General features: G+C 65.5%; 45 protein-coding genes, 1 tRNA gene and 3 pseudogenes (1 of these 49 running past the window's edge). 17 read left to right on the top strand and 32 right to left on the bottom strand.

Annotated features, from left to right (window positions below):
* The 3 genes from AC5P9P_RS19875 to AC5P9P_RS19865 form a co-directional block, all read right to left on the bottom strand.
* Positions 1 to 1,194: the 5' portion of a PQQ-dependent sugar dehydrogenase gene (locus AC5P9P_RS19875; protein ID WP_049404428.1), read on the bottom strand. 117 nt of this gene lie to the left of the window's left edge; the window shows 1,194 of its 1,311 coding nt (coding positions 1–1,194); its start codon is at positions 1,192 to 1,194; its stop codon lies beyond the left edge, outside the window.
* The gene (locus AC5P9P_RS19870; RefSeq protein ID WP_005411469.1) at positions 1,187 to 1,627 is read right to left on the bottom strand and encodes a DUF2231 domain-containing protein; all 441 of its coding nucleotides are present in this window, start codon (positions 1,625 to 1,627) and stop codon (positions 1,187 to 1,189) included. The genes AC5P9P_RS19875 and AC5P9P_RS19870 overlap by 8 nt, the downstream gene beginning before the upstream one ends.
* A gap of 108 nt (positions 1,628 to 1,735) precedes the next feature.
* A complete protein-coding gene (locus AC5P9P_RS19865) occupies positions 1,736 to 2,146 on the bottom strand; it encodes a hypothetical protein (protein ID WP_224481904.1) in 411 nt (136 codons plus the stop codon).
* Positions 2,147 to 2,395: 249 nt separating this feature from the next.
* Here AC5P9P_RS19865 and AC5P9P_RS19860 point away from each other — a divergent pair, with 249 nt between their 5' ends.
* Together AC5P9P_RS19860 and AC5P9P_RS19855 are read left to right on the top strand one after the other, a co-directional pair.
* Positions 2,396 to 4,162 carry a S8 family serine peptidase gene (locus tag AC5P9P_RS19860; protein WP_495233054.1) on the top strand — a complete coding sequence of 589 codons (1,767 nt, stop codon included), beginning with the start codon at positions 2,396 to 2,398 and terminating at the stop codon, positions 4,160 to 4,162.
* On the top strand, positions 4,162 to 4,740 hold the full coding sequence (locus AC5P9P_RS19855; protein ID WP_005414757.1) for a hypothetical protein: 579 nt from the start codon (positions 4,162 to 4,164) through the stop codon (positions 4,738 to 4,740). Before AC5P9P_RS19860 ends, AC5P9P_RS19855 begins: the two co-directional genes overlap by 1 nt.
* Positions 4,741 to 4,901: 161 nt before the next feature.
* Here the strand turns inward: AC5P9P_RS19855 and AC5P9P_RS19850 are convergent, their stop codons facing one another.
* The 5 genes from AC5P9P_RS19850 to cyoA are packed head-to-tail and all read right to left on the bottom strand — an operon-like array spanning position 4,902 to position 9,447.
* A complete protein-coding gene (locus AC5P9P_RS19850; RefSeq protein ID WP_353949781.1) occupies positions 4,902 to 5,582 on the bottom strand; it encodes an SCO family protein in 681 nt (226 codons plus the stop codon).
* 11 nt (positions 5,583 to 5,593) lie between these two features.
* A complete protein-coding gene (gene cyoD, locus AC5P9P_RS19845) occupies positions 5,594 to 5,926 on the bottom strand; it encodes a cytochrome o ubiquinol oxidase subunit IV (protein ID WP_495233053.1) in 333 nt (110 codons plus the stop codon).
* A gap of 1 nt (position 5,927) precedes the next feature.
* Entirely contained in the window at positions 5,928 to 6,563 is a 636-nt protein-coding gene (gene cyoC, locus AC5P9P_RS19840) for a cytochrome o ubiquinol oxidase subunit III (protein ID WP_080281857.1), read from the bottom strand.
* A complete protein-coding gene (cyoB, locus tag AC5P9P_RS19835) occupies positions 6,560 to 8,536 on the bottom strand; it encodes a cytochrome o ubiquinol oxidase subunit I (RefSeq protein WP_006474876.1) in 1,977 nt (658 codons plus the stop codon). Before cyoB ends, cyoC begins: the two co-directional genes overlap by 4 nt.
* A gap of 5 nt (positions 8,537 to 8,541) precedes the next feature.
* The gene (gene cyoA / locus AC5P9P_RS19830) at positions 8,542 to 9,447 is read right to left on the bottom strand and encodes a ubiquinol oxidase subunit II (protein WP_111173038.1); all 906 of its coding nucleotides are present in this window, start codon (positions 9,445 to 9,447) and stop codon (positions 8,542 to 8,544) included.
* Positions 9,448 to 9,630: 183 nt separating this feature from the next.
* Between cyoA and AC5P9P_RS19825 the strand changes: the two genes are divergently transcribed.
* The 4 genes from AC5P9P_RS19825 to AC5P9P_RS19810 are packed head-to-tail and all read left to right on the top strand — an operon-like array spanning position 9,631 to position 13,503.
* Positions 9,631 to 11,046, top strand: a complete 1,416-nt coding sequence (locus AC5P9P_RS19825) for an aminotransferase-like domain-containing protein (RefSeq protein ID WP_005414762.1) — start codon at positions 9,631 to 9,633, stop codon at positions 11,044 to 11,046.
* Between the two features lie 55 nt (positions 11,047 to 11,101).
* Positions 11,102 to 11,380 carry a hypothetical protein gene (locus tag AC5P9P_RS19820; RefSeq protein ID WP_005414763.1) on the top strand — a complete coding sequence of 93 codons (279 nt, stop codon included), beginning with the start codon at positions 11,102 to 11,104 and terminating at the stop codon, positions 11,378 to 11,380.
* Positions 11,380 to 11,979: a DUF6436 domain-containing protein gene (locus tag AC5P9P_RS19815; RefSeq protein ID WP_049432240.1), complete on the top strand. Its 600-nt coding sequence runs from the start codon at positions 11,380 to 11,382 to the stop codon at positions 11,977 to 11,979. The genes AC5P9P_RS19820 and AC5P9P_RS19815 overlap by 1 nt, the downstream gene beginning before the upstream one ends.
* A 9-nt stretch (positions 11,980 to 11,988) precedes the next feature.
* Complete coding sequence (locus AC5P9P_RS19810) at positions 11,989 to 13,503, top strand: aminotransferase-like domain-containing protein (RefSeq protein WP_495233052.1); 1,515 nt, start codon at positions 11,989 to 11,991, stop codon at positions 13,501 to 13,503.
* A 420-nt stretch (positions 13,504 to 13,923) separates the two neighbouring features.
* Here the strand turns inward: AC5P9P_RS19810 and AC5P9P_RS19805 are convergent, their stop codons facing one another.
* The 3 genes from AC5P9P_RS19805 to AC5P9P_RS19795 form a co-directional block, all read right to left on the bottom strand.
* Positions 13,924 to 15,225 (bottom strand): aminotransferase class V-fold PLP-dependent enzyme, encoded by a 1,302-nt coding sequence (locus AC5P9P_RS19805; RefSeq protein ID WP_495233051.1) that lies wholly within the window; start codon positions 15,223 to 15,225, stop codon positions 13,924 to 13,926.
* A complete protein-coding gene (locus AC5P9P_RS19800) occupies positions 15,225 to 17,627 on the bottom strand; it encodes a TonB-dependent receptor plug domain-containing protein (RefSeq protein ID WP_495233050.1) in 2,403 nt (800 codons plus the stop codon). Before AC5P9P_RS19800 ends, AC5P9P_RS19805 begins: the two co-directional genes overlap by 1 nt.
* Before the next feature lie 217 nt (positions 17,628 to 17,844).
* Positions 17,845 to 18,246, bottom strand: a complete 402-nt coding sequence (locus AC5P9P_RS19795) for a hypothetical protein (protein ID WP_014648738.1) — start codon at positions 18,244 to 18,246, stop codon at positions 17,845 to 17,847.
* A 186-nt stretch (positions 18,247 to 18,432) separates the two neighbouring features.
* Here AC5P9P_RS19795 and AC5P9P_RS19790 point away from each other — a divergent pair, with 186 nt between their 5' ends.
* From AC5P9P_RS19790 to AC5P9P_RS19780, 3 genes are read left to right on the top strand one after another with little or no spacing between them, the layout of a single operon-like run.
* On the top strand, positions 18,433 to 19,260 hold the full coding sequence (locus AC5P9P_RS19790) for an AraC family transcriptional regulator (protein WP_495233049.1): 828 nt from the start codon (positions 18,433 to 18,435) through the stop codon (positions 19,258 to 19,260).
* Between the two features lie 13 nt (positions 19,261 to 19,273).
* Positions 19,274 to 20,353 (top strand): alpha/beta hydrolase family protein, encoded by a 1,080-nt coding sequence (locus tag AC5P9P_RS19785; protein WP_111173043.1) that lies wholly within the window; start codon positions 19,274 to 19,276, stop codon positions 20,351 to 20,353.
* A 53-nt stretch (positions 20,354 to 20,406) separates the two neighbouring features.
* Positions 20,407 to 21,078: a VOC family protein gene (locus AC5P9P_RS19780; RefSeq protein ID WP_033833737.1), complete on the top strand. Its 672-nt coding sequence runs from the start codon at positions 20,407 to 20,409 to the stop codon at positions 21,076 to 21,078.
* A gap of 1 nt (position 21,079) precedes the next feature.
* Here AC5P9P_RS19780 and AC5P9P_RS19775 read toward each other — a convergent pair whose 3' ends face one another.
* The 3 genes from AC5P9P_RS19775 to AC5P9P_RS19765 all read right to left on the bottom strand — a co-directional run bounded on the left by AC5P9P_RS19775 (position 21,080) and on the right by AC5P9P_RS19765 (position 24,826).
* The gene (locus tag AC5P9P_RS19775; RefSeq protein WP_495233048.1) at positions 21,080 to 22,399 is read right to left on the bottom strand and encodes a TPM domain-containing protein; all 1,320 of its coding nucleotides are present in this window, start codon (positions 22,397 to 22,399) and stop codon (positions 21,080 to 21,082) included.
* A gap of 2 nt (positions 22,400 to 22,401) precedes the next feature.
* Complete coding sequence (locus tag AC5P9P_RS19770; protein ID WP_049432225.1) at positions 22,402 to 24,240, bottom strand: M3 family metallopeptidase; 1,839 nt, start codon at positions 24,238 to 24,240, stop codon at positions 22,402 to 22,404.
* A gap of 73 nt (positions 24,241 to 24,313) precedes the next feature.
* Positions 24,314 to 24,826 (bottom strand): hypothetical protein, encoded by a 513-nt coding sequence (locus tag AC5P9P_RS19765; protein ID WP_111117764.1) that lies wholly within the window; start codon positions 24,824 to 24,826, stop codon positions 24,314 to 24,316.
* An 82-nt stretch (positions 24,827 to 24,908) separates the two neighbouring features.
* Between AC5P9P_RS19765 and AC5P9P_RS19760 the strand changes: the two genes are divergently transcribed.
* On the top strand, positions 24,909 to 25,535 hold the full coding sequence (locus tag AC5P9P_RS19760; RefSeq protein WP_495233047.1) for a YiiX/YebB-like N1pC/P60 family cysteine hydrolase: 627 nt from the start codon (positions 24,909 to 24,911) through the stop codon (positions 25,533 to 25,535).
* Positions 25,536 to 25,586: 51 nt separating this feature from the next.
* On the opposite strand, the gene AC5P9P_RS19755 is transcribed toward AC5P9P_RS19760, so the two are convergent.
* The 3 genes from AC5P9P_RS19755 to ubiA form a co-directional block, all read right to left on the bottom strand.
* Positions 25,587 to 25,751: a hypothetical protein gene (locus AC5P9P_RS19755; protein WP_005414774.1), complete on the bottom strand. Its 165-nt coding sequence runs from the start codon at positions 25,749 to 25,751 to the stop codon at positions 25,587 to 25,589.
* A 273-nt stretch (positions 25,752 to 26,024) separates the two neighbouring features.
* Positions 26,025 to 27,449: a short-chain fatty acid transporter gene (locus AC5P9P_RS19750; RefSeq protein WP_005414775.1), complete on the bottom strand. Its 1,425-nt coding sequence runs from the start codon at positions 27,447 to 27,449 to the stop codon at positions 26,025 to 26,027.
* Positions 27,450 to 27,925: 476 nt separating this feature from the next.
* Entirely contained in the window at positions 27,926 to 28,819 is an 894-nt protein-coding gene (gene ubiA / locus AC5P9P_RS19745) for a 4-hydroxybenzoate octaprenyltransferase (protein ID WP_005411493.1), read from the bottom strand.
* A 149-nt stretch (positions 28,820 to 28,968) separates the two neighbouring features.
* Between ubiA and AC5P9P_RS19740 the strand changes: the two genes are divergently transcribed.
* Positions 28,969 to 29,045 (top strand) — tRNA-Arg (locus tag AC5P9P_RS19740).
* An 82-nt stretch (positions 29,046 to 29,127) separates the two neighbouring features.
* Here AC5P9P_RS19740 and AC5P9P_RS19735 read toward each other — a convergent pair.
* From AC5P9P_RS19735 to AC5P9P_RS19685, 11 genes and pseudogenes are all read right to left on the bottom strand, one after another.
* Positions 29,128 to 29,577 carry a hypothetical protein gene (locus tag AC5P9P_RS19735; RefSeq protein ID WP_049453480.1) on the bottom strand — a complete coding sequence of 150 codons (450 nt, stop codon included), beginning with the start codon at positions 29,575 to 29,577 and terminating at the stop codon, positions 29,128 to 29,130.
* Complete coding sequence (locus AC5P9P_RS19730; protein WP_495233046.1) at positions 29,574 to 30,071, bottom strand: hypothetical protein; 498 nt, start codon at positions 30,069 to 30,071, stop codon at positions 29,574 to 29,576. Before AC5P9P_RS19730 ends, AC5P9P_RS19735 begins: the two co-directional genes overlap by 4 nt.
* A gap of 225 nt (positions 30,072 to 30,296) precedes the next feature.
* Positions 30,297 to 30,764 carry a hypothetical protein gene (locus AC5P9P_RS19725; protein ID WP_227832754.1) on the bottom strand — a complete coding sequence of 156 codons (468 nt, stop codon included), beginning with the start codon at positions 30,762 to 30,764 and terminating at the stop codon, positions 30,297 to 30,299.
* Between the two features lie 14 nt (positions 30,765 to 30,778).
* Positions 30,779 to 32,095: pseudogene (locus tag AC5P9P_RS19720) on the bottom strand (RHS repeat domain-containing protein); the annotation flags it as partial.
* Between the two features lie 1,279 nt (positions 32,096 to 33,374).
* Positions 33,375 to 33,761: pseudogene (locus tag AC5P9P_RS19715) on the bottom strand (hypothetical protein); the annotation flags it as partial.
* A 36-nt stretch (positions 33,762 to 33,797) separates the two neighbouring features.
* Positions 33,798 to 34,609 (bottom strand): annotated as a pseudogene (locus AC5P9P_RS19710) (RHS repeat-associated core domain-containing protein); the annotation flags it as partial.
* A gap of 62 nt (positions 34,610 to 34,671) precedes the next feature.
* Positions 34,672 to 34,947 (bottom strand): hypothetical protein, encoded by a 276-nt coding sequence (locus tag AC5P9P_RS19705; RefSeq protein ID WP_049418016.1) that lies wholly within the window; start codon positions 34,945 to 34,947, stop codon positions 34,672 to 34,674.
* Positions 34,948 to 34,970: 23 nt separating this feature from the next.
* Positions 34,971 to 39,641 (bottom strand): RHS repeat-associated core domain-containing protein, encoded by a 4,671-nt coding sequence (locus AC5P9P_RS19700; protein ID WP_258391709.1) that lies wholly within the window; start codon positions 39,639 to 39,641, stop codon positions 34,971 to 34,973.
* A 314-nt stretch (positions 39,642 to 39,955) separates the two neighbouring features.
* The gene (locus AC5P9P_RS19695; protein ID WP_005411496.1) at positions 39,956 to 41,311 is read right to left on the bottom strand and encodes a Gfo/Idh/MocA family protein; all 1,356 of its coding nucleotides are present in this window, start codon (positions 41,309 to 41,311) and stop codon (positions 39,956 to 39,958) included.
* 65 nt (positions 41,312 to 41,376) lie between these two features.
* On the bottom strand, positions 41,377 to 44,352 hold the full coding sequence (locus AC5P9P_RS19690; protein WP_495233045.1) for a TonB-dependent receptor: 2,976 nt from the start codon (positions 44,350 to 44,352) through the stop codon (positions 41,377 to 41,379).
* A gap of 133 nt (positions 44,353 to 44,485) precedes the next feature.
* Positions 44,486 to 47,845, bottom strand: coding sequence for a TIM-barrel domain-containing protein (locus tag AC5P9P_RS19685; protein ID WP_111188364.1), 3,360 nt, complete (start codon positions 47,843 to 47,845; stop codon positions 44,486 to 44,488).
* Between the two features lie 322 nt (positions 47,846 to 48,167).
* Here AC5P9P_RS19685 and AC5P9P_RS19680 point away from each other — a divergent pair, with 322 nt between their 5' ends.
* From AC5P9P_RS19680 to AC5P9P_RS19655, 6 genes are all read left to right on the top strand, one after another.
* Positions 48,168 to 49,322 carry an SIS domain-containing protein gene (locus AC5P9P_RS19680; RefSeq protein ID WP_005411499.1) on the top strand — a complete coding sequence of 385 codons (1,155 nt, stop codon included), beginning with the start codon at positions 48,168 to 48,170 and terminating at the stop codon, positions 49,320 to 49,322.
* Positions 49,315 to 50,253: an ROK family protein gene (locus AC5P9P_RS19675; protein ID WP_049404393.1), complete on the top strand. Its 939-nt coding sequence runs from the start codon at positions 49,315 to 49,317 to the stop codon at positions 50,251 to 50,253. Before AC5P9P_RS19680 ends, AC5P9P_RS19675 begins: the two co-directional genes overlap by 8 nt.
* A 16-nt stretch (positions 50,254 to 50,269) precedes the next feature.
* Positions 50,270 to 51,604, top strand: a complete 1,335-nt coding sequence (locus AC5P9P_RS19670; RefSeq protein ID WP_495233044.1) for a D-tagatose-bisphosphate aldolase, class II, non-catalytic subunit — start codon at positions 50,270 to 50,272, stop codon at positions 51,602 to 51,604.
* 33 nt (positions 51,605 to 51,637) lie between these two features.
* The gene (locus AC5P9P_RS19665; protein WP_005414783.1) at positions 51,638 to 52,414 is read left to right on the top strand and encodes a DeoR family transcriptional regulator; all 777 of its coding nucleotides are present in this window, start codon (positions 51,638 to 51,640) and stop codon (positions 52,412 to 52,414) included.
* On the top strand, positions 52,411 to 53,538 hold the full coding sequence (gene nagA / locus AC5P9P_RS19660; RefSeq protein ID WP_353949778.1) for an N-acetylglucosamine-6-phosphate deacetylase: 1,128 nt from the start codon (positions 52,411 to 52,413) through the stop codon (positions 53,536 to 53,538). Before AC5P9P_RS19665 ends, nagA begins: the two co-directional genes overlap by 4 nt.
* A gap of 123 nt (positions 53,539 to 53,661) precedes the next feature.
* Positions 53,662 to 55,440, top strand: coding sequence for an MFS transporter (locus tag AC5P9P_RS19655; RefSeq protein WP_495233043.1), 1,779 nt, complete (start codon positions 53,662 to 53,664; stop codon positions 55,438 to 55,440).
* Between the two features lie 52 nt (positions 55,441 to 55,492).
* Here the strand turns inward: AC5P9P_RS19655 and AC5P9P_RS19650 are convergent, their stop codons facing one another.
* From AC5P9P_RS19650 to AC5P9P_RS19635, 4 genes are all read right to left on the bottom strand, one after another.
* A complete protein-coding gene (locus tag AC5P9P_RS19650; RefSeq protein WP_111108654.1) occupies positions 55,493 to 55,963 on the bottom strand; it encodes a SecDF P1 head subdomain-containing protein in 471 nt (156 codons plus the stop codon).
* Positions 55,960 to 56,511 carry an HdeD family acid-resistance protein gene (locus tag AC5P9P_RS19645; RefSeq protein ID WP_049433548.1) on the bottom strand — a complete coding sequence of 184 codons (552 nt, stop codon included), beginning with the start codon at positions 56,509 to 56,511 and terminating at the stop codon, positions 55,960 to 55,962. The genes AC5P9P_RS19650 and AC5P9P_RS19645 overlap by 4 nt, the downstream gene beginning before the upstream one ends.
* Before the next feature lie 454 nt (positions 56,512 to 56,965).
* Entirely contained in the window at positions 56,966 to 57,247 is a 282-nt protein-coding gene (locus AC5P9P_RS19640; protein WP_146257007.1) for a hypothetical protein, read from the bottom strand.
* A gap of 171 nt (positions 57,248 to 57,418) precedes the next feature.
* Positions 57,419 to 57,671 (bottom strand): hemagglutinin repeat-containing protein (locus AC5P9P_RS19635; RefSeq protein ID WP_495233042.1); only part of this gene is annotated, 253 nt, incomplete at its 5' end.

Raw genomic sequence — 57,671 nt, 5'->3', positions numbered from 1 at the left:
AGCGAAGCCGCTGACCACGGTCTGCGGCCGCCCGGTCGGCTTGCCGTCCTTGAACGGTACGTAGACCACTTCGTAACCACTCAGCGGCGAGCGGTCCCAGCTGCCGTGTTCGCCGATGAAGGCGCCGCCGTGGTACTGCACCGGCAATGCCTGGCCGGTGTAGAACAACAGGCCCAGCGGTGCCACGTGCGAGCCGATGGCGTAGTCCGGTGTGATCGCCTTGGCCACCAGGTCCGGCCGCTGCGGCTGCACGCGCTCGTCCACGTGCTGGCCGTAGTAGCTGTAGGGCCAGCCGTAGAAGCCATCCTCCTTCACCGAAGTGAGGTAGTCCGGCACCAGGTCGGCACCGATTTCGTCGCGTTCGTTCGCCACCGCCCACAACGTGCCAGTGCTCGGCTCCCAGTCCAGGCCGGTCGGGTTGCGGATGCCCGACGCAAAGATGCGGCTGCCACGGGTGGCTACGTCCACTTCCAGCACCACTGCGCGGCGGTACTCGACGGCCAGACCATTTTCGGTGATGTTGCTGTTGGAGCCCACGCCCACGTACAGCTTGCGGCCATCGCGGCTGGCCAGCAGTTCCTTGGTCCAGTGGTGGTTGATGGTGCTGGGCAGGTCGGTGAACTCGCGGCCCTTGTCGGACATGCGGGTTTCGCCGGGCACGTAGTGGTACTGCACGATGTTGCCGGTGTTGGCCACGTACAGCGTGTCGCCGATCAGCTGGATGCCGAACGGCGAATGCAGGCCTTCGATGTAGACATGCTGGGTCCAGGTGTTCGTTCCCGGCGTGCGGCGCAGCAGGGTGACCCGGTTGCCGCCCTTGCCGGCCTTGCCCGAGCGCGCCTTCACCTTGCCGGCGATCCACTGCTTTGGCGTGGTGACCGGTTCTTCGCCGGGGCCGTTGCCTTCCACCACCAGTACATCGCCGTTGGGCAGGGTCAGCAGCCGCCGCGGATGCTGCAGGTTGGCGGCGATGCGCTCGATCTTCAGGCCTTCGGCCACCGTGGGGGTCTGTCCATCAGCCCAGCCGACGCCCTTGGGCACCTGCATCGGCGGCATCAGGAAGTTGGCCGGCTTGGGCAGCGGCGGCTGCGGGCCCGACTGGTCGGCCGGATGGTACTCGGCCTTGCCGGCGCAGGCCGACAGGGCAGCGGCCAATGCCAAGGCGGCGACGGTGGGCAGGATGTGCTTAGCCATGACGACCTCCCTGCAGCACCGGCGGCTGCAGTGACAGCAGGATCAGGCCCAGCGCGATCAGGGCCACGGTCAGCGCCGACAGGATCGTGCCCGGCACTGCAACGGCATACGCATCGCGGCTGTGCACGAAGGCGTTCCAGATGGCCAGCACCACCGCGACCAGGTTGAGGAAGAAGTCGATGCGGTCGATACGGGTGGCCGTGCCGTTGCGGCGCCAGACCGCGAACAGGTTGATCAGGCGCGGAAGGATGGCGATCAGCAGGCCGAAGGTGATCAGCCAGGCGGCGGCCTTGCCCCACATCACCTCGGCGCTGTTGAGGTAGATCGCGTCGAAGATCAGTGCACCGACGAAGAAGCCGAAGGGTATCGGGTTCAACAGGCTGAACAGCGTGGTGCCGAGGCCGCGATGGGCCTGGGCCAGAGGGTTGACCATCATCGTGCTCCGATGCGGAAGGGTGCACGGGCTGTAGTAACACAGCGCGATGTGAGGGCGCGCGATGATACCCGGCGGGGCTGCCACACCCACCGCGCAGGCACCCCGCTACGCGGATTCGTCCTCGCGCACCTCGTGGAAGGGCAGCATCGTCTCGAAGCCGAATTCGTGTTCCATGCTGGTGCGGACCAGGCCGCCGATGGCGTAGCGGCTGGTGTTGGCATGCACGTCTATGCCACCGAGCCGCCACTCGGTGCGCAGATGCAGCGTCTCTGCGCGGCGCATGACGATCCGTTCCTCCTGCAGCAGCGCGCGTCGGTGCCTCTTCATCAACAGCCGCAGCGGTTTCACCGTGGTGATGCCGAATGCGGCCAGCTCGGGCAGCAACTCGGCGATATCGGCATCGTCGCCATAGTCGTGGCTGCGCGTATGCACGGACAGCACCACCTTGCGGATGGCGGCAACCGAGAGCGGGGTCTGGTCTGCGCGCGCACGTGCACGCTGGCGTCCATTCTTCATGCGTGTCTTCATCTGCATGTGATTACCACGTTTCCGGCCCTCGAAGCAGACGCGCGAAGATGGCGTGAAGGCATTCGAATGCCCTGTCATAACCTGACGTACTAAGCGTTTGTGACGCAATTGGCACATTCGCAGATTGTTTGTGTGAAGAGGTAGGGGGTTGTTCGTTGTGTCGCGTTTGGCTCGTTGCGATGGGGCAGTTCCGCCCCGCCGTCCTGCCATGCCGATTCACAACAGAAGGATTCGTGTATGAAGCGACACACGCAACGCTCCGCGCCACCGCGCTCTGCGCGCCTGGCCCTCGCCACTGCCCTGGTGCTGGGCAGCCTGGCCGCCACCGCCCAGGCCCAACAGGCCGATCCGTTGGCGGGTATCCAGTGGCACCTGCTCAACACCGGTCAGACGGTCCCGGCCGGCACACTGCCAGTGGCCGGCAACGATCTGAACGTGGATGGCCTGTTCCGCAATGGCATCCGTGGCCAGGGCGTCACCATCGCCATCGTCGACGATGGCCTGCAGATCGCCCACCCAGACCTGGCGGCCAACGTGGCCGCGGTGGCCGGCAAGAACTTCACCAATGGCTCGAACAACCCCACCCCGACGAACCCGGATGTCGACAACCACGGCACCATGGTCGGTGGCATCGCCGGTGCGGTGGGCGCCAACAACCTGGGCGTGCGCGGTGTGGCCCCGGCGGCGACGCTGAAGGGCTTCAACCCGATTTCGCGCTCAGCCCTGGGCAACCAGCAGAGCAACATCGAGTACGCCTGGTGGGACGGCGCGGAGTCGGCCGACGTGCAGGTGTTCAACAACAGCTGGGGCGCCGGCCCGGGCAATCCGAACCTGCCGTTGGCGTACAGCGAAAACACGATTCGTTCGTATGAGCAAGCCCTGTCGGGTACGCGCGGTGGCCGCGGCGGCATCTACGTGAAGTCGGCCGGCAACAACTTCAACAATGCCTCGATCAGCCAGACCCAGGATGTCTGCACCGCCGACACCAAGAACCGCAACACCGGCTGCGTGCCGGCTGGCCGCGACCCGCGCAACAACCTGTTCAACGTCATCACCGTAGGCGCGGTGCGCGCCGATGGCGTGCGCTCGTCGTATTCCTCCACCGGCTCGGCGCTGTGGGTGTCGGCCTTTGGTGGCGAGTACGGCCTGCAGGCGCAGTACGCGCCCGGCCTGGTGGCACGCGCCTACGACCCGGCCATCGTCACTACCGACGTGACCGGGTGCGCGCAGGGCAGCAACAAGAACACCAACCGCCAGAACACGCTGGACAGCAACCTGTCGGCCATCGACAACACCTGCAACTACACCGCCAAGATGAACGGCACGTCCGCGTCGGCACCGATGGTGTCGGGCGTGGCGGCACTGGTGCTGGAAGCCAATCCGAACCTGTCCTATCGCGATGTGAAGTACATCCTGGCCACCACCGCCACCCGCAACCACCCGAACCAGCCGGCGGTGACACTGGCCGACGGGCGCACGCTGGTGCCGGGCTGGACGGTGAATGCTGCCGGCCGTGCCTACAGCAACTGGTATGGCTTCGGCGTGGTCAACGCTGCACGTGCAGTGCAGGTGGCCGAGAACTTCCAGTCGCTCGGTGCGCTGGTCGACAGCGGCTGGCGCAACACCACGCGTACCGTGGCCATCGGCAACACCTCGGCTGCCGCCGCACGCCTGACCTTCCAGTTGGCCAACGGCGCGCGCAACATCGAAAGCGTGCAGCTGGGCTTCCGGGTCAACCACCGCAACACGCGCCAGCTGCAGTTCGTGCTGGTGTCGCCCAGCGGCACCCGCAGCGTGGTGCAACCGGCGTTCACCGCGATCGGTTCGGGCACGGGTGGCGCGCAGAGCAACTTCACCAGCTGGGACCTGCTGTCCAGCAATGCCTTCCTGGATGAAAATGCCAGCGGCACCTGGACGCTGGAAGTGACCGACATGGGGCAGGCCGCGACCGCAGCTTCGCGCGGCAACCTCGAATTCTTCAAGATCCGCGTTCTGGGGCACTGATGATGAAAACCACCATTCTGTTGAGCACGCTCGCCTTCGCGGCGATGACCTCCCCTGCCTGGGCACAGAGCTCGGGGCAGACCCCTCCAGCCAGGACCCTGTCGACCGTGGATGCGCAGGAACTGAAGGCGTCCGCTACCGGCCGCTCGTTCGATGTGGGCGGCACGCGCTTCCAGCTGTCTCCCTCGACCACCGTGAAGCAGGCCAGCGGCGGTCAGTTCACGATCACCCCGCAGGCGGCGGCGACCACCAGTTCGCGTACCAAGCGTTCGCTGGATGGCGCAGCCGCCGCGCCTGCTGATGCCGGTGCCGGCAAGTTCGCGGCGGCGGTCTCCCGCGACGGAGCGCCGGTGGTGGCGACCTCGCGGGTCAAGGTGTTCTTCACCGATGCGGCATCGGCCCAGCGCGCGGCTACGGCCACCGGTGGCACCGTGGTGAAGGTGTCGAAGGCTTCGGGCCAGGCCATCGTGGAGTATCCGTCGGTGAACGCGGCACTGGATGCGACCACCAGGCTGCTGTCCACCGCCGGTATCCGCGCCACCGAGCCGGACGTGGTGCAGTGGGAAGAGACCAAGTAAGGCGTTGAGCGGTGCCCCGGCCGGCTGGCTCTCCTGGCCGGCCGGGGATTGGTGTGGGGGTGTGCCGGCCAACGGTCGGCACCCACGTGTCGACCAAGGTCGACACCTACCGGGGCAGCGGGCGCGACGAACAGCCGGCATCAGCCGCGCATGGCCTGGGATTACCGGGCGGCGAGTGTGTCGCTGTGCTTGCGGCTGCAGCTGGCCAGTGCGTCGTTGCCGGCGGCGGGATGAGCGGGCTCCAGCAGCAGGCGCTGCACGTCGGAAAACAGCTTGTCCACCGGCATGCCATAGGGCGCGAACAGGCGCAGGCGGCCCTGGCGGTCGAACACGTAGCCACCGGCAATGTGGCTCATGGTGTAGGTATCCGGTACCTGGCCGGGCTCCTTCTCGTAGAACGCCTTGAAGTCGCTGGCCATCGCCGCCAGCTGTGCTTCGTTGCCGACCAGCGCGATTGCATTAGGGTCGAACGCTTCCACATAGGTGCGCGCGACCTCGGGCGTGTCGCGGGCCGGGTCGACGCTGACGAACACTACCTGCAGCTGATCGGCATCCTTGCCCATCAGGTGCTTGACCTGGCCCAGCTCGACCATCGTGGTCGGGCACACGTCCGGGCAGCTGGTGAAGCCGAAGAACAGATAGGTCACCTGCCCCTGCAGGTCCTTCGGGCCACGCACGGTGCCGTGGCTGTCGGGCATCGACCACTGCTGGCCCAGTTCTTCGCAGGCGATGTCCTTGGAGTAGAAGTCCATGCGCGACTGCGCACTGCAGCCGGCCAGCAGGCCGAGCAGCAGGCCTGCGGCCAGCCGCAGGCCACATTGGGGGAACGCGATGCCTTTCACGGTTCGCAGGCTCAGTTGATCATCATGTGGTAGTGCATGCTCCAGATGATCCACACCGACAGCGCGACGATGATGAACAGGATCACCAGGGTGAACACGAAGCTGGCCAGGTTCCAGCCGCCTTCGGACTTGCGGTCCATGTGCAGGAAATAGATCAGCTGCACCAGGATCTGCGCCACCGCGAAGCCGACCAGCAGGAACAGCGTGAGCGGCCGCGACAGCACCGGGTTCATCACCAGTGCGAACGGCACCACGGTCAGCAGCGCGCACAGCACGAAGCCGATCAGGTAGGACTTGGTGGAGCCGTGCGCATTGCCGGCGCGCGAAGTTTCGACGTGGGCCATGTCAGAAGGCTCCGATCAGGTAGACGAAGGTGAAGACGCAGATCCACACCAGGTCCAGGAAGTGCCAGAACAGGCTCAGGCACGACACACGGGTGATGTTGGTCGGGGTCAGGCCACGGCGGTAGACCTGGTGCATGACCACCGCCATCCAGATCAGGCCGCTGGCGACGTGCAGGCCGTGGGTGGCGACCAGCGCGAAGAACGCCGACAGGTAGGCACTGGTGCTCGGGCCTGCGCCTTCGTGGATCAGGTGCGAGAACTCGTAGATCTCCATGCCGATGAACGAGGCGCCGAGCACGAAGGTCACGCCCAGCCAGCGCAGCACCGCCGAGGTGTCGTGGCGGTGCATCGCCAGTACGGCCTGGCCGTAGGTGATGCTGGAGACCAGCAGCAGGAAGGTCTCGGCCATCACGAACGGCAGCGAGAACAGGTCCTTGCCGGTGGGGCCACCGGCGTAGGCGGTGCTGAGCACCGCGTACGAGGCGAACAGCGAACCGAACAGCACCAGGTCGGACATGAGGTAGACCCACATGCCGAACACCTTCATGCCGCCCTGTTCGTGGCCATGGTCGTGTTCGTGGTGGTCCTCGTGTGCCTGCGTGTCGCTGGCCAGCTCGGGGCGGGTCAACAGGTTCATGCGCGTACCTCCTTCAGCTTGGCAAGGTTGGCCGCTTCGGTGCGCGCCACCTCTTCGGAACTGACGTAGTAGTCCACGTCCTCGTCGTAGGACCGCACGATCAGGGTGACGATCATCGCGATGAAGCTGGCCGCGGCCATCCACCAGATGTGCCAGACCAGGGCGAAGCACAGCACCAGGATCCAGATGTTGAGGATCAGTGGTACGCCGGTGTTCTTCGGCATGTGGATCGGTGCGTACTTCTTCGGCGGCGGCGGCAGGCCGCGCTTCTTCGCTTCGTGGAAGGCGTCCAGCTCATCGGCCTTGGGCACCACAGCGAAGTTGTAGAACGGCGGCGGCGACGGCGTGGCCCATTCCAGCGTGCGTGCATTCCACGGGTCGCCGGTCAGGTCCAGGTTGCGCTTGCGGTCACGCACGCTCACGTAGATCTGCACCAGCATCAGGATGATGCCCGCGAACACGAACAGCGCACCGATGAAGGCGGCGATCAGGTACGGCGTCCACGCCGGGTTGTCGTACTGGTTCATGCGGCGGGTCATGCCCATGAAGCCCAGCATGTACAGCGGCATGAAGGCCAGGTAGAAGCCGATCACCCAGCACGCGAACGACCACTTGCCCAGGCGCTCGTTGAGGGTGAAGCCGAACACCTTCGGGAACCAGTAGGCGAAGCCGGCCAGGTAGCCGAACAGCGCGCCGCCGATGATGGTGTTGTGGAAGTGCGCGACCAGGAACAGGCTGTTGTGCAGCAGGAAGTCCGCACCCGGGATGGCCAGCAGCACGCCGGTCATGCCACCGATGGTGAAGGTGACCAGGAAGGCGATGGTCCACAGCATCGGCACACTGAACTCGACGCGGCCGCCATACATGGTGAACAGCCAGGTGAAGATCTTCACGCCGGTGGGAATGGCGATGATCATCGTCATGATGCCGAAGAAGGCGTTGACGCTGGCACCGGAACCCATGGTGAAGAAGTGGTGCAGCCAGACGATGAACGACAGGATGCCGATCGCTAGCGTGGCGCCGACCATCGACTTGTAGCCGAACAGCTTCTTGCGCGCGAACGTGGCAGTCACTTCAGAGAAGATGCCGAACGCCGGCAGCACCAGGATGTACACCTCCGGATGGCCCCAGGCCCACACCAGGTTCACGTACATCATCGGGTTGCCACCCAACGTGTTGGTGTAGAAATTGAAGTCCAAGTAGCGGTCCAGGGTGAGCGCGCCCAGCGCCACGGTCAGGATCGGGAAGGCGGCGATGATGATCACGCTGGTGACCAGCACGGTCCAGGTGAACACCGGCATCTTCATCAGGGTCATGCCCGGCGCACGCATGCGCAGGATGGTGATGAACAGGTTGACGCCGGTCAGCAGCGTGCCGATGCCGGAGGCCTGCAATGCCCAGATGTAGTAGTCGACACCCACGCCTGGACTGAACTCGATGCCCGACAGCGGCGGATAGGCGACCCAACCGGTCATGGCGAATTCGCCAACGCCCAACGAGATCATCATCAACGCTGCGCCGACCACGAAGATCCAGAAGCTGAAGGCGTTGAGGAACGGGAACGCCATGTCGCGCGCACCGATCTGCAGCGGCACGATGATGTTCATCAGGCCGACCACGAACGGGGTGGCCACGAAGAAGATCATGATCACGCCGTGCGCGGTGAAGATCTGGTCGTAGTGCTCCGGTGGCAGGAAGCCGTCACTGCCCGGCCCGGCCGCCGCCAGCTGCGCGCGCATCATCAGCGCATCGGCAAAGCCACGCACCAGCATGACCAGCGCCACCACCACGTACATGATGCCGATCTTCTTGTGGTCGACGGTGGTGAACCAGTCACGCCAGAGCGGACCCCACAGCTTGAAGTACGTCACCGCGCCGAGCAGCGCGAGGCCGCCCAGCACCATGGCCGCCAATGTGACCACGACGATCGGCTCGTGCAGTGGCACGGCCTCCCACGTCAATTTACCCAACATGTTCGTTACTCCTGGGAAACCTGGGCACCGCCGGCAGCGCCCGCCGGGGTAGCAGCAGCGGTGTTCTCACCGACGCCGATGAACTGGTCGATGACCTTCTTGAACAGCAGCGGTTCAACACTGGAGAAGTGCTGCACCGGTACGTTCTTCGACGGTGCGGCCAGCGCCTTGAACTGCGTGAAGCTGAGCGCGTCCGGCGCGCTGCGCACCTCGGCCACCCAGCGCTCGAAGTCTTCGTTGCTGCTGGCGGTGGCGATGAACTTCATGTTCGAGAAGCCATGCCCGCTGTAGTTGCCGGACATGCCACGGAACTGGCCGGGCTCGTTGGCGATCAGGTGCAGCTGCGTGCGCATGCCGGCCATCGCGTAGATCTGCCCTCCCAGCTGCGGGATGAAAAAGGTATTCATCGTCGAGTTGGAGGTGATGTTGAACGCCAGCGGGCGGTTGGCCGGGAAGTTGAGCTGGTTGACCGTGGCGATGCCCAGGTCCGGGTACACGAACACCCACTTCCAGTCGGTGGCGATCACGTCCACGTGCAGCGGCTCACCGGCCACGTCCAGCGGCTTGTACGGGTCCAGCTCGTGGGTCGACTTCCACACGATCACCGCCAGCACCGCGATGATGATCAGCGGCACGCCCCAGACCACGATCTCCACTTTGGTGGAGTGCGACCAGTCCGGCGTGTATTTCGCCTTGGTGTTGCCAGCGCGGAAGCGCCAGGCGAATACGAAGGTCAGCACAATGGCCGGTATCACCACGATCAGCATCAGGCCGATGCAGATCAGGATCAGGTCGCGCTGGGCGAGCCCGACCATGCCCTTCGAATCCAGCAGCACCCAGTCACAGCCCGACAGGCCGACGCAGGCCAGGGCGACCAGCGCCAGGCGGATGCGGTTCCAGCAGATATTCATTGGAGGTCAACCCTGTTGAAGAAGCGTGCTTGACCGGCTCGCCTGCGCGCAGCGCCCGGGCGTGGAGCGGCTACACTGTGGGTACGAGGTCGCCTACAAGCAGGCGAACCACTCCAATCAAGCCCATACAAGATACATCATTGTATGGACTTGTGCATCTGCACGTATGGAAAAAACTGATCGATGACGCCACCTGCCGCCGGCCGCCGCCTGAAACACCCCAATCGCACCTGGGTTCGCCCCTTCCGCGAGGGCGCCGGCCCGCTGTACCTGCAGATTGCCCAGCAGGTGCGCGAGGCGGTGGATGACGGCGTGCTGCGCCCGGGCGACCGCCTGCCGCCGCAGCGCGACCTGGCCCAGCAGGTGGGCGTGGACCTGACCACGGTCACCCGCGCCTTCGCCGAGCTGCGCCAGGCCGGCCTGCTCGACGCGCAGGGCGCCGGCGGCACCTTCATCGCGCTGTCGGCCGGCAACCGCAGCACCTCGGTGGACCTGAGCATGAACATCCCGCCGCTGCTGGGCAGCGCGCCGTTCGCACAGGGCATGGAGGCCGGCTTCCAGCACGTGGGCCAGCAGCTGGGCCAGGGCGAACTGATGAGCTATCACGTCGGCGCCGGCACCCGTGAGGACCGCGCCGCCGCGGTGCAGTGGCTGGCGCCAATGCTGGGCACGGTCGGCGCCGACCAGGTGGTGATTTGCCCGGGCGCGCAGACCGCGCTGTGCGCGCTGATCCTGGCCCGCACCCAGCCGGGCGAGCTGATCGCCGCTGAGCAGCTGACCTACCCGGGCCTGCTGGCCGCCGCGCGCGTGCTGCAGCGGGGCGTGGTGCCGGTGGCGATGGACGCCGAGGGCATGCTGCCGGGCGCGCTGGAGGAGGCCTGCCAGCTACGTCGCCCGCGCCTGCTGTACCTGGTGCCGACCATCCAGAACCCGACCACGGCAACGATGTCGGCGCAGCGCCGGCAGGCCCTGCTGGCGGTGGCGGAGCGCCACGATCTGACCGTGATCGAAGACGATCCCTACTGGTTGCTGGCCGGTGACGCCGCGCCACCGCTGGCCGCCCACCGCGACGCCGGCTGCCCGGTGTATTACATCTCCACCCTGTCCAAGTGCCTGGCCCCGGGCCTGCGCACCGCCTATCTGGTGGTGCCGGCCGGCGAGCCGATGGAACCGGTGCTGGACGCCCTGCGTGCGATCGCACTGATGCCGACCCAGTCGATGGTGGCGGTGGCGTCGCAGTGGATCCGCAGCGGCCAGGCCCGGGACATGGTGCAGCGCTTCCAGCAGGAACTGCGCGAGCGCCAGGCGATTGCCGCGCAGTTCCTGCCGCCCCGCGCCCAGGCGCATCCGGCCGGCCTGCATGTGTGGCTGCCGCTGCCGCCACGGCTGGACCAGTACCGGTTGATCCAGGCCGCACAGGAACAGGGCCTGGGCATCGCCAGCTCGGATGCCTTCAGCGTGGAAGAGCCGCCGCCGGGCAACGCGATCCGCCTGTCGCTGGGCGGCGCGGTCGACCAGGGCGCGCTGGCCGGGGCGCTGGCCAAGCTGAACGAGATCCTGTCCGAAGCCCCCGAGGCCCGGCACAACGCCATCGTCTGAACCGGGTGCATGGCGCTTCATCCATACAAGATGATATTTTGTATGCAATGTATGGATGAAGGGACGTGCATCGATGCGCGCCGAGAAACTGAAGTTCCACCTGGTGATGGCCGGCTGCGGTGGCTTTGTGGTGTTGATGCTGGCCGCGCTGGCCTGGGTCTGCCTGCAGCCGCAGACCGTGGACGTGCAGGCCGCCGAACGCCACGCCATCGAGCAGTGCGTGCAGCGCAGCGAGGATCCGTCGCGTAGCGAGATCCAGCGCCGCGCGCAGGCCGATTCCTGCCGCGAGATGCGCAAGCAGTACGTGCACAAGTTCGGCCGGGAAGACTCCTGATGGGCGCAGCCGCGCCGCGTCGCCGCTGGCTGCTGCCGACGATGATCGCCCTCGCCTGCCTGTTCATGGCTGGCGTGGCGGCTGCACTGTGGCAGTACTTCGGCTACAGCGCGCAATCCACGTTCACCGAACAGGCCATCGTCTTCGACGACTCGCAACTGCGCCTGCCAGCCGATCTGGCCGGTGATACCGGCCGCATCCGCGTGGTGCATTTCTGGGACCCGGCATGTGCGGTCTGCAACCGCGAGACCGGTGCGCACCTGAGCTACCTGATCAGCATGTACCGCCGCGCCGGCATCGACTTCTATGCGATCCGCCGCCCGGGTACGCAGGGCGAGCTGCCCGAGCCGCTGCGCAACAAGGTGATCAACCTGCCGACCATTGATGGCATCGAACACATCCCGGCCAGCCCCGCCGTAGCCATCTGGAATCGCCAGGGCCACCTCGCCTATGCGGGGCCGTACAGCATCGGCATGGTCTGCAACTCGGCCAACAGCTTTGTCGAACCGCTGCTGGACAGACTGGTGCGCGGCGAAACCGTGCGCCCGAAAGGACTGCTTGCCGTGGGCTGCTACTGCCCCTGGCAGGCCAAGCGCTGAGGACGCGCAATGACATCACTGACGCTGGCCGGTGCGGCCGCCGCAAACAACAACGGCGGTCACCTGTCCGAACCGACCGATGGTTATGGACAGGCTCCCGCCGTTGGAAGCAACGATACGCCCCGACATGCTCCGTACATGCCGCGACCGGATGTCGCAGCGCGCGAATGGGTGCAGGACGTGCTCGCGCACAACGGGCCGATCTACCTGCGCATCGTCAATTCGCTGGAACGCACGGTGCGCCGTGGCGGCCTCGCACCCGGACAGCGCCTGCCCTCGCAGCGCGCGTTGGCGCAGCAGCTCGGCATCGACCTGACCACGGTCACCCGCGCCTTCGATGAAGCACGCAAGCGCGGCCTGATCGAAGCACGCGGGCCACAAGGCAGTTTCATCGCACCGCCCAAGGCCGGCTTCGACCAGGTCGTGGACCTGAGCATGAACGTGCCGCCGGTGCCCGACGCCGATGCGCTGGCCGAGACCCTGCGCCGCGGTGCCGCCGCCGTGCTTGCACGCAGCAACGCGCCCAACCTGATGACCTATCACCTGGGCGGCGGCAACCCGACCGACCGCCACGCAGCGGCGCGTTGGCTGCAACCGATGCTGGGAAAAGTGGACGACGCCTGCCTGCTGCTGACCGAAGGCGCCCAGGTGGCGCTGGCCGCGATCCTGGTCAGCCAGGGCCGCGACGATGATGCGATCCTCTGCGATGCGCTGGTCTATCCGGGCCTGCTGCAGGCCGCCGCTGCACTGGGCCGACGGCTGCTGCCAGTGGACAGCGACGAACACGGCATGTGCCCCGATGCGCTGGCCCGGCTGGCACGCGAAAGCGGCGCGCGGTTGGTCTATCTCAATCCCACCTGCCAGAACCCGACCGCGCTGACCCTGCCGCTGCAGCGGCGCGAAGCGCTGGCACGCGTGCTGGAGCGCGAGGGCCTGCTGGCGATCGAAGACGATCCTTACTGGCACCTCGCCGAGGATGCACCTACACCGCTGGCGGCACTGGCACCGCGTCATGTGTTCTACGTGGCGACGCTGTCGAAGGTGATCAGCCCCGGCCTGCGCACCGCCTTCGTGCGCTGCCCGAGCGCGGCGCATGCCGAGGCGATGACGGCTGCACTGCGGGCGACGCGGCTGATGGGTCATCCGCTGGTCTCGGCGTTGGCCAGCCAGCTGCTGCTTGATGGTTCGGCGCAGTCACTGCTGGCCCAGGTGCGCACCGAGGCACGCGAGCGCATGCGCATGGCGCGCTACCTGCTGGCGCCATCGCTGCTGCAGCGCGCGGAAGGCCTGCATGCCTGGTGCCGGGTGCCGGCGCCGTGGACCGATGCGACCCTGGTGCGTACCGCGCAGCTGCAGGGGCTGGCGACTGCACCGTCATCGGCGTTCTGTCCGCCAGGGGTCTCGCACCAGAGCGGCGTGCGGCTGTCGCTGGGGTTGGCGGCGGACCGCCGACAGCTGGAGAGTGCGCTGCGACGGATTGATCGGTTGTTGTTGTCCGATGCGTTGCCGGCGATCGAGCGGTAGCCCTGGAATGGGATGTGCCGACCAACGGTCGGCACCCACCCGACCGGTAGTGCCGGCCGCTGGCCGGCGGAAGACTCCTCAGCATGGTTGGAATGTGCCAACCAAGGTTGGCACCCACCCGACCGGTAGTGCCGGCCGCTGGCCGGCGGAAGATTCCCCGGCACGGTTGGAATGTGCCAACCAACGGTCGGCACCCACCCGACCGGTAGTGCCGGCCGCTGGCCGGCAGAAGATTCCCCGGCACGGTTGGAATGTGCCAACCAAGGTTGGCACCCACCAGATCGGAGGTAGATCGTGGAATGGGATGTGCCGACCAACAGTCGGCACCCACCCGACCGGTAGCGCCGGCCGCTGGCCGGCGGAAGATTCCCCGGCACGGTTGGAATGTGCCAACCAAGGTTGGCACCCACCAAAGCAGGGTCAGGCCAAGGCGGAGAGGGCCTTCACCAGCGCATCCATCTGCTCCGGCCGCGTGAACACTGATGGCGTCACGCGTACACAGGCACCCGATTCCAGGCCATCGCGATACGTGGTGAAAATCCGATGCTCATCCAGAAGTCGCTTCTGCAGAGCCATGTTGTCAGCCACGCTGGTGCGCCCGCGCAGGCGGAAGCTGGCCAGCGCACTGGCCAGCGCCGGGTTCGGCGAAGACAGCACTTCGATGTGCGCCATCTTCCGCGCTGGCACGGTCCAGCGCTCGCGCAGGTAGCGCAGCCGCGCCTGCTTGTTGGCCACACCTACGCGCTGATGCAGGGCAATCGCCTCCGGCAGTGCCAGGTAGGCGGCGAAGTTGACCGTACCGGTGTGCACGCGGCTGCCGACACGGCCATCATCGGTCTCGCCCATGTACGGGTCCAGGTCCGCCACGCGCCCCTTGCGCACGTACATCGCGCCGACGCCGACCGGCGCGCCGATCCATTTGTGCAGATTGATGCCCACGAAGTCAGCCTTCAGATCCGGCACGGCGTAGTCGATCTGACCGAAACCATGGGCAGCATCAACGATCACATCGATACCGCGTGCCCGCGCACGCTCGGCGATCTCGGCCACCGGCAGCACCAGCCCATGGCGATGGCTGACCTGGGTCAGCAGCACCAGTTTCAGGCGCGGCAACCGCGCGAACGCGGCCTCGTAGGCCTGCAGGATCTGCGCGTGGTCGGGCACGGCCGGTAGCGCGATACGCTCGACCTGCACGCCGCGACGCTGCTGCAGCCAGCGCATCGCGCCGATCATGCTGTCGTAGTCGATGTCGGCATACAACACCTGGTCGCCGGGCTGCAGGCGGTTGTAGCCACCGATCAGCGCCAGCATCGCCTCGGTGGCCCCCCGCGTCAGTGCGATCTCATCAGCACCCACACCCAGCAGTTCGGCTACCTCTCGCTGCACCGCCATGTATTGCGCCGGAAACGCGCGGCGCCCATACCAGGCGTTGCCACGGTTCACTTCAGTGGTGTGGCGCTGGTAGCTGGCCAGCGTCTCGCGACCCATCGCGCCCCAGTAGCCGTTCTCCAGGTGGTTCACTTCATCGGTGATGTCGAAGTGGCTGGCCACGGCGGCCCAGTAGCCTTCATCGAGGGCCAGCACGTCCGGCGCCACGGTCGTCGAGGGAATCTCCATCGGCGAAGCGTAACGCGCAGCGGCGCTGGCAGGCAGTGAAGACAGTGCAGCTGCGGCCGGCAGCAGTGTGCCGGCGCGCAGCAGGGAACGACGACGAGCGTCCATCAGAAGGTCAGCCGGTACTGCGCGTACAGGTTGGCACCGTCGGTGTCGTACGGCGCGTTGCGCGAGTAGACCAGGCCACGGCTGGCCTGGAACGTGGCCTCATCCGGGTAGCGATCGAACACATTGTCGGCGCCCACGCGCAGGCTGTGGTGCTCGTTGATGCGATAGCCCACGGCCAGGTCGAGGAAGCTCATCTCACCGAAGCGCTGGTAGATGTCGCCCACCGCGTTGCCGCTGGAATCGGTCCAGGCGCCGTAGTAGCGCATGCGCGCCATCAGCGACCAGGCACCGATGTCCCAGCTGCTGGTCAGACTTCCCTTGTGCTCGGGCAGGCGATCTTCGAACAGCACGCGCTGGGTCTCATTGGTGGCCACCGAGGTGCTGCCGTTGTCCACGCGTGTACGGTTGTAGTTGTAGGCCAGGGTCAGCGTCATGCGGCCGGCGCCGAGGTCGCGCAGGTAGTTGCCAACCACGTCCACGCCGGTGGTGGTGGTGTCGAAGTCGTTGGTGAAGTAGTTCACCGAGGTATAGCCCAGCGGATTGGGCGTACCGGCCGGAATGGCGAAACTGGCCGACTGGCTGAAGCGGTCGCTGAGCTTGATCTGGTAGACATCCACCGAGCCGGACAGGCCCAGGTCGGTGCGCCAGGTCAGGCCCAGCGACGCGGTACGCGATTGTTCCGGCTTCAGCGGCCTGGCGCCGAGCAGCTGCGCCAGCGGATCGTTCGGCGACAGACGGCCACTGGTGAAGATCTGAAGCGTGCGCGTATCCAACCCCTGGGTGGTGCTGGTGGTATTGAGCTGCGCCGGCGTCGGCGCACGGAAGCCGCTGGACACGGTACCGCGCAGGGCTACGTCCGGGGTGATCGCGAAGCGCGCCGAGAGCTTGCCGTCCAGCGTGCTGCCGAAGCTGGAGAAGTCCTCGTAGCGGCCGGCTGCACCGATGCTCCAGCGCTCGCCCAGCGGTACTTCCATGTCCACGTAGGCGGCCTTGCTGCGCTGGCTCCACTGCCCGGCCTGGCTGGCCGAGAAGCCGGGGGCGCCATTGGAATTGGCCTCCAGGCCCGCCGCAGCGCCCGGACCCACCGCGTACGAGGCCGGGTCGCCGGCACGCACCTGGTAGGTCTCCTGGCGGAACTCGCCACCGAAGGCGACGTTGACCGGCTGGGACAGCGCGGCCACGTCCCACTCGTAGTTGAAGTCGGCGTTGGCGTTCTTCTCGGTCTGGGTCAGGCGGCCAAGATCGAACGCGGTCGGGCTGGCCGGGCCGAGCGAGGCATTGATCGAGTTCTTCAAGCTGTAGTCGATGGCGTTGCGGCCATACGAGGCGCTGACATCCCAGCGCAGCTTCGGCGTGATCTCGCCGCGCAGGCCACCGACCAGCTGCAGGTCGTTCTGGACGTTGCCGTACTGCGGGCTGAAGCCCACCGGGTACAACGAACGCAGGTCCCAGCCCGGGAAGATGGCGGTGGTGCGGTAGGCGCCGGTGGTGGTGTCCGGGTTGCGCCAGTTGAAATCGCTGACACCATCGCTGTGGCTGTACAGGCCGAACGCATACAGCTCCAGCGTGTCGTTGGTATGGGCCTTCACGTTGAAGCCGACGCGGCGGCTTTCCAGTTCCGGCTGGCCCCAGCGCTGCACCGGATTGGGCACGTCCAGCTCCGGATGTGCAGCCTGGAAGGCGATCGCATCCGGGCGCTGGCGCGTGCGCGAGGTGGCGTCTGAGTTGGACGATTCGGCGAACAGCACCAGGCTGCCATAGTCGCCCAGCGACCAGCCGGTGCGCGCACTGAAATCGCGCGAGGCACCGTCGCCCTGCGCGTACTGCGAATAGCCGGCGGTGATCTCGGTGCCGGGCCCCTCTTCGAGGATGATGTTGATGACACCGGCGATGGCATCCGAGCCGTACTGCGCCGACGCGCCATCACGCAGCACCTCGATGCGCTTGATCGCGCTGGTGGGAATCTGTGCCAGATCAGCCGCCTGCGCACCGCGGTTGCCGAGCAGCGCGCTGCGATGGAAGCGGCGACCGTTGACCAGCACCAGGGTCTGGTCCGGCGACAGGCCACGCAGCGTGGCCGGACGCACGAACACCTGGCCGTCCGCCATCGGCAGGCGCTGCACCACGAACGACGGCACCAGCTGGGCCAGCACGTCCTTCAGGTCGGTGGATTCGACGGACGTGATGTCTTCCTTGCTGAACACGTCCACCGGCGCCAGCGTTTCGAACTGGGTGCGGTTGGACGCGCGGGTACCGGTGACCAGCATCGCGTCGAGCTGGGTGGGCGCGGCGCGGCTGCCGCCGGCGGCATCGACCGCATCGGCTTCCGCTGCGATCGCGCCTCCTGCGCTGGCCATGGAAAGGGCAAGGAGGATGGAACGCGAAAGCTTCGAACGATGCACGGCAGGGCTCCGGGAGGACGCGACAGGGCCAGCACCTGTGCGCACACAACAGGCCTGGACAAGGCGCGCAGTCTCGGCGCGATGTGTGAAGGAGGCATGACGTCAGTACGACAGCTTGATGCGCCAACCAAGGTTGGCCCCTGCCAGGGCTCATCCGTAGATCCACGCCATGCATGGGTGGCAATGAAGACCCACGCCCCATCCCCGCACACTGCGGCTAGCCGTTGGCGTCGTCGCCAAAGCCGAAACGGGCCGGCCGTGCCGTTCGCAGCGGAACGAACATCATGGCGGCGAACACCACCAAGGCGGGGGTGGACATGATCCAGATGCCCCTGTTGCGAATCCCGATCCCCATGAAGTCGACCTGCAGATCGCCGATCCATTGCAGCTGCGTCAGTATCATCACCAGCCCGCCGATAGTCGCGCACGGCAACCCACCGTGACCGGCCCCCAACAACGTCGGTGTCAGAAAGCCGCCCAGCAACGCGAAGCCGACACGGTACACCCAGGGATTGCCACGCCAGCGTGGCGCGCCGAACAACATCAGCAGCATCAGCGCCAGGGTCAACAGACTGGGAAGTACCCAGAGGGCAAGCAGCATTTCGATCATCTCGATCATCGGCCGGGCTCCGCTGGCCTGGCATCCCACGTCGTCGATCGCATCTCCCTGCCCCTCATCACGTCCATGAAGCACGCATTGTTGCCGGTACGCAGGCAGACGCAAAGCCCCGGCAGCGCAAGAACTGCTAAACGCCGCGCCTGCCGATCCGCTACTGTGCCGGCATTGGATGCGGGGAACGGCAGGATGAGCGCGGCAGGCAAGGCGTTGTGGTACATCGAAACCCATGCGGACCAGCCCTTGGCGCTGGCCGATATCGCCGCCGCAGCGGGGCTGTCGCCGTTCCATCTGTCACGCCTGTTCCAGGCCCGCACCGGCACCTCGGTGGTGCGCTACCTGCGCGGACGGCGCCTGACCGCGGCCGCGCAGCGGCTGGCCGCCGGCGCAGGCGACATCCTGCAGGTGGCACTGGGTGCGGGCTACACCACCCATGCAGCGTTCACCCGCGCCTTCAACGAACAGTTCGGGCAGACGCCGGAACGGGTACGCGAACAGGGCACCGATGGCCTCGCGCTGGTACAGGCGATCCGCGTGGACGATGCGCCGGCGCCCTGCGGTGAGGCGCCGCGACTGCTCGACACGCCCGCTTTCCAGCTGGCGGGCATCGGCATGCGGCATACCCGCGACAGTGGCGGTGCAATTCCCGGCCAATGGGCGCAGCTCAACCGCGAATGGCCGACGGCCGCTCCAATCAGCTTCGGTGCGTGCTGCAACAGCGACGACGATGGCGGCTTCGATTACATTGCCGCACTGCCCGCCAGCGCGCTGCCGACCGTGCCGGCGCACTGGCAACGGGTGGACGTGCCGGCGCGCCGCTATCTTGTGGCCTGGCACGGCGGGCACATCTCGGCCATCCGCTCGACCTGGTTCTGGCTGCTGGACCATTACCTGCCCGGCTCCGGCCTCAGCCTGGCCAATGCACCCGATCTGGAGCGCTACGACACCCGCTTCGACGAGCACACCGGCAACGGCGGCGTGGAGATCTGGCTGCCAGTCGACGAACGTCCCAACTGACAAGGAACTGAAGATGCGCATGATGGCCGCTGTGCTGGGAATGATCCTCATGGTCTCCACTGCCATCGCCGAGGGCAGCGAGACGCAGGCGGCCGGCGAGCGCCACGGCGCCACCATGGTGGCCAGCGCGGCTGTACGCGATGCGCAGCACCACGACGCGCTGCGCTACACGGTCTGGTACCCAGCGCTGGCCGGCAGCCGGGAAACCGCCCTGACCATCGGCCCGCCCGACGCACCGCTGTTCGAGGTTGGACGCGCAGCGGTGGATGCTCCCGTCGCGGGGGCTCGCCTGCCGACGCTGCTGCTGTCGCACGGTAACGGCGGCAGCGCACGCATGATGGGCTGGCTGGGCACGGCGCTGGCGCGGAACGGTTATCTGGTGATCGCGGTCGATCATCCCGGCAACAACGGTGCCGACGAGATGACGCTGGCCGGCAGCATGCTGAGCTGGCTGCGCGCGGATGATCTGCGCGCTGCGCTGGCCGCCGTGCAGGCCGATCCGATCCTCGGCCCGCATGTCGATCCAGAACGGCTGGGCGTGGTCGGCTTCTCGGCCGGTGGCTACACCGCGCTGCTGGCAGCCGGTGCACGGCCCAGCCTGCAGCGACTGCTGGCCTTCTGCACCGCGCACCCGGATGACGGCGTCTGCCAACCGCAACAGGAGGCGGCCACGCACACGATGCAGGCGCGCCGGGCCGCTGCGGCTTCGCCCGCGCTTGCCCCCTGGATCGCCGAGGCTGACGCACAGCGCGCGATTCCCGGCGTGCGTGCCGTGTTCCTGCTGGCACCCGCCATCGTGCAGGCGTTCGCGCCCGCGCAGCTGTCCGCGTTGCGGCAGCCGGTATCGATCATGTTGGGGGCCGCAGACACCGTCGCGCCACCGGAGACCAATGGTGAGGCCGCACAGGCGCAGATTCCGCGCGCAACGCTGCAACGCCTGCCGGACGTGGGTCACTACGACTTCCTGGCGGCCTGTACCGTTGTCGGCGGGCAGAGGCTGCCCGAGCTCTGCAGCACTGCGGTTCCCAGGACGAAAACCCACCGGCAGGCGGTGGATGCAGCCACGCGATTCTTCGCCGACGCACTGCGCTAGTGGCCGCCGGATGCGGCCCGGCGCTACAGTGATCGCGTCCACGGAGAACGATCATGCGCCTGCTGCACCTCACCCTGCCGGTCTCCGATGTCGGCGCCGTCGCTGCGTATTTTCACGATGTCCTGCAGCAACGCGTGATCGGCCCCCATGTGCACATCGGCTGGAGCACGATCGAACTGCAGCCCGCTGAAGGACGTCCGCTCGGAGGCGTGCACCTGGCCTTCAACGTACCGGACAACCGCTTCGGCGAGGCAATGACCTGGCTGCGCGAACGCACGCCACTGCAACGCAATCCAGCAGGGCTGGATTACTTCGCGCTGGAAAGCAGCTGGCAATCGCAGTCGGTGTACTTCACTGGCCCCGATGGCTTGATCCTGGAACTGATCGGCCGCCGCCGCTTGCCCGACAGTACGCATCAGGGCGCCTTCCACGGCAGCGAACTGACCTGCCTGAGCGAGGTCGGCCTGCCCAGCCACGATGTCGATGCTGTGCGCGAACAGTCCAGCCTGCGATTCGGCCTGCAACCGATCAGCCCGCCTTCGCCGCAGTTCGCGCCGATGGGCGACGACGAAGGCCTGCTGATCGTGGTTGCTGCGGACCGGCGCTGGTTCCCCGAGCAGAAGGACCTGCCCAATGCGCAGGGGCTGTTGCTGCAGGTCGGCGACGTGGCCGGCCCGGGCGTTGTGGAGGACGCTGCACTCGGCTGGCGTGTGCAGGCGACCTGATCTACCAGCTGCCCGACGCGCCGCCTCCGCCGCTGCGGCCGCCGCCTCCGGACCAGCTGCTGGAGCTGCTCGACGACGAACTGCTGGATGACGAAATGGACGCGCTGCGGTGGCCGCCGGATGATCTGCGGCTACCGCGTGCCTTCTCACCTGGCAGCATGGTGAAGATCCAGGTGAAGTACAGCACGAGCGTGCCGGCACTCCACCCGATCGTCGTGGCGAGGCGCGCAACCGGGCCGGCGCGATCGATGGCCAGCAGTGCGAAGAGCACGTAGCCAGCGGTCAGCAGCAACAGCACTGCGCACCTCACCCCGAAGCTGCTGCGGTCCTTGTGCCAGCGCGCGCGGCACGCCTGTACGAGGAAAAACACCAGCATGGCCATGATGCCTACCGCCAGGTCCAGCGACGTGTGCAAGGCCAGACTGGGTGGCAACTGGCCACGCACCACCATCACCACGAAGAACCCCGAACTGACCCCGAGCATGCCGAGCAGCGCCACGCGCACACCGCGGCTACGGCGCCAGCACCAGCCAAGCAGGCTCGCCACCGGTACGCACAATGCCAACACGATGCAGAGCGCTGCCAGTGCCTGGCGTGGCGCCCACATGGCCGCCGCCAGCACGCCCGCGGCCACCACCGCCGTCACCAGCAGCGGGCGGGCCCAGGCCGGCAATCGCTCCGGGTGCGCCTGCGCCGAGGGCGGCGAGCGCCACAGACCCGCAAGGAAGCCGGCCAGCAGCGTCAGTGCAACCACCGAGTCCGTGCTGCGCCAATCGGCCGGCAGCACGTTGCGCATCGATGGCGCTTCCGATGCCGGCAGGTCCTCGCCATCCATCAGCGCCACTATGATCTTCGTTCCATCCAGCACGCCCTGGTCAAGGTCGCCATCGCGGAAACGCGGCACGATCGCCTTGTCGATGATGCGGGCGGCATAGGCATCGGGTATCGCGCCCTCCAGGCCGTAGCCGGTCTGGATGCGTACACGGCGGTCCTGCACGGCCACAAGCAGCAGCACGCCATCGTCAACGCCTTCGCGGCCCAGCTGCCACTGGTCGAACATCCGCTGCGCGTAAGCTTCGATGCCTTCGTCGCCAACATGGTTGACTACCATCACCTGCAGCTGCGCGCCGGTGCGCGCCTGCAACTGGAATGCCTGCGTGCGCAGTTTGTCGCGGGTATCCGCCGAAAGTGCGTTGGCGGCGTCCACCACCGGATCATCCAGCGCAGGGACTGCAGCACCGGCCATCACCACCCTCGGCAACAGGCACAGCAGCATCAACAGCCATGCCGTGGCCCAGGTGCACGTCATCCTGCGCAGCATCTTCACGTTCCCTGCCCTGCCTCGATCCGCGCATGCAGCGCCTGCAGTTGCGCGACCGCCTGGTTGAACACCTGCAGATCGGCATCCACCAGGGCCGCCCAGTCAGGCGCGTGCCCCAGCAGTTGCGCCACCTGCTCGTTGGGCGCGCGATCGAAGCCCTCGCCAAGCACGGCAAGATAGCGCGCACGGAACCCCTCGGGATCGCGCTGGTCCTGCACATACAACTGCACGGCCAGCAGACCCGCATACAGGTAGTTCACCAGATAGTTCGGGTCTTCATACATCAGGCGCTTGCCGATCCAGGTGTTGCGCAGCTGCGGGTAGCGCTCCGGTTGCTGGCCGAAGCGTGCGAGCACCCGCCCGGTCAGCGCGTCCAGGTCATCGGCGGTGCCCAGCGTGCCGGCGGCAACGCCCTGGTAGATCGACCGCTCCAGCTGCGCTTCCTCGGAAGAGGTGAACAGCTGCAGCACCATGTCGTCCAGCAGCGATTTCAGGTAGTAGGCCTTGGCACGCGGGTCCTGTGCCTGCTGGTACAGCTGGTCGCGGAAGCGCAGCTCGTTGTAGATCGCGAACGCCTCGGTCAGCCACTGGCTGCCATTGCGCTGCAGCGGCGACGCATGACCCCGCTGCATCCACTCGCCATGCACGGCATGGCCAGCTTCATGGGCGATCTCGACATCGCTTTCCAGGTCCCCGCTGCGGACACCAACGAACAGCATTGCCGGCACACCGGGAGCGCTCACGGAGAACGCGTCCTGGCTGCGGTCACCGCGTTCGGTGGCCAGATCCATGCGGTGGCTGGCCGGATCGAGCAGCGCGCGCAGTTCAGCGACGTACGCCGGGCCCAGGTGCTGCATGGCATCGGCGGCGTTGTCGCGCAGCTGCGCCAGCGTCAGCATCGGTGGCGTGTAGCCAGCATCGGGCACCGTGGTATCCCAGATCTGCGGCGCGTCGATGCCCGATCGCGCAGCGTGGTGCAGCAGCATCTCCTGATAGGCGCGGCGGTCTCCCGCATGCTGTTCGATCGCCACCAGCGTTGCATCCACTGCGGCAGTATCCAGGCCCATGCGCTGATAGCCATGTGCCGGCGCCGAGCCGTCACCCTGCAGGCGTGCCGCGGCGTCATTCACCTGCACCAGCCCCAGCAGCACCGACGCCATCGGCTCACGGCGCGATTGCAGGCCTTGCCAGTAGCCCTTCCAGCCCGCCTCGCGCAGGGCGCGGTCGGGCTGCCGGGCCAGTGCCTGCCTGTCGCGCCCCGTGTCCCAGTGCCAGCCGCCGTGCTCGATCTGCGGGTACTCGGCGCTGCGCAGGATCTGCCCACGCAGGCGCGCGAAGCTGTCCAGCGCCGGATCGGCCAGTGCCTCCACGGCCTCATCCAGCGCGGCGTTGGCCGGGGCGGCGGCCTCCTTCAACGCGCGTGCGCGCAGGAAGCCATAGGGTGCTGCCCATGGTGCATCCGCGGACGCCTCGCGCAGAGCGGCGCGGCCGCTGCGGGCAATGCGGCTGCACAGCCCCATCACCTGGTCCAGCGCCTGGGCCGGACGCTGATCACGCGCATTGCGGGCGGCCTGCAGGTGCAGGTAGCTGTGATGGCGCAGGCACTGCGCCTCCAGTACCTCGGCCTGCCGGAAGCGTTCCGCGGGTGCAACGGTGGACGCCTGCTGCAGAGCCTCGACGCGCTTGCCCAGTGCGTCACGCGCGGCCTGTTCGGCGGTGGCATTGGCGAAGTAGGCGCGGTCATCGGCATGCACCGACTGTGCCTGGGCGCCGCTGAGGGAGGCTATCGCCAGCACAGCTGCGATGGCGGTGGTGGTGGCGTGCTTCCTGAAAGCCTGCATCGGCGTCTCCCTGCCTGGACCAGGGATCGAGCCTAGCAGTCACTGGCCCGCCGCGCCTGTGCCGGATCAGGTTTCAGATCGACTCGTCCTCACGCTTGACCAGTGTCCAACACGGCGTCTGCGCAAAGGTGTAGGTCTGCTGGTCGCTGCTGTCCGGCATACGGATCTGCACCTGCCGCTGCCCATCGGCCAGGGGGCTGATCTGTATTTCGCGGCCCTGGCCGGCCAACGCGGCAGGATCGGGCATCACCGGCCACTCCACATCGGCCAGCGCCAACCGGCTCTCCACCTTGCGCGGTTCCGGCTCGGCCTCCGCATCGATGTAGCTGTCCAGCAGCGGGTCGGCAGTGGCCTTTTCCTGCAGCGCGATCTCATTGCCGAAATGCTTCAGGAATGCATCGAATTCCGGGTGGGGGCATTCACTGCGTGCAGCCACAGGTGTGGGCTCGGCGGCAGTGATCGCCGGCGCCGCTGCGGCAGGCCCGGCTTCGCCCGCTGTCTGCTGCGGCTGCGGCGCAGGCGTGCAGGCAACCAGCACCACGCCACAGGCGAGCATCAGCAGTGCGGCAGAACGGTATCGACACATGGGCTCATCCTGAATCCGGTCCGGTCGCTCCATGCTACCGCGCGCCCTACAATTCCGGCATTCCGCCTGTCCGAGAGTCCTCATGCATCGCCTCCTGCTCCTGATCGGCCTGCTGCTGCCCGCCCTGTGGCCAGCGGTGGCGATGGCCGTCGATGTCCACGAAGGCGATCTGCTGTTTGTCACCGCCGGCCGCAGCGGCCTCAGTGCCGCCATTGACGATGCCACCGGCAAGCAGGGCGCGCCCAGCTTCGATCACGTCGCCCTGGTCGCTTCCACGCCGAAGGGCTGTGAGGTATTGCATGCGGACGAGAAAGGATCGCGCCGGCAATCGCTGGTCGAGTTCCGCCAGGAGGCGCGCGCCAAGCAGCGGCAGATCGTGGTCTATCGCCTGCATGCGCCGCAGCAGGCGGCCATCAAGGATGCGGTCGCCACCGCGCGCACGATGCTGGGCAAGCCGTACAACACGTCGTATGTGTTGAACGAGGACAGCTACTACTGCTCGGACTTCATCGAACGCGTCTTCCGTGCGCACCACGTGTTCGCATTGCAGCCGATGAATTTCCGCAACCCGCAGACTGGAGAGATCGCCCAGCACTGGGTGGATCTGTACCGCGGCATGGGCATGGACGTACCGCAGGATCAGCCCGGCACCAATCCGAACGACATGTCGGCGGCGCCGGTGCTGCAGCGTGTCGGCGTGCTGGAATAAGCAAAGCCCCGCACGGGGCGGGGCTTCGCATCACCGGAGCTGGTGGCGAGGTCACTCTTCCTCGTCCTGCCCACCCTGCTGCTGGTTGCGCTGGTTGCGCTGCTGCTGTTCCTGCTGCTGTTGCTGCTGCTGGTCGCGGCCACGACCCTGCTGCTGATCCTGCTGGTTCTGCTGGCCCTGCTGCTTCTGGTTCGGGTTCTGGTTCTGCTGTGCCATGTCCGATCTCCAAAGCCACTCGCGGAATGCGGTGGACGTGGCCATCGTCTGCAGCGAATGGTTAATCACGCGTGGGTGCGCGGCTACATCTGCGTGTACGCCTGTGAATGAACGCGCAGAAGCCCTTGTGGCACAAGCGGCTGAAGAATTCATGCGGGTTCGGCATGTGCTCATGCAGTGGTCAGCATGGCGCGCATTCATGGCGTTCTCAGCCGGAAACACGCGCGGAAGGAGGCTGGCTTCCCAACTCACGCAGGCAAGCCAGCCCAGCATTCAGGGCATCACCGGCGGCACATAGGCCAGGGTCATCCCCAGCAGCCACAACAGGCCCAGCACCAGCGGAATGTGCACCAGCAGCTGGATGAAGGTGAAGCCGACGATGTCGCGTGCCTTCAGCCCCAGCACGCCCAGCAGCGGCAGCATCCAGAACGGATTGATCAGGTTCGGCAGCGCTTCGGCGGCGTTGTAGACCTGCACCGCCCAGCCCAGGTGCGCCTTCAGTTCGTTGGCGGCCTGCATCACGTACGGCGCCTCGATGATCCACTTGCCACCACCGGAGGGCACGAAGAAGCCCAGCACGGCCGAATAGACACCCATCACCAGCGCGAAGGTATCGGTGCTGGCCACGTGCACGAACAGGCTCGACAGCCGGTGCGCCAGTGTCTGCCCGTCGCCACCGGCAGCGTGGGTGAGGATCATCGCGATGCCACCGTACAGCGGGAACTGGATCAGCACGCCGGTGGTGCTGGGCACCGCCTTGGCCACCGCGTTGAGGAAGCTGCGCGGCCGCCAGTGCAGCAGCAGGCCCAGCGAAATGAACAGGAAGTTGTAGGTGTTGAGGTTGGCGATGGCGGTGACCACCGGCTTGTTGGCGAACTCGTTGAACAGCCAGCCGAACGCCAGCAGCGAGAGCAGCACGGTCAGCAGCGGGCTGTACTCCAGCCATTCGCCCGGGCGCGTGCGGCGCTGCAACGGCTGCGGCTCGGCCTGCGCGGCGCCGGGGAAGTCTTCAGCGGTACGGGCACTGCCGGCGGCCGGTGCGGTCAACCAGGCGATCAGCAGCGAGACCAGGATCAGCACCGCGGTCAGTGCGATCGACTGCCACAGGAAGATGGTTTCGGTAAACGGCAGGACGCCGGTGATCTCGACCAGGCCCGGCGGCATGCTGGCCGGATTGGCCTGCAGCTGTGCGGCCGAGGAACTCAACCCCATCGCCCACACCGCCCCCAGGCCGAGATACGCCGACGCACCGGCCGCGCGGTAGTCCATGCGCAGTTCGGTACGGCGGGCCAGCGCGCGCACCAGCAGGCCACCGAACACCAGCGAGAAGCCCCAGCTGAGCAGCGAAGCGAGCATGCTGACCAGGCCCACGTACACCACCGCACCACGGCCGGTACGCGGCACCCGGGCCAGGAAATCGATGAAGCGTGCGACCACCGGCGCGGTGGCCACGGCGTAGCCACCGATGACCACGAAGGCCATCTGCATGGTGAAGGGGATCAGGCTCCAGAAACCGTCACCGAAGGCGCTTGCGGTCGCCTGCGGGGTCGAGCCGAAGCCCATCGCGGCCAGCGCGACGATGACCACGCCCAGCACCGCGAACACGTACGCATCGGGGAACCACTTTTCCGCCCAGGCGGCCGAGCGCAGTGCTGCGCGCGCCATCCAGCCGTCCTGTACTGCTGCCGTCGAGGCCATCGCCTACCCTCCCAGGTTCGATGGATCGATTCTGGGCGGTGGGGTGCGGCCTGTCAGCCACCTATTGGTCGTAGGTCGCGGAGGAGGGTAGTGCCGGCCGCTGGCCGGCAACCTCAGGATCGCGCACGAGTGCAGCCGGCCAGCGGTCGGCTCTACCAGATCTGGGACGGTCGCAGGTAGTGGGTGGCGGTAGTGCCGGCCGCTGGCCGGCAACCTCGGGATCGCGCACGGGTGCAGCCGGCCAGCGGCCGGCTCTACCAGATCTGGGGACGGTCGCAGGTAGTGGGTGGCGGTAGTGCCGGCCGCTGGCCGGCAACCTCGAGATCGCACACGGGTGCAGCCGGCCAGCGGCCGGCTCTACCAGATCCAAGCATCATCGCAGGTGGTGGGTGGCGGTAGTGCCGGCCGCTGGCCGGCAACCTCGGGATCGCGCACGGGTGCAGCCGGCCAGCGGCCGGCTCTACCTCACCTTGGGCTCAACGCAGTGCCAGATCCACGGCGATGCCGGCAAACAGCGCGGCACCCACCCAGTTGTTGTGCAGGAACGCCTTGAAGCAGGGGCCGCGCTCGCGGTTGCGGCAGATCCAGAACTCGTACACCACCAGCGCGGTAGCCACGGCCACACCGGCCAGGTAGTACCCACCCAACCCTCCACGCACGCCGACCAGCGCCATGGTGGCCAGGAACAGCGCGTACAGCACGCCCTGGATGACCAGGTCGAGGTCGCCGAACAGGATCGCGGTGGAGTGCGAGCCCATCTTCAGGTCGTCCTCGCGGTCGACCATGGCGTACCAGGTGTCGTAGGCGGTGGACCACAGGATGTTGCCGGCGTACAGCAGCCAACCCAGCATCGGCACCTCGCCCTGCACGGCGGCGAAGGCCATCGGGATGCCCCAGCCGAACGACATGCCCAGGTAGACCTGCGGCAGGTGCGTGTAGCGCTTCAGGTACGGATAGCTGGCGGCCAGGAACACGCCGATGAAGCTGAGGCCGATGGTCAGCCCGTTCAGGGTCAGCACCAGGCCGAACGCCACCAGCATCAGCACCGCGAACAGGGCGAGCGCAGCTCGGCCGCTGATTGCGCCGGTGGCCAGCGGACGCGCCTTGGTGCGTTCCACGTGCGGGTCGAGCCAGCGGTCGGCGTAGTCGTTGATGACGCAACCGGCCGAGCGGGTCAGCCACACGCCTGCTGTGAACACGAACAGCGTCCACAGCGGCGGCAGGCCGCCAGCAGCCAGCCACAACGCCCACCAGGTGGGCCACAGCAGCAGCAACGTGCCGATCGGGCGATCAGCGCGCATCAGACTCCAGTAATGCCGCCAACGCGGCGTCGCCGGCGACTGCGGCGAAGTGAGGGGGGTATCAGCCATGGCGATAGGATACTCCTGCCCCTCCGGCAGGGCTTTGCCGGTGGGGGGAGATTTGTTCGGCGAAACTGGATAGAATGCCGGTCCCGCACCGCCTCATGGCGCTGCGATGCCCGCCCCGGCACTGGCCGACGGCGCGGCAGTTCTACAACGCGCCCGTAGCTCAGCCGGATAGAGTAGTGGCTTCCGAAGCCATTGGTCGGGGGTTCGAATCCCTCCGGGCGCGCCATTTTTCCTTCATTGCCTGTACGCAGCGTCCCAACCGGGCGATGCTGCGAAGTCGCAAGGAATCCGGCTCGCCGCCAGGAATGTCAGGGAATGAACGTTGCCGAGCGATGTTCGCAACCGGCAGCGTCCTGTACCACGATGGAGTAATTCGCGCCCGCGCTGGATGCGCCGGGCAGGAACAGGCCATCACCATCGAACAGAACGCTCTGCTGTTCATCCTGCCCGATCGACACCCCGATCGCTCCCGGTGTGATTTCCTCAAGGATCACGTTGTAAGGCCGCCAGGCATCTTCGCCTGTGCACCTCATCTCTGCGCGAGCGGTCCTTGAGTTCAACCTGCGTCTCTCATCCACCCACAGCTGAAGCGGCTGACCAGCGTTGTGGCTGACCTGGAAGCGCCCATAGGTCAGCCCGTCGATGCTCTCGGTGCCGATGTAAGTGAATTGGACCGGCTGACACTTCGTCGTGCGGTTCGGATGCGCCGCACAGGATGTCAGTGCGGCCGCGAGGCAAAAGGCAGTCAGGCGCTTCATGGGTTCGAGGCCTGATGTGGGTGGTTGTCGCGGCGGAATGCGGCGGTGAGGGCAACCAGCACTACGCCCCAGAGCGGCGTGAGCAGCACGACGCTGATCACCGTCAGCGAAACCGGTACCTGCCAGAGCAGCGATGGCCTGAATCCGCTGAATCTGTAGGCTTCCAGTACAAGTACCACGACCTGGGCCAGAAGGCCCGCGAGCAGCCCCAAGCCAGCCCCCTTGGCAAGCCGCCTGAACGTCAGGCGGCCAGCGGCGGGAACCCGTGCGCCCATTCCCAGCAACAGAAGGCTGACGGCATACAGCCAGAAGAAAACCTGATGTGAGTCGAAGGCGTAAAGCGCCCTGCCCACAAAGTGCAGGAACAGCCAGAGTGCTCCACACGACACCGCGTAGGCCAGCCCGTACCGAAGAATCTGCCTCGCTTTCATCTTGTACCTCTCCGAGGCGTGCAGGCCGATCGCGTTCTGTTGTGGAGGAGCGCGGGAGCCCATGCACCTTGCCTCCTGCTTGGCGGCCTACTCACGCAGCCCATCGCGCAGCGCTCGAGAGTACTGCCTGCCCGAAGTCACTGTCGACACCGAACCGGGAAAGAAGTTCGCTGAGTACAGGATCCATGATGTTCATCGAGCTGCACGCACGGTAGACACCAACAGAGCGCTCGCAAATGAAATTCCCACTTCCCTATTCCCACCTCAGACCCACACACATAAGAATCTTCAAAGCGCTCCTGAACACCCTCCGAAGACCTTGGCAGGCCTCTTACTCAGGCTCACAGCAACCACTCGATGCACTTGCTCCCCACAACTTCCCATTACCCCGTACAAGATGAGAATTCCATTGTCATTTATGTAGCCGACAAAACTCCCGCCTCCTGCACCTGAGGCCGCTCTGACGAGATAAACAGTCTCCCCCTCTGCCGGCACTAACCCATTCAACTGTAGTGGCGCGAATTTCTCAGCCGCATCCGATGCTTGGATGATGCTCAAGTTCTGATCGAGCATCCACTGAGCAATCGATTTTTCGCTCTGCGGATTCAAGGTGGCCAAGCGGTCACTTCGAAGTGTCGTCGAGTTCCCAGGAATGATCTCATCCGATGAAACGTCCACCCAATCTGAGTTCCATTCAATGTGTTTGATCTGGCTAGTGCCACAGCCTCCGAGCAATGGAAGAAGGAGCGCAGCCACGCGTAGACTCACCATCATTTGCACCCCAACCGCTTCTTGATAGCATCCCGAACCCTATCGTCTGGAACGCCAAGATGCTCTGCCATGATGTTTCCCTCCCACCCCGGAACGGGCTTGGTAGAACGAGATGGCGCCTGCGATACCACATCGTACATATCAAAACGACCATCGTACTTGAATTTCATCAAATGCCCTGCTTCGTGCGCAGCCGTCCACTCAGTGTTTCCTGCATACCATTTACCGACACTGCCTCCAGTTACGGTCGCCCCCCTCCCCAGCGGAACCTCAACACGGTTTAACCGACCTTTCTCCGGCTGGCTAACAGTCACTGTAAATCCGGGCGCAGACCAGGTCGATTCAATTGCATTTATCATTTTTCTCAAAGTCTCAGGAGTAGCTCCCTCACCACTGAAGCGAATAGGGATGTCGATATGAACTCCACCGTCCACGCAAGTGCAATTGGCCAGCAGTCCGAGCGGATCAACCGCCTGCACTGGATCAGCTGATACATAGGAGAAGGTAGATACCCCTCCGTCGAATCCCATCGGATCACTCTGCGAATAGCGCCCCGCTGCCGGGTCATACTCCCGCTGGTAGTTGTAGAACAACCCACTCGCATCCGTGGCCTGCTGGCCCGGGAATCGTAGCGCCAGCTCGAACGCCCCACCATCCCCATCCGGATCAGCGTTCGGAATCTGGTTACCGAACACCTCGCTCTTGTTGTTCCACTCCCAGATCGCCGCATCGCGCATCGGATCGATCACCACGCGCGGCGTACTCAGATGATCCGGCTGCACGTAGGCCAGCTGCGGAACACCGGTACTCGGCACATTGATCAGCGCCACCGGATAGTTGTCCAACCAGATGGCCTGCAACTGCGCCTGCCCCGTGGCCGAGTAGTTGCCCAGCCACTGCCCTGCTTCGTTATACAGGGTGATCTGAGCAGCGCCACCGGCCGGGCTGCGCAGCACGCGCTCGCCGCGATGGTTGTAACCGTAGCTCTCCAGTGCGGCATTACCCTGCTTCACCGCGTTCATGCGATTGGCATCGCTGTAGGTGAACTTCTTGCTGCCGATGCTGGTGGTGTTGCCCGCCGCGTCATGGTTGCGCGCTTCGCCGTCCACGGCGGTCAGCCGGTGGCTGGTTGCGGGATAGGTGTAGCTGGCGGTGCCTGCCGAGGTGGTCAATGCGATGCGATTGCCGGTGGCGTCATACGCATAGGTTTCAATCGGCGTGCCGGTCGCGCCGTCCTGGGTCTGGGTCAGGCGGCCCAGCGTGTCGTAGGCGTACTTGGCCAGCACCGTCGAGCATGTGCCGGTCTTCAGTTCAGAGGTCGTTGCGGCCGATTGAGTCCAAGCATGGCAATTCTACGATTCCGTACCCGCGCAACGCACCGCGTTTTTGGCGTGAATTACCATGGCAGGAGCGAGGACCAAGAGTGCGAACACTATTACAACTGTCAGGGCCAGCCACCATTTATTGCCTGTAACCGCAAGCACGAAGGGAATGCAGCGATGACGGCCAGTACATGAGCATAGAGTAGAAGAAGCACATATCTGTACAGACTCGACGCCGAATCCGCAACGCCCGCAATACTTCCGCACCGACTTGTTAAGTGAATTGAATGTAGAGAAGCTCTGTTCACGTGCCCCGCAGGAGGAGCACGTGAATGAAAGTATCGACCTCACCGGCAAACCTCCGCGCCAACTATTGCCGCCGCTGCGACAGCATCAGGATGCTGATAGGTAACTCTAAAGGATGAACATAGACAGCGAGCCGGATACCGGGATCCTTACCGCTGGTGAAAATATACAACTGACACCGAAACCCGAGGCAGCGCGGCTCAGTAGCTGTACGGGATACTTGGATGCTACTGCACTGACTGCCGTCGCGGTCTGACCAGGGGGCGAGGATACCTGGGAGAGCACGGCGTTCAGTTGAGTATGGGTACTGATTGCTTCCTGTTGAGTCCCTTGGCCCCACCAGTGTTCTCGTCCAGTGAGAGCTGCCGCACGCCACACAGGCCCGATGCGGATGTTATGGAACACACGCCGCACATGCGGCGTGTGCTACCGAACAATGGCGATCATGGAGGTAGCGTTCGAGAAGAACCAGCTCGGGTCCGACGCACGGGATGCTAGGGCAGACGGAGCAAACGTAGAGACCCGATGTGGATGGGGCTAGTTCTCCCATAGATGTGTCTTCTTGACCCGCCATACTCCTTCCTCTTTTCTCAAGAACACATCTGCGTTCTTTCCTGTCGGAGGGAATCCGATTTCCATGAAAGCAGCATCGTCATCAAAGTACAACTTCTCAATGGCAATGAATGGCGAAGTGCGATCATATGACGACGACTTTACGAACTGAAATCTCCCGCCGTTGGCTTCGCACAACGGCAATGAAGATGACGATTCATCGCCATCCCATAGAACGTTTATCCGTGAAGATCCCCATCCATCTCCTCCGTATGCAGAAAGCGCTGAATCCGAGGATGCCGCCTGGATGATTGCCACCGGATCATGACTACAGGGAGCACCTCTTTCACTAGATGACTTTGCGCATCCAAATAGGGTAAATGCAATTATCAAGCACAAGCCAACGCGAAAGAGGTTAGTGTGAAGCAGGCCTTCTGATCCCATAGACATACTCTTCATAGCTCCAACCCTCCTCGCCCTTGTACTGATTTTTGTTCCAGAAATACTCCGAGAAGTGAACCAACTCGTGCTCCAGTGTTCTTTCCAGCTTCTGCAGGAGTTCTGGGCTTCGGTCACCCGATTCGAAGCGGTCAAAATAGGTCTCATGAATAAATATCTCACCCGAGCCAGGCGCGTAACCACCATCGTCATGCCTCATGTATTTTGGCGTAATGACTGGCCCATCGCATTTCGATAGAAGCTGATCAAGATGCCCCTGTCCGATGTTTCCGTATCGCTGGAATCCATCATATTTGCGACTGGTCATTCGATCTTTCGTTCCATTCAAGAATTTCGTCGTCGCGGGGTACTTCTTGCTGACCCAGGAGTGATAGCGGAGAAGTCCTAATGGATCGACAAAGTCTAACGGATCATTTCCTGTGTACGCGTAGATTGAAGCTCCGCCTCTCAAACCGATCGGATCACTCTGCGAATACCGCCCACCGCCGGGTCGTACTCGCGCTGGTAGTTGTAGAACAACCCACTCGAATCCGTCGCCTGCTGGCCCGGGAATCGCAGCGCCAGCTCGAGCGCCACACCATCCCCATCCGGGTCGGCACTCGGAATCTGGTTGCCGAATACCTCGCTCTTGTTGCTCCACTCCCAGATCGCGACATTCCGTACCGGATCGATCACCACGCGCGGCGTGCCCAGATGATCTGGTTGGACGTAGGCAAGTTCCGGCACGCCGGTGCCCGGCACGTTGATCAGCGCCACCGGGTGGTTATCCAGCCAGATGGCCTGCTGTTGCGCCTGCCCCGTGGCCGAGTAGTTGCCCAGCCACTGCCCGGCCTCATCGTACAGCGTGATCTGAGCTGCGCCACCGGCTGGAGTACGCAGCACGCGCTCGCCGCGATGGTTGTAACCGTAGCTTTCCAGCACGGCATCGCCCTGCTTCACCGCGTTCATGCGGTTGGCATCGCTGTAGGTGAAGGTCTTGCTGCCGATGCTGGTGGTATTGCCCGCTGCGTCATGGGTGCGCGCTTCGCCATCCACCGCAGTCAGGCGATGGCTGGTTGCGGGGTAGGTGTAGCTGGCGGTGCCTGCCGAGGTGGTCAGCGAAGCGCGATTACCGGTGGCGTCATACGCGTAGGTTTCGATCGGCGTGCCAGTCGCGCCGTCCTGGGTCTGGGTCAGGCGGCCCAGCGTGTCGCAATCGCAATTGGCCCGCGGGACAGAGCATAGCGCAATGGCTTCAGACCAACGGAAGAGGATCAGCGCATAATCCAGATCACGATCAGGGGAATCAGCGATATGAGATACACAAGGAACGAGAACCAGAACACCAAGAGGAACAACTTGCGCACTCCTGATGCGCCGTTATGAACCCGCTTCCATCCGCAGATCGGATACTTGGTTAAGAAATGATCTCGCTCCAGGATCGCAGGCCTGCCAAGGGTGTCCCACAGTTCAGGGGAATTTCTCCTTAACTCCCAAACCAGAAAAATTCGCGAAACGAAAGCTATCAACAACGTTGCGATAGCGAGCATGCAAAGGGCTTCAAAAACTGATTCTAATGACATTCGCAGTCGCTCCAGGTAACTCCATTCCCCATGAATCTGCTTCGCCCAATCAGGTAGCTCGCCGAGGCATCCCAACCCCCCTGCCCCCCAATTCCAAATGAAGATACATCGCCAATCCTCAGGGTTGACAGAGAGCCCCCCCCACCGGCCGCTGCTCCCAACGAAAGAATGGAAGAAGCTCCGAGCAATTCGCTTGGATCGACATACATCAGGTTGCCTCCAGTGAGAGTGACATTAGAGACGGTGACGGAGATGGGAGATCCAGTGCCGACGCCAACCCCAGCAAAGCCGAGTTCGACGGACGCCTGACGTCCATTGAGACATTCGGACGTAAGGGTCAGTCTTGCACCACCCACACCACCTACAATCCCTACGCCAGTGCCCGCAAACGTCATGGTTCCAGTCCATGTCGCCAATCCGAGCGGGTCCGCTTTAGCCTGTGGAGTGAGATCCGCGTAACTGAAGGTTGAGATTCCCCCATCCAACCCAATTGGATCACTCTGCGAATACCGCCCCACCGCCGGGTCGTACTCGCGCTGGTAGTTGTAGAACAACCCACTCGAATCCGTCGCCTGCTGGCCGGGGAAGCGCAACGCCAGCTCGAACACCACACCATCGCCATCGGGATCGGCACTCGGAATCTGGTTGCCGAACACCTCGCTCCTGTTGTTCCACTCCCAGATCGCGACATCACTCACCGGATCAATCACCACGCGCGGTGTGCCCAGATGATCCGGCTGCACGTAGGCCAGTTCCGGCACGCCGGTATCCGGCACATTGATCAGCGCCACCGGGTAGTTGTCCAGCCAGATGGCCTGCTGCTGCGCCAGCCCCGTGGCCGAGTAGTTGCCCAGCCACTGCCCTGCTTCGTCGTACAAGGTGATCTGCGCTGCGCCGCCGGCCGGGGTACGCAGAACGCGTTCACCGCGGTGGTTGTAACCGTAGCTTTCCAGTACGGCATTGCCCTGCTTCACCGCGTTCATGCGGTTGGCATCGTTGTAGATGAACGTCTTGCCGCCGATGCTGGTGGTGTTGCCCACCGCGTCATGGTTGCGCGTTTCACCATCCACTGCAGTCAAGCGATGGCTGGTTGCTGAATAGGTGTAGCTGGCGGTGCCTGTCGAGGTGATCAGCGCGGTCCGATTGCCAGTGGCGTCATAGGCATAGGTCTCAATCGGTGTGCCAGTTGCGCCGTCCTGGGTCTGGGTCAAGCGGCCCAGAGCGTCGTAGGCGTACTTGGCCAGCACCGTCGAACCTGCGCCGTTCTTCAGCTCGGTGATCGACCCGACCGGGTCGTAGCCATAGCCCAGCGACAGGCCACCTGCGGCCGAGTCATGTACCGCCTGCGGGCGGTAATCCAGATCCAACGGACGCTGCAGCTGGCGGCCGTTGCCGTAGGTCCAGCCGGTCGCCGGGCCGAAGGCCGCACAGGTCACGTTGTTCACCACGATCTGCCGTACCTGGCCGGGGCGGGTCAGGCCGATCTGGCTGATGCAGCCTTGGGTATCGCGCACGTAGTCGGCCACGCTGCCGTCGGGGTAGGTCAACGCAGTCAGGCGACCCGACTTGCTGTAGGCATAGCGCAGTGTGCTGGCCACACCATTGACGGTCTGCACCTTGCGGGTGACCTGGCCGAAGCGGTCGTGGCAGTACTGGGTGCTGCCATTGGCGTGCAGCACCTGCCCCAGGCGCCCCTTGGCAAAGCGCTCGTCGGCGGTACACGCGGCAGGCGCCACGTCGTAGCTGTAGCCCACGTCCAGATTGGGGTCCGGGTAGGCGATGCCGATCAGGCGGTTGAGTGCATCGTAGTGATAGGTGGCGGTGATGCCGCGTGCATCGGTGGCCGTCTTGCGGTTGCCGGCGGCGTCCACGGTGAAGCTGCTGGCGCCACTGTCCGGGCTGACCTGCCCGGTCAGATCACCGAACCCGTTGTAGGCATAGGTCGTATGCAGGCCTTTCGGGTCGGTGACCTGGGTGACCTGGTCCAGCGCGTTGTACTGGCTGCGGATCTCCGCCGCCACGCCGCCGACATCCTGCAGGGTCTGCGCCAGGCGGTTGAGCGGGTCGTACTGCTGGCTGGTCACGCGCTGCAGTGCGTCGGTGATCGTCTGCGGGTTGCCGTTGGCATCGTAGGCAAAGCCGGTGGCGTGGTTGCCCGCATCCTTCAGCGCGGTCAGCTGGCCAAGCGTGTTGAACGTCCGCGCCAGGGTGCGACGCAGCGTGCCGCCAGTATCCAGCGTGTCTTCCTTGAGGCGGTTGCCGGCATTGTCCAGCGTGTAGTGGATGGTGTTGCCAGCGCTGTCGGCGATATCCGTCAGCCGCTGCGCGGCGTCGTAGACGTAGGTGACGCTGCTGCCGTCGGGCTCGGTGACCTGCTGCACTTGGCCGGTCGGCCAGTAGCTGATCTGGGTAGCCCGGTCCTCGGCGGTGGTGGCACCGCGCACGGTGATCGAGGTCGGCCAGCCGCGGGGATGGTAGGTGTAATCAGTTACCACGCCGTTGGCGTCCTTGACCGACAACGGCCGCCCGAACGCGTCGTAGGCCAAGGTCTCGACCGTCTGGCCCAGCGCATTGGTCACGCTGCGCAGGTCGCCCTTGCGATAGCTGCAGGCACCATTGGCCGCGCACCCCGCGTCATCCGCGGTGTAGTAGGCATAGGTGGAGACATCCGCCACATCACTACGCGGGCCATCCACGCTACGCAGCAGTCCCATCAGCGGGCACTCCGGGCCCTCTGCCTCACAGTAGGTCTGCGTGGTGACGCGGGTGTCACCGGTCACCATGTCGCGCACGGCGATGGTGGTCGGCTGGAGGCGTGCATTGCGCACGATGCGGATCTCACGGTTACCGACGGTCTGCTGCACCAGCCGATTGCTGTCCATGGCCACGCGCATTTCGCTGACGCGCTGGTCCGGAGTACCGGCCGCTTCGGTGGTGGTGGTCACGCTGATGGCGCCTGTGGCAGCATCGCTGGCCTCGGAATAGGCATACTGGGTGACAACGCCTCGGCGATCGGTCACCGACTGCAGCCGGCGCCGGAAATCGGTGCCCTCGGGCAGATAGGTGCGACTGATGCTGCCGTTGCTCTCGGTGACGCCGTTGACCTTGCGCGGAAGGCCGCTGGCGCCGCTGGCGGTCAATGCGTAGGTGCTCTGCTTGCCCAGTGCGTCGGTGACGATCGTGGTGCCTGCCAGGGTGTACTCCAGGCGCACGCCATCAATGCCCACGTCGGCCTGACTGCAATCGCCGGAATGGCGGCTGCAGGTGACCCGCCCCTTGGCGTCGTAGCCGTACCAGCTGTAACGCTGGTTGCCCTCGGCGGTAATGCCGGTCAGGTAGCCCGGGAAGCGGGCGTCCTCATAGTGATACGTGCGGCTGGCACCGTCTGCGTAGGTCGCACTGATCAATTCCCCGGCCGGGGAATAGGCGTAGCTCACCACGGGCTGGCCGGCGATCACCAGGGCCGAGATCAGCGAATCGTCACCCGGCGCGAGATACTGGACGTCCACGCGCCGGCCGGTTGAATGGGTGATGCTGAGCAGGCGGCCATGGCTGTCGCGTGCATAGGTTAGCGAGGTTCCGTCTTCGAAATCGCGGCGCTGCATAAGGCCGCCGGCATCGAACTGAATGCGCTCCTGAGCCCGCGACAACAACCATAGGCTCCCCTGTTGAGCCACGCGGTCCCCACTGCCATCCATTGCCTCATACACCGCTCCCACCTTCTTGAAGGCGAGCTGGCCACCCTCAGCGTCAATCAAACCCACCTGGACTTCCGAACTCGGCGGATAGCCCGTGTCATCAATGCCGAGCGTCAGGTGAATATTGTGCGAGTGCGTCCAACCTTGGCCAATGGCTCCGCCGCTGGTGCTGGTCAAGGAATGATACTGGCGATCGAAGCGGACCCACCCGAAATCAAGGTCCGCTTCCGGCTGAGACTTGTCGCCGGTGGTAGGGTCGCATGGATTACCGACTTTGCACTGCTGCGGCGGCAGCGGAGAAGTCCAGTAGGCCAGCAGCATTGCCATGTTTGGGTCGTCCTGCTGGATCAGGGCGCACATGCCCAGGTTATCGTCCCACATCATCATGGGGCGATTCATGCATTTTGCGGTTCTACTCCGAGATGCATTTTGCCAGAAGACCGTCTGCCTGCAGGAATTAATGCCCTCGAAATAAGTGTTCTTAGCGAATTTGTAGCGCTTGCTTTCGTTGATGACGCTACCGTCATCTCCCACTCCAAGCCCGCCAACCTCCTCCCAGGCCTCTTCAGTCATGACGGTGGCAGCGCACCGCGGATCGCTCGCATTCTTCGACAGGAACATGCTGCGGACGGCATCCTCCGTGGCGTACTTCTGATGGTTCTGCTCATACACCCAATCCGTGGTGACGATCTTCTCGGGCTTGACGCGATAGTCATAGATCGTCTTGTTAGGAAGGGCCCTCTGGCGCTTGACCTCCCAAACGAAAGGCTTATCGACCTCATACTCGGCGAAGAAGGCCCGTATGTCTTTCTGGACAGCCGCCTCCGTGGAACGGGGCTCTCCCATCGAGAAGTAGCTTTCCCATTTCTTCTCGATCTCCTGTGCCTGCACGCTGGACGTCGAGCACGCCAGCACGAACAGCGCAAGACTGATGAGCGAAGTGCCAGAGTTTGCCTTCAACATCCCTGTTCTCCTTCCTGGACGGACACAGCGCCGGCGGGAACGAGAACGTGGGCAGCAACCTCCTCACGTCATGCTTCGGATCGTCCCTGGTCCGGAATGCGGCGTGGCCGCATGGGGACGTTATCTCCGATGTGGTTTACACATTCAAGTCAAAAAACTGTGGAATGAGTCGAATTTCAGAACTTTCTGATGCGGGGGGGGGGCGTGTCGGAAATGCAGCCAAGCGTGGGCTCGGCTCTACAAGGCGAATGCCCCAGAAACAGAAACGCCGGGCATCGCCCGGCGTTTCCGTCACCGCATGGAAGGGGTAAATCTCAGTACTTCCCATCAAACGCAAAGATCGGCTTGCGCTGCTTCCACGCGCCAGCGGTGAAGTCCGGGAACTCCAGCGTCTGGAAGCTGTTGGCGATCGACTGCTCGCTCAGCGGGGTGATCGCGCTCCAGGTCACTGCGTCGTAGATGTCGATCGGCATCGGAGCCTTCGCCTTCAGCGCTTCAACAAAGGCATGGATGACGAACCAGTCCATGCCACCATGCCCTGCACTCGCGGCGGTGTCGGCATTCTGCTTCCACAGCGGGTGCTCGTACTCGTCCTGGTACTTCTTGAACTCTTCCCACTGGTGCGGCGGGCTGCGGCCTTCGATGTGGATCGAATGGTTCACATCCATCCACAGGCCCTTGGTGCCCTGCACGCGGAAGCCCATCGAGTACGGTCGCGGCAGTGAAGTATCGTGCTGCAGCAGGATGGTTTCGCCGTTCTCGCAGGCCAGCGTGGTGGTCACGATGTCACCCAGCTTGAACTTCACCTTGGTGCTGGGGTGGGTGGTGCCGCCGCTCTTGGCCACGGTGTATTCGTGCAGGCCGCGTGCCTTGGTCGCGAAGGCATTGATGTGGGTGAAGCGGTTGCCACGGTTGATGCCGGTGTACATCGCGCACGGGCCGATGCCGTGGCTGGGGTACAGTTCGCCATTGCGCTCCACCGAATGCTCGGTGCGCCAACGTGCTTCGCTCCAGCCCTTGGGACCGAATTCCACGCCGCTGTCGTAGGGCTGGTTCGGGTCGCCGGAATTGAACTTCACGCCGCGCAGGTCGTGCTGGTAACCGGCCTGCAGATGCACCAGCTCGCCGAACAGGCCCTGGCGCACCATCTGCAGCGCGGCCATCACGTCGCGGCGGTAACAGACGTTCTCCAGCAGCATGTACGGGGTGCCCGTGCTCAGCTGGGTCTTCAGCACGTCCCAGTGGTCCTGCAGGGTGATGCCGGCCACCACTTCGCAGCCCACCGCCACCCCGGCCTGCATGGCGGCAATCGCCATCGGTGCGTGGTATTCCCACGGCGTGGCGATGATCACGCCATCGATGCCCTTCTGTTCCAGCAGGCGCTTCCAGGCGTTGGTATCGCGGTCCTGGCCGTAGGTCTTCGGGGCCGGCTTGCCGGCCTTGGCCACCATGTCCATGGCACGGCCGAGCATGATCGGTTCGATGTCGCACAGCGCGACCACCTCGACGTCGTCGCGGCGCACCAGCTCCTTCAGCAGCACCAAGCCACGCATGCCGGTACCGATCATGGCCAGGCGCACCTTGCGCCCGCGCGCCCATGCCGGGGTCTGCGGCAGCAGGCTGCTGGCGGCGACAGCGGCACTGGCCGCGATGAATTCCCTACGCTTCATGGCAAACATCTCTCCTCTTGGCAGCGAGCCGGCCGTAGCCGGCCCGCCGGGTCACGCAAACGGGATTACTTGAAACGGTAGCCGATGGTCACACTGTAACCACGGCCGAAGATGGTTGCGTAGTCACTGGAGTCACCCAGGAAGCTGTTCGGATCGTAGAACGGCAGGCGGTTGAACAGGTTCTTGACGGTGAAGCTCAGGTTCCACGCATCATCCGGGCGCCAGGTGACGCTCATGTTGGCGGTCCACCACGACGGCGCACCATCACACTTGCTCTTCTGCAGGGCCAGGTAGCCGCCGGTGCAGGTTTCCTTGTTGTTGCTTACCTCATCGACCTGGTCGGTCGCCCACTTGGTGCCGCCCACGTAGTTGACGAACATGCTGGTGGTCACCTGCTTGTAGGTCCAGTCGGCATTGAGCGTGGCACGCAGGCGCGGGTTGTTGTAGTAGCCGACCACGTCGCCGTAGTACCAGCCGTTCTCGGCGTCCATGTAGAAGCGGTTGCGGTTGGCGATGGTGGCCGCCAGGCCGATGTTCAGGTTGCCCCAGTCGCCCAGCGAGAAGCGGCTGCGCGCATCGATGTCGAAGCCGTCGATCAGCGTCTTGCCGCGGTTCTTGTACTGGCCCACCACGCTGGCCACGTTGCCGGCGGAGTAGCCCGGCAGGTTCGCCGGGCAGCTCACACCGCTGGCCGGATCGGCGCACATCGCCGCCAACTGCGCCAGGTTGGCGCGGTCACTGTCGGTGATCGGCGAGCGCGACATCGAGATGATGTCTTCCATGCGGCGATAGTCCGGCGCGACGATTTCATTGTTGCGGTAGATGAACCAGTAGTCGGCCGACACCGACAGCCAGCTCGCCGGCTCGTAGACGAAGCCGAGGGTGGCGATCTTCGCCTTCTCCGGCTTCAGATCCTTGTTCGGCTGGGTCATGCGCGCGACGGTACGGCTGCAATCGACGTTCAGCAGGGTCTTGCCCAGATCGACGTCACCCGGCCGCTGCGACTTCAGCAGCAGGTTGGCGATGGCATTGGTCTCGTTGCAGCGCAGTTCGTCACGGAAGCCGCCCAGCTGGGCGAACACGCCGCCATTGCCGGACTCGGCCAGGCTCGGTGCGCGGAAGCCAGTGGAGTAGGTACCGCGCAGCATCAGCTGGTCGAACGCCTGGTACTTGAAGCCGATCTTCGGCGCGATGTTGGCGCTGAAGTTCGGATACTTGTCCACGCGCACCGCGGCATCCAGCTCCAGCTTGTCGGTGATCGGCGCCACGGTCTCGGCGAACAGCGCGTAGGTGTTGCGCTTGCCGTCGAACCACGAGCCGCCCTGCTGGGTGATCAGGCCGTTGGCCGCATCGGCGTTGCCCGGGGTGTAGAAGGTTTCGCGGCTGGCGTTGAAGCCGAATGCGGCGCGCATCTCGCCGGCCGGCAGCTGGAACAGCGGGCCTTCGATCTTGCCGTCCAGGGTGTGCAGGCGGGTCCACGACTGGATGTCGAAGGTCGGGAACGCTTCACGGATCAGCGCGGCGTTGGCTTCGCTGATCTCGCCGAACTTGTACGCCGGATGATCGGAGATGATCACCCGACCGGTGCCCGGATCGATCGTGTACGGGCCGAACGCCTTTTCGAAGCCCTTGGTGTTGACGTTGATCGTCTGGTAGGTGGTGGAGTGGGTACCAGCGCTGGCGAAGGCGGTTTCCCAGTTCCAGTCACCCACATTGCCACGTGCGCCGGCCAGCACCCGGTAGCTCTTGTCAGTGTTGCGCTGGCCAAAGTAGTTCGGGCCGGCATCCTGCAGCAGGTAGTTCAGGCCGACCACCCCGCCCATCATCGCCTTCAACTGCGGACTGGCATGGTTGTATTCGTTGTTGGGGCCCAGGAACGGGTACAGGAACTGGTTGACGGTGTTGCCGGTATTGCGCGAGAACCAGCTGGTTGGGTTGCCGGTGGTGGTGCCGTAGGTGCGCGGCGTGCCACCGTTGGCGCGCAGGTCGATGTCGGTGTAGGTCGCCTCGGCGAAGATCTCGGTGCTGTCGCCCACCAGGAACGTGCCGTTGAGGTAGGCGGTGTTGCGCTCGGACTTGGCGCCGGCATCGATCTCGTTGTTCATCCAGGTTTCCCAGACGCAACGCGGACCGGCCGCTTCACTGGTCAGCACGTTCCTGCAGCCCGGTGCAGCTTCCTGCACGCGGCGGCCGGTGACCGGATCGAAGGCGAAGTAGCTGCCCGGGTTGAATTCGCCCGGCTTGCTGCCCACCCCGAGGCGCAGGTTGTTGAGGTAGTTCGGATTGTTGACGTAGTACTGGTCGGGCCGCTTGTCGTAGAAATCGCTCAGCGGGATCGCGTCGCGGCGGTACATGTTCACCGCGCCGTAGATGTTGAAGCGGTTCTCGGCCAGGTCACCGAAGCCGGCGGTGATGCTGGCCTGGCGTTCACCGTAGGAGTCGATGCGCGAAGAGGTGTCGTTGGTGAAGCTGACCTCGGCCCCCTGGAAGTTGCGCTTGGTGATCACGTTGATCACGCCGGCCACCGCGTCGGTGCCGTACACCGCCGAGGCGCCGTCGGTCAGCACTTCCATGCGCTCGATGGCCGCGGCCGGAATCGCATCGATGTTGACGAACTGGGTCTGGAAGCCGGCCGGTGCACCGTAGTACGACAGGCGGCGACCGTTCAGCAGCACCAGCGTGCCCTGGGCACCGAGGCCACGCAGATTGGCCTGCGAGGCACCATCGGAACCGGTGAACAGCGAACGCGCGTCCTGCTGCGCCGGGCGGGCGGCCGGCAGGTTGTCGAGCACCTGCAGCAGCGTGCGCGCACCCATGTTCTGGATGTCCTGCTTGCTGATCACCTGCACCGGCGAGGCTGTTTCCACGTCGGTGCGGCGGATGTTGGAACCGGTGACCTCGATGCGGGCCAGGTCGGTGGCCTTGTCCTTGCTCTCCTGGGCGAAGGCAGGAACGGCGACCGACAGCAGCACGCCGGCGATGGCCAGCGACAGCGGAGCGATCGAACGACAGGGGGGGCGGTGGTGGCGGGCGGGCAACATCGGGGTTCTCTCCTGGCAGGGGTGCAGCGCAATAAGTGAGCGCGTGGGCGTTCGGCGGGCAAAACGCTCCCGGGCCACGGCCACGAGGGCCGTAGTCGGAATGGGCGGGGGGAGGAGCGGTGTTACGAGGGGGTCATGGGGCGACGATGCTGGCGGAGTCGCCCTCCTGGCCGATCAGTACGGCATTGGCCCAGTTGGCGCAGACCTGGGCGGGTTGACTGCCCTGCGCACCCAGCGTGCGCAGGCTCAGGGTGGAAAGGCCTCGGATGTCCAGCTCCGGCTTGACCACGCCGGGTGCCTTCACCAGGCCGCTGTCATACAACAGGCGGTTGTCACCCCAGACCTGGAACTGCAGGCCACCGGCGGTGCGGCAGGCGTCGTCGATGCCGAGGTCGGCACGCAGCAGGTGCCAGCCGCCCTGCAGGCGCAGGTCGATGCGGCTGTTGGCGCCGACGCCCAGGCCACGGCGGAACTGCAGGCCGTTCATGCGCATGCCGGCGTCGCCACGGAAGGACTGGTCGGTGCGCACCTGGCTGGCCAGCGCGGCCGGCACCGGCAGCTCGGAGAGATAGCGCTGCCGGGCCGGTCGCTCCGGTTCCTGGTGTTCGAGGATGTGGAAGGTGGACAGGGCGATCGGGCCGACGTCGCGTGGCTGCAGTGCATCGAATGCGCGGGCGCTGCCCTGTGCGGCGGTGACCATCGGGTCGGTGCTGCTGGCGCCGTCGCCTTCGGGGTTCTGCACGCTCAGCACGCGGAAGCGCAGCAGGCGCCCGGCATGGGCCGGGAACGCGATGCGCTGCACGCCCTCCTTCAACTGCAGGCGGCCACGTGCGATCGGCTCGCCCCACTCGCCATTGCTGTCGCCCAGGTACACCTCGTAGTCGCGCACCTGGCCGTGCTTCCAGTTCTTGTCGTTGCGCGGCGCGATGTCGATACCGTCGATCATCCTGCGCTCACCGAAGCCGATCACCCACTCATGCGCACCGGTGCGTACGGCCTGGTTGCGCACACTGCGGAACCAGGTGGCCGGATCGTCATCGAAGGCATTTTCCAGCGCATGGCCAGGCTCTTCGGCCGGGCGGTTGACCACCAGCAGGCTGTCGGCCGGCAGTTCGCGGCCCAGCACCGGCGCAGCCGGATAGGCATCGTCGGCGGCCGCAGCGGCCACCGCGAAGTCCAGCTGCAGCTGCAGCGGCTGGCGGATGTCCTGGTTAGCGGTACGCACGTGCAGCGTGCCACGGCGCTCCTTGGCATCGAAGTACCAGCCTTCAGCCGCACCGTTGAACGCCGCCGCATCGGCCAGCGCCGGCAACGCGCGGCCACCGGCCTGCACCGCACGCGGCGCCTGGCGGCTGAGCACGCGCAGGCCATAACGGCGCTGCGCCAGCTGGCCGTTGTACTGCCCCTGCACCGGATCGATCTGCACCTGCACCGGGCCACTGCCCTGCAACGGCGCCTGCACTCGGATCTGCTGCGTGCTCGACTCACCCTGCTGGTAGCGGCGCGTGTTGCCATCGTCTTCGTACAGCGTGTACTGCGACTCGCCCTGCGGGTACAGGTCGAACGTCACTTCATCCAGCGGCTTCTCGCCGTCGAACAGCATCGACGGGTACATCGGCAGGATCGCACCGGCACGCACGAATACCGGCAGCGTGGCCAGGTCCACCTGGCGGTCGAGCTGGCGGCCGTCGGCGCCGGCCTGCACGCGGCGGCCATCCCAGTAGTCGATCCAGCCTCCGGCCGGCAGGTGGATGTCGCGCCGCCAGCCACGGCTGGCGGCCTGGCTGCGGTACACCGGCGCCACCAGCAGGTCGCGGCCGAGCAGGAACTGGTACTTGTAGCTCTCATCCTGCGCATGCGGGTCGCGCGGGTTGTCCCACATCAGGCCACGCACCGGCGGCGCACCGGTCTGCGCGGCGTCGTGCACCAGCCCGTACATGTACGGGGTCAGGCGCATCTTCAACTTCAGGTAATCGCGGTTGATGCTGCGGTAGGGTTCGTCGTACCACCACGGATGCTTGCGTGCGTTCGACGACCAGCCACTCATGCCCATCAGTACCGGGGTGAACGCCTTCCACTGCAGGTCGCGGGTGAAGGTCTCGGCGCTGCCGCCGAAGATCGCATCCACATCGCCGCTGGCGTAGGCCATGCCGGACAGGCCGGAGCCGACCAGGGTCGGCACGTGCCAGCGGATGTAGTCCCAGCTGCTGCTCTGGTCGCCGGTCCAGGCCACGGCGTAGCGCTGGATGCCGGCCCAGCCCATCACTGTCCACAGGAACGGGCGCGAATCGGAATTGTCGAGGATGCCGTTGAACGCCTGACGGTTGGCGTCCATCGCGAACTGGTAGCCCTTGCCGGTCCAGGCCACGTCCAGCTTCTGCACGCGGCTGCCGGCCTTGCCCACTTCCCAGGCGATCTTGTCGACGCCGTTCTCGGTCCACAGACCGGTGCGGAAGCCGTACTTGGCCAAGCCCTGCACGGTTTCCGGCAGCTTCTTGTAACCGCAGCCGTAGCCATCGTTGGGCAGGATCCAGCCACCGGGCATGTCGTGGGCGCGGTACTGCTTGGCCACCGAGTCGATCACATCCGGCGTGGTGCCGGTCGGGCCGTCACTCCAGCCTTCGGGCACGGTGCCGGGCTTCTTGGCATTGTCACCGTCGTTGTAGCAATCGGCATCGCCGTAGGACAGCGCCCAGCGCGCGACCATGTTCGGGCGGCCGGTCAGCTGGGTGTAGCGCTCGATCAGTTTAGGCAGGTCGGCGCCGACGAAGTAATAGGCATCGAAGCGGTCTTCGCGGTGCATCAGCGTGGCCTGGTCGGCCTCGCGCAGATCGTAGCTGCCATCGCTCCAGGTGTTGCGCAGCATGCCCCAGCCACGGCTGCTCAGCAGCATCGGTGCAGGGCTGGGGCGGTCGCCCTCTTCCCAGCCGCCGGAGTAGGACACGTCCAGCTCGCGGCCCTTGAACTGGTAACGGCCGTTCTGCTGGCCGCCACCGAAGTAGCCCTCATCGGCCTGCGAGGACAGCACCTGCACGCTCTGCGTGGCATCCAGGTCCAGCGGCTGCAGTTCCTGCCACAGCGCGGTGGGCTGGCCGTTGTCCAGGCGTTCCAGGCGCATGCGCAGCGGCTGCCGCTGTACATGCAGGACCAGTGCATCGGTGCGCACGCGGATTTCCTGTGCGTCTTCTTCCAGCTGCGCCTTCACGTTCGCCTTGGGCTGCGGCAGCACGATCGGTGCGGCCTTGTCGCCGGCACCGGTCAGCGTGCCGTTGCGGCCGGCCTGCACGCGGATGATGTCGGTGGCCGGCAGTTCGATGCGGATGCGCGCGCCCTTGTCGGTCTGCAGGTCCCAGCCCTGCACGCCGTCGCCGCTGGCGCTGGCGGCAACCGAACGCAGGTTGCCGACCGGCTCGGCCTGGGCCGGCATGGACGCCAGCATCAATGCCGGCAACAGGGCCAGCATCAGCGGCGAGCGACGAACGCAGTTTTCCACGCGGACTCCCAACCCGTTCACCGGGCGTTTCGAAAGCGATTGGGCCGACTCTAGGGCAGCGATTCGAAAGATGTCAACAAATTGAAAGGAAAAAGGAAGATATATTCCATTGAAACGAAAGTTGCTGCGCCGCAATACTTTGTGTAATCGCTTGCAGACGCCTGTTAAGCATTGTGCGATACGGCATCCGGCGGATTCTTGCGTTTTCCGACGTGCTCTGGGCGGAGCGAAGTCGGCGTCACATTTTCTTTCTTTTTACTTTCGCTATTTGACATTTCGAAAGAAAACGCAGATGGTGCGCTGGCCCAACTGGAACCTCCGAATGGACGTCACCCTGCTTTCCGATGTGTCCGCCTGGCAGCGCCTTGGCGGAGCCGATACCGCTACCGAAATCGCCCAGCAGCCTGCGCTGTGGGAAGCCCTTGCACAGGACCTGTCGCGTGCCCGCGACCGCCTGCAGGCCTTCCTCGGCGACAGCCTCAACGATCCCAACCAGCGCGTGCTGTTCACCGGCGCCGGCAGCTCCGGCTTCATCGCCGAAATGGTGGCCGACGCGATCAACGCGCAGTGGCCAGCCGATGTGCGCGTGGTGCACACCACCAGCCTGCTGACCCACCCGGCGCTGTACCTGCAGCGCGACCGCCCGACCCTGCTGGTCTCGTTCGGCCGCAGCGGTTCCAGCCCGGAAAGCGTGGCGGCGGTTGACCGCGTGCGCAGCGACGTGGATGACGCGCGCTTCCTCGACATCACCTGCAACGCCGATGGCGAACTGGCCCGCCGTGGGGCCGGCCGTGCCGATACCTGCACCCTGCTGATGCCGTCGGCCAGCTGCGACCGCGCCTTCGCCATGACCAGCAGCCTGACCTGCATGCTGTTGGCCGCGCTGACCGTGTTCGATCGTTCGCCGTGGGATGCGCGCGTGGCGCGCCTGAAGCAGATCGCCGCGCTGGCCCGCGAAGGCCAGGCGCAGTGGGACGCACCGGTGGCGGCGCTGGCGCAGCGCCCGTTCAACCGCATCATCTACCTCGGCAGCGGCCCGCTGGAAGCGCTGGCACGCGAGTGCGCGCTGAAGGTGCTGGAACTGACCGCTGGCCGCGTGCTGGCGCTGGCCAACACCCCGCTGGGCTTCCGTCATGGGCCGAAGTCGACGCTGGATGGCAACACCCTGGTGGTGGTGCTGCGCAGCGTGCAGCCGCTGGCGCGCCGCTACGAACAGGACCTGCTGGAAGAACTGCGCCGCGACGGCGTGGCCGGCCAGGTGCTGGCGATCGGCCCGCATTCGGACATCGGCGCCGATGACGAATACACCCTCACCGTGCCGGCACTGGACGACCCGTGGCTGGCGCCGGTGTGGCTGGGCTTCGCGCAGCTGTTCGCGCTGCAGCGCTCGGCCGCGCTTGGCCTGACCCCGGACAACCCGTTCCCGGACGGCACCGTCAACCGCGTCGTCAAGGGCGTCACCATCCACCATGGCTGAGCTGATCGCCCACGCCTGCTACGGCATCGACATCGGCGGCACCAAGATCGAGCTGGTGGCGTGCGATGCGGCGATGCAGGTCACCTGGCGCCGCCGCGTGGCCACCCCACAGGGTGACTACGACGGCTTCCTGCAGGCGGTGGTGGCGCTGGTGGCCGAGGCGGACGCCGCCCTCGGCCGCAGCGATGCGGCCATCGGCATCGCCCTGCCCGGCGTGCGTGACCGCCGCAGCGGCCGCCAGCTCAGCGCGAACGTGCCTGCACTGACCGGCCAATGCGTGGCGCAGGATCTGCAGGCACGCCTGCAGCGCCCGCTCCACTTCGGCAACGATCTGCAGTGCTTTGCCCTGTCTGAAGCGCACGGCGGCGCGGCTGACGGCTACCCCAGCATGTTCGGCGCCATCCTCGGCACTGGTGCCGGCGGCGGCTTCTGCCTGCACGGCCGGCTGCTGTCCGGCTTCAACGGCCTGGCCGGCGAATGGGGCCACTGGAGCGTGCCCGGCCACCTGCTGCAGCGCCACGGCCTGCCGCTGCTGGACTGCGGCTGCGGCCTGCAGGGCTGCGTGGAGCGCTATGTGTCCGGCAGCGGTGTGGCGATGATCGAGCGCCACCTCGGTGGCAGCGCCGCCGACGCCAGCGCCGTGATCGCCCTGGCCGAAGCCGGCGATGCACGTGCGCGCAAGGCGTTGGACATCCACCGCGATCTGCTTGGCCACAGCCTGGCCGCGCTGGTGCTGGCGCTGGACCCGCACGTGATCGTGCTCGGCGGTGGTCTCTCGCAGTACGCGCTGCTGTACCAGCAGCTGCCGTCGGCCATCGCTGCCCATCTGTTCAACGGCGTGCAGGTACCGCCGATCGTGCCGCCGCGCTTCGGCGATGCCGGTGGCGCACGTGGTGCCGCCCTGCTCGCCTGCCAACCCTCGTTTTCCTGATGTCCGGAGCCTGACCATGTCCCCGTTGCAGACCCTGCTTGCCTCCCACCGCGCCGGTGCCAACGTCGGCCTGTACAGCGTCTGCTGCAGCAACGAGCAGGTGCTGCGCGCGGCCATGCACGTGGCGCTGGCACACGGCACCGTGCTGCTGGTCGAGGCCACCTCCAACCAGGTCGACCAGTTCGGCGGCTATACCGGCATGACTCCGCCGCAGTACCGCGACTACGTCGCTACCCTGGCCGATGAGGAAGGCTTCCCGCGCGAACGGCTGATCCTCGGCGGTGACCATCTTGGCCCGAATGCCTGGCAGAAGCGCCCGGCTGCCGAAGCGATGACCCACGCGCGCGTGCTGATCGAAGCCTACGTCGCCGCCGGTTTCCACAAGATCCATCTCGACTGCAGCATGTCCTGCGCCGATGACCCGGTGCCGCTGCCCGATGCCATCGTTGCCGCACGCTCGGCCGAGCTGGCCGAGATCGCCGAACGCACCGCCGCCGAACACGGCCTGCCGCCGCCGGTCTACGTGATCGGTACCGAGGTGCCGATTCCCGGTGGAGAAGCCTCGCTTGCCGAGGGCCTGCAGGTGACCACGCCGGCCGCCGCCGCGCAGACCCTGGCCATCCACCAGCAGGCGTTCGACACGCCGCAGCTGCGTGATGCGTGGCAGCGCGTGATCGCGATGGTGGTGCAGCCGGGCGTCGACTTCGACCACAGCAGCGTGCACGAGTACGACCCGGCCGCTGCCAGCACGCTGGCCGACTTCCTGGAACAGCAGCCACGCATCGTCTTCGAGGCGCACTCCACCGACTACCAGCGCGAAAGCGGCCTGCACGCGCTGGTGCGCGACCACTTCGCCATCCTCAAGGTCGGCCCGGCGGCGACCTTCGCCTACCGCGAAGCGCTGTTCGCGCTGGCCGCGATCGAGGCCGAACTGCTGCCGGCCGCACAATGCTCGCGCCTGCCGCAGGTGCTGGACGAGGTGATGGTGGCGCAGCCGAAGTACTGGCAGTCCTACTACCAGGGCGATGAGGCAGCGCTGCGCCTGCTGCGCAGTTACTCCTTCAGCGACCGCTGCCGCTACTACTGGGGCGAGCCGGCGCTGGTACAGGCGGTGCAGACCCTGTTCGCCAACCTGGAACAGCACGCGCCGCCGCTGGTGCTGCTCAGCCAGTACCTGCCGGAGCAGTACCGCGCCGTGCGCGAAGGCGCCCTGGCCAACACCCCCACCGCACTGGTGCAGCACCGTATCGGCCTGTGCCTGGGTGAGTACGCCCGTGCCTGCAGCGCCAACCAGGCCGGAACCCGCACTCACCACGCAGGTTCGGCTGCCGCCGTTGCTTCGAACGGATAATCTCTACCTTTCCCCGCGACACCGAGAATGGCCATGCGCAACACCCGCTCCCGCCGGCAACAGATCCTGCAGCTGCTGATCGAGCACGGCTCGGTGCAGGTGGCCGATCTGGTCGAGCGCTTCGGCGTGTCGGCGGTGACCATCCGTGCCGACCTGACCCATTTCGAATCGCAGGGCCTGGCCAACCGTACCCACGGTGGCGCCACGCTGGTGCGCACGCCGCCGCAGGAACAGGACATCCACGAAAAGGACGCACTGAACCTGCCGCTGAAGGAATCGATCGGCGCGTGTGCCGCGCGCCTGGTACGGCCTGGTGACAACATCATCATCGACTCCGGCTCGACCACGATGACCCTGGCCCGCCACCTGCGCACGCAGCGCGACGTGACGGTGATGACCAACGGGCTGAACATCGCCTGGGAACTGGCCAACGCGGCCGGCATCAACGTGCTGCTGACCGGCGGCCTGCTGCGCCAGCAGTCGCTGTCGCTGCAGGGCAGCCAGGCCGAAGCCAGCCTCAACTCCTACAGCTTCGACACGCTGTTTCTGGGCGTGGATGGCCTGGACCTGCAGTTCGGGTTGACCACCCATGACGAAGCCGAAGCCCGCCTCAACCATCGCATGGTCGAGCGTGCGCGCCGTATCGTGGTGCTGACCGACGCCTCCAAGTTCGGGCGCGTCAGCCTGCACCGCATCGCCCTGCTGGATCAGATCCACACCATCATCACCGATGCCGGCATCGACGACGCAACCCGCGAGGGACTGCAGCGGCTGGGCATCGAGGTGATCATCGCCGAGCCCACCGCATGAGCGACACCCGTTCCCTGCATGGCCGCATCCTCACCCCGCTGGGTTGGCGGCGTGGCCACGTCCACTTCGATTCCCACGTGCGCCAGCTGCAGGTGGACGACCACAGCGGCGCTGACGATCTGCAGCTGCCGGTGATCCTGCCCGGCTTCATCGACCTGCATGTGCACGGCGCTGCAGGGGTGGACCTGATGCAGGGCGGCGACGTGGCGCGCACCATCGCCCGCACCCATCTGCGCTTCGGTACCACCACGCTGCTGGCGACCACCATGACCGCCGGCCTGGATGAGATCGAGCACGCGCTGCACGGCGTGGCCGCCACCATGGCCGCACCCGATGCAGACGCCGCCAGCATCGTCGGCGTACATCTGGAAGGGCCGTTCATCAGCCCGCAGCGGCTGGGCGCGCAGCCCAACCGCACCATCGAGGCGACGCTGGCGCTGGTACAGCGGCTGCACGCGCTGGCGCCGATCCGTGTGATGACGCTGGCGCCGGAGATCGGCGAGCACACCGCGCTGATTCCCGCGCTTTCGGCAATGGGCATCCGCGTGCAGCTCGGCCACAGCGCCGGTACCTACGAAGAAGGTGTTGCTGCGCTGCAGGCCGGTGCCTCCGGCTTCACCCATCTGTTCAACGGCATGACCGGCGTCGATCACTATCGCCCGGGCATCGCGGCGGCGGCACTCGCGCATGCGCAGTACGCCGAAATCATTCCCGACCTGCAGCACATCCATCCCGGCGTGATCCGCCTCGCCGCGCGTGCGATCCCGCGCCTGTACGCAGTGACCGACGCGACTGCCGCCACCGGCATGCCCGACGGCGAGTACGCACTGGGCGAGCAGCGCGTGCACAAGTGCGGCGGCTGCGTGCGTCTGGCTACCGGTTCACTGGCCGGCAGCGCGCTGACCATGGACCAGGCGCTGCGCAACCTGGTGCAGGTGGGCCTGGAGCTGGCCGATGCCTCGCAACGTGTCTCCACCTTCCCGGCCGACTACCTGGGCCTGGGCGATCGCGGCCGCATCGCGCCCGACGCCCGCGCCGACCTGGTGGTGCTGGGCGCCGAACTGCGCCTGCAGCAGGTGGTGGTGGGTGGGCGCGTGGTCGATTTGAACGCAACACCAGCCTGACGCACCGCGCCTTTGTAGAGTCGAGCCATGCTCGACTGCTCTGCCGCGCCATGCGCGGTCAGTCGAGCACGGCTCGACTCTACAGAAAGCAATCCGCACCGAAACACCTCCTGGGATATGCCGATGACTGCACGCACCGCTCCGCGCTGGCCCGTACGCTACCTGCTCTTCATCGGCGGCCTGGGTGGCCTGCTGTACGGCATCGACATCGGCATCATCGCCGGCGCCCTGCCCTATCTTGAAGCAACTGCCAGCCACGCCTGGCAGCTCAGCAGCCAGCAGCTCGGCTTCGTGGTGGCAGCGGTACTGCTGGGCAGCGTGCTGTCCTCGCTGTTCGCCGGCATGGTTGCCGACCTGATCGGCCGTCGCGGCGCGATGCTGCTGGCCGGCCTGTTGTTCACTGCCTCGATTCCGATCATGGCACTGGCTTCCGGCTACACGCCGCTGCTGCTGGGGCGCCTGCTGCAGGGCATCAGTGGCGGTTTGATCGGCGTAGTAATTCCACTGTACCTGGCCGAAGTGCTCAGCCCCGAGCGACGCGGGCGCGGCGCGGCCATGTTCCAGCTGCTGCTGACCGTTGGCCTGGTGCTGGCAGCCCTGATCGGCCTCTATCACGCCCACGCAGTGGATGCTGCCGCCGAAGCCGTGCGTTCCTTGCCGGTCGCACAGCAGGCACAGGAACTGTTCACGGTGAAGGACCACGCCTGGCGCACCATCTTCTGGACCTGCCTGGCGCCGGGCCTGCTGTTCTGCGCCGGCATCTTCTGGCTGTCCGAATCGCCACGCTGGCTGGTGCGCCGCGGCCGCATCGATGAAGCCCGCCGCAGCCTCCAGCGCGTCCTTCCCGCCGCAGACGTCGAGCCCACGCTGGCCCAGATCCAGGCGCCGGAATCGAGCAGCAGCGACGGCAAGCGCGATCCGCTGCTCAGCCGCCGCTACGTGGTGCCGTTCCTGCTCGCCTGCGTGGTGTTGGCCTGCACCCAGGCCACCGGCATCAACTCGGTGCTGGCCTACGCGGTGAACATCCTCAACCAGGCCGGCCTGTCCGGTTCAGTGGCCAACGGCGCCGACGTGGCGATCAAGCTGCTCAATGCGGTGATGACCGTGGTCGCGTTGCTGCTGGTCGACCGCAAGGGCCGCAAGTTCCTGCTGATGCTCGGCAGTGGTGGCATCTGCGTGGCGCTGCTGGCCGCGGCCACGCTGTTCTTCCAGGCCGAGCGCGGCCGTGCCGATGTGCAGCCGCAGCTGCAGGCGGCGGTCAGCGGCGACGGCCTGCAGCTGGTGCTGGATGATGCGCAGTGGCAGCGCCTGGGCGCGGGGATCGACCGCGAAGGGCGGCCGATGCAGCTGACCGTCTCCTATGCCTACGGTGATTTCACCAACGTGCGCGCCCTGCGCAGCGACAACCTGACCGATCGCGAGCTGCGCATCGAGCGCGCCGGCACTGTGCAGCCCGACAGTGTGATTGGTGCGTTCTTCCGCAAGCTGCATCTGAACCCGTTCGCCGACCCGGCCAGTGCCGGGCAGGCGCCGCTGCGCATCGAACAGGCGCGCATCGGCCCGGTGCCGCCACCGGCACACGGCTGGGCCGTGGCCGCCTGCATACTGGTGTTCGTCGCGTTCTTCGCGGTCGGCCCCGGCGTGTGCGTGTGGCTGGCACTGTCGGAGCTGATGCCGAACCGCATCCGTTCCAATGGCATGAGCATCGCGCTGCTGATCAACCAGTTCGTGTCGACCACCATCGCCGCCATCTTCCTGCCCACGGTGGGCCACTACGGCTACGCCAGCATGTTCGTGTTCTGGGCGGCGTGCACCTTCGTGTTCTTCCTGGTAGCCGCGTTCTGGCTGCCGGAGACCAAGGGCAAGTCACTGGAGGAGATCGAGGCACGGTTCGCCCGGTAGCGGTCGACCTTGGTCGACCTCCGCGCGTAGCGCGGTGGTGTTGGCGCGCCCGTTACTGACCGGTGATGTGCTTCGCCAACGCCTGTGCCTCGGCAATGCTCGGCAGCCCGCTCAACATCATCGATTCACCGAACGGGCCTTTCACCGTCGCCACCATCAGCACGCGACCATCCACGCTGATCGCCGCTCGTTGCCCCACCAGCGCCGCCGTGCCATCGTGGATGCGTTGGCGTGCTTCTGGCCGATACCGGATCTGCAGGCCGGGCTCCTGGCCCGCGTCCAGCACATAGCGCACATCGGCGATATCTGCACTGTCGGCAATCGGCGGCTCGCGCAGCGCCAGGGTCTCGCCCTGCCACTGCGCTTGCGTGCCCTTGCCATCCGCATCGACCGCGCTCAGGCGCACGTCCACACCGGGGCGCGGTGCATGGCGCTCGACTGTCTGCACTGCGGGCGTGGCGCCCGGCATGCAGCCGGCCAGGGTCAAGGCCACGCCCACCAACAGCGGAAGCGCCGTTCTCACTTCAGCTTCCGCAGCTTGAATGCCACCAGCACCTGCAGCAGGCCGTACAGCAGGCTGCCGATACCGATCCACAGCGTGGTGACCGCCACGCCGGCATACGGGTTGGCCGCAAACAACAGGCCCAGCACCACGGCCAGCACGCCGCTGAGGATCAGCAACCATTCGCCCTGGATCTGCTTGCGCACGCGGATCGCGAACACGATGCGATAGATGCCGGCCACCAGCAGCCACGCCGCCAAGAACAGCACCAGCACGCTGGCGGTGGCCAGCGGATTGATCACCGCCAGGATACCGAAGCCCAGCGAGGCGAGGGCGTACAGCGCCAGCCAGCCGCGGGACGCGCCGCTGCCGCCATTGATCAATGCGAACAGGCTGATGACGCCCTCGATGATGGCCATCACGCCCAGCGTCCAGGCCAATGCCACGGCCGCCGACAAGGGCCAGCCGATGGCGATGATGCCGAAGCCGAGAGCGACCAGGCCATACAGCAGGAGGATCCACCAGCTACGGCCGATTGCCGACAACAGGGGAGACAAGGGGGAATTCATGGCCACTCCTTCGATCCGGAACCGGGTTCATCGTAGCCCGTTGTGATGAAGAGGGAGATGACGGTGGTTCTGGACGGGTTCGTCTTGGATCGACGCCCCAATGGACATGAGCGTCAAGCACCGCGACTGTTAGATCAAGGCCTGCTTCGACTCTCATTTGGACTCCGCAACCACCCGGCCGGCGGCAGTATGAGTACCGGTGGCGGTGCTGTCATTTTCTTCGCACTGCCCAGGCCGGCCAAGTTCTGCGATGCAAGTCTGCTCTGCGGGTTGTCCCGGCTGTGTCCTGCACCACCACATTCACCGCATGACCCCGGGGATGGATTGATAAGGCCCTCCGAATCAGCGATATGCACGGCCCACATTCCAATATCAAGACAAGCCGGGACGCCATCCAACCAGTACGCCAAGGGCGCTTCAGGTGAAGCGCCGGCTTATCTGCTACTTGAACTAATCAAACGTAGCCGCCTGCTTCTTCCAGGCCAGCAAACATGTGCATCATGCCGTCCTCAATGCTGGAAGTATCCCTCCTCAGCACAACATCCCTTGCACGATCACAAAAAACGAACGTCAGCCTTGCACCGACCCTATCTCCGTCCGTCTTAAGAATGAAGTATGAACCATCTCCCTTGACGCGCGCATTCATGACATCGAAAAAATCAGATAGATAACGCCTATCAATGGGCACACCAACTCGCTCCGAGAAATCGATAGCCAATGAATTCTTATCTTTCACTCGCGCTCCCTTGACAGCCCTTACCACTTATTTAATTAACTTTAGTTCACCGAACCAAACTCTGCCAACAACCTCCCACAACACTCCACTCCATGGGTCGTCAACAGCGCTCTGGTGGTGCCAGGCTTGGCTGGTAACAGAGCTGAAGGCATCCACGCCTGGCGACAAAGCTCAGATGTTGCCCCCCCCACTCCAGCGCTCGCTGCCGCACAAAAACGTGCCGTCAGCCTGGGTCTGCTTGCTGGCGTAATCGTCGGTGTCCTGCTCGCTGATGATGGACAGATTGCCGCCGATGCTGGCCACCACCTTGTCGCCGCTCAGCTGGGCACCCTGCAGCGTGGTGTCCTTGCCACTGATGACGGTCAGGTTGCGGTCGGCGTCCACCACGGTTTCAACATGCGTGGTGCCGTTGCCGCTGCCCTTG

Source organism: Stenotrophomonas sp. YJH_SMC_14-1, assembly GCF_059372275.1.
The sequence above is the reverse complement of the archived record's forward strand: the minus strand, read 5'-3'. Positions and strand labels throughout refer to the sequence as shown.

Bases quoted from the DNA above. Each gene is read 5' to 3' on its own strand.
- AC5P9P_RS19870 (WP_005411469.1), bottom strand. From the start codon at position 1,627: ATGGTCAACCCTCTGGCCCAGGCCCATCGCGGCCTCGGCACCACGCTG.
- AC5P9P_RS19865 (WP_224481904.1), bottom strand. From the start codon at position 2,146: ATGAAGAATGGACGCCAGCGTGCACGTGCGCGCGCAGACCAGACCCCG.
- AC5P9P_RS19860 (WP_495233054.1), top strand. From the start codon at position 2,396: ATGAAGCGACACACGCAACGCTCCGCGCCACCGCGCTCTGCGCGCCTG.
- AC5P9P_RS19855 (WP_005414757.1), top strand. From the start codon at position 4,162: ATGATGAAAACCACCATTCTGTTGAGCACGCTCGCCTTCGCGGCGATG.
- cyoD (WP_495233053.1), bottom strand. From the start codon at position 5,926: ATGGCCCACGTCGAAACTTCGCGCGCCGGCAATGCGCACGGCTCCACC.
- cyoC (WP_080281857.1), bottom strand. From the start codon at position 6,563: ATGAACCTGTTGACCCGCCCCGAGCTGGCCAGCGACACGCAGGCACAC.
- cyoB (WP_006474876.1), bottom strand. From the start codon at position 8,536: ATGTTGGGTAAATTGACGTGGGAGGCCGTGCCACTGCACGAGCCGATC.
- cyoA (WP_111173038.1), bottom strand. From the start codon at position 9,447: ATGAATATCTGCTGGAACCGCATCCGCCTGGCGCTGGTCGCCCTGGCC.
- AC5P9P_RS19825 (WP_005414762.1), top strand. From the start codon at position 9,631: ATGACGCCACCTGCCGCCGGCCGCCGCCTGAAACACCCCAATCGCACC.
- AC5P9P_RS19820 (WP_005414763.1), top strand. From the start codon at position 11,102: ATGAAGGGACGTGCATCGATGCGCGCCGAGAAACTGAAGTTCCACCTG.
- AC5P9P_RS19815 (WP_049432240.1), top strand. From the start codon at position 11,380: ATGGGCGCAGCCGCGCCGCGTCGCCGCTGGCTGCTGCCGACGATGATC.
- AC5P9P_RS19810 (WP_495233052.1), top strand. From the start codon at position 11,989: ATGACATCACTGACGCTGGCCGGTGCGGCCGCCGCAAACAACAACGGC.
- AC5P9P_RS19805 (WP_495233051.1), bottom strand. From the start codon at position 15,225: ATGGACGCTCGTCGTCGTTCCCTGCTGCGCGCCGGCACACTGCTGCCG.
- AC5P9P_RS19795 (WP_014648738.1), bottom strand. From the start codon at position 18,246: ATGATCGAGATGATCGAAATGCTGCTTGCCCTCTGGGTACTTCCCAGT.
- AC5P9P_RS19790 (WP_495233049.1), top strand. From the start codon at position 18,433: ATGAGCGCGGCAGGCAAGGCGTTGTGGTACATCGAAACCCATGCGGAC.
- AC5P9P_RS19785 (WP_111173043.1), top strand. From the start codon at position 19,274: ATGCGCATGATGGCCGCTGTGCTGGGAATGATCCTCATGGTCTCCACT.
- AC5P9P_RS19780 (WP_033833737.1), top strand. From the start codon at position 20,407: ATGCGCCTGCTGCACCTCACCCTGCCGGTCTCCGATGTCGGCGCCGTC.
- AC5P9P_RS19775 (WP_495233048.1), bottom strand. From the start codon at position 22,399: ATGCTGCGCAGGATGACGTGCACCTGGGCCACGGCATGGCTGTTGATG.
- AC5P9P_RS19770 (WP_049432225.1), bottom strand. From the start codon at position 24,240: ATGCAGGCTTTCAGGAAGCACGCCACCACCACCGCCATCGCAGCTGTG.
- AC5P9P_RS19765 (WP_111117764.1), bottom strand. From the start codon at position 24,826: ATGTGTCGATACCGTTCTGCCGCACTGCTGATGCTCGCCTGTGGCGTG.
- AC5P9P_RS19760 (WP_495233047.1), top strand. From the start codon at position 24,909: ATGCATCGCCTCCTGCTCCTGATCGGCCTGCTGCTGCCCGCCCTGTGG.
- AC5P9P_RS19755 (WP_005414774.1), bottom strand. From the start codon at position 25,751: ATGGCACAGCAGAACCAGAACCCGAACCAGAAGCAGCAGGGCCAGCAG.
- AC5P9P_RS19750 (WP_005414775.1), bottom strand. From the start codon at position 27,449: ATGGCCTCGACGGCAGCAGTACAGGACGGCTGGATGGCGCGCGCAGCA.
- ubiA (WP_005411493.1), bottom strand. From the start codon at position 28,819: ATGGCTGATACCCCCCTCACTTCGCCGCAGTCGCCGGCGACGCCGCGT.
- AC5P9P_RS19735 (WP_049453480.1), bottom strand. From the start codon at position 29,577: ATGAAGCGCCTGACTGCCTTTTGCCTCGCGGCCGCACTGACATCCTGT.
- AC5P9P_RS19730 (WP_495233046.1), bottom strand. From the start codon at position 30,071: ATGGGCTCCCGCGCTCCTCCACAACAGAACGCGATCGGCCTGCACGCC.
- AC5P9P_RS19705 (WP_049418016.1), bottom strand. From the start codon at position 34,947: ATGCTCGCTATCGCAACGTTGTTGATAGCTTTCGTTTCGCGAATTTTT.
- AC5P9P_RS19700 (WP_258391709.1), bottom strand. From the start codon at position 39,641: ATGTTGAAGGCAAACTCTGGCACTTCGCTCATCAGTCTTGCGCTGTTC.
- AC5P9P_RS19695 (WP_005411496.1), bottom strand. From the start codon at position 41,311: ATGAAGCGTAGGGAATTCATCGCGGCCAGTGCCGCTGTCGCCGCCAGC.
- AC5P9P_RS19690 (WP_495233045.1), bottom strand. From the start codon at position 44,352: ATGTTGCCCGCCCGCCACCACCGCCCCCCCTGTCGTTCGATCGCTCCG.
- AC5P9P_RS19680 (WP_005411499.1), top strand. From the start codon at position 48,168: ATGGACGTCACCCTGCTTTCCGATGTGTCCGCCTGGCAGCGCCTTGGC.
- AC5P9P_RS19675 (WP_049404393.1), top strand. From the start codon at position 49,315: ATGGCTGAGCTGATCGCCCACGCCTGCTACGGCATCGACATCGGCGGC.
- AC5P9P_RS19670 (WP_495233044.1), top strand. From the start codon at position 50,270: ATGTCCCCGTTGCAGACCCTGCTTGCCTCCCACCGCGCCGGTGCCAAC.
- AC5P9P_RS19665 (WP_005414783.1), top strand. From the start codon at position 51,638: ATGCGCAACACCCGCTCCCGCCGGCAACAGATCCTGCAGCTGCTGATC.
- nagA (WP_353949778.1), top strand. From the start codon at position 52,411: ATGAGCGACACCCGTTCCCTGCATGGCCGCATCCTCACCCCGCTGGGT.
- AC5P9P_RS19655 (WP_495233043.1), top strand. From the start codon at position 53,662: ATGACTGCACGCACCGCTCCGCGCTGGCCCGTACGCTACCTGCTCTTC.
- AC5P9P_RS19645 (WP_049433548.1), bottom strand. From the start codon at position 56,511: ATGAATTCCCCCTTGTCTCCCCTGTTGTCGGCAATCGGCCGTAGCTGG.